The organism is Actinomadura macra NBRC 14102 (genome assembly GCF_001552215.1).
GTDB lineage: Bacteria > Actinomycetota > Actinomycetes > Streptosporangiales > Streptosporangiaceae > Spirillospora > Spirillospora macra.
Genome location: NZ_BCQT01000024.1, coordinates 1 through 56,801, shown reverse-complemented (window position 1 = coordinate 56,801; position 56,801 = coordinate 1). Strand labels below are relative to the sequence as shown.

The window sequence follows — 56,801 nt, the reverse complement described above, 5'->3', positions numbered from 1 at the left end:
AGGCAGGTCGGCGACGGTCAGGCTCGCGCTCGTCAGGTTCGCACGGGTCAGGTCCGCGCGGGTCAGGTCCACGCCGGTCAGGTCCGCCCCGGTGAGGTTCGCGCGGGTCAGGTTCGCGCCGACCAAGTTCTTGCAGTGAAAGTCGAGGTGGGAGAGGTCCGCGCGAACGAGGTTGGCGTTGGCCAACCCGAGATTCTGAGGCTGGGTGGCGGTGTCGAATGCCGCCTGGCGGACGTCCTGCTCGCTGGCGGCGGATATCGCAGGTAAGCATGATCCGGAAGGCGACATCGGAGCGGGAGTACGCAGGAGGTCCAGCAGCAGGGGGTGCACGGCGGCGTGGTGGTCCTCCAACTCGGACAGAGCCAGTATGCCGTCAAGCCGCTTTACGGGTTCGGGAGAGCGTAGTTGGACGATGGCGACGCCGAGGCGTTCCATCGGCGACGATGACTCCGCCGCTTCTTGTCCGTTGCCTGCGGATAGCTGATCGAGGAGGCTCTCAAGTGCCCGGCACCGCGCGTCGACCTGTTCGTGGTGTCGGCGGGCATGGGCGAGTTGGGCGGTGAGTTCGGCGACTTCACGATGGAGTCCCTCGATGGCCGCTTGAGCCGCCGCCTGGGTGGCGACGCGGTCGGTGTCCCACGCGGTGCGCATCTGCGCGTTGGCCTGGAGGAGGTCGGCCAGCTGCCGGTTGCGGTGGTGGAGTTCCTCCTCCAAGTGCCGGACATGCCGCTGGCTCTCCCGCAGCGCGGTCAGGGTGACGTTGAGCTCGTCGGTGGCGATCCGGATCCGGTAGTCGTGCGGGTGAGCTACCTGGAGCGCCGCCAGTTGCAGGCCGATCAGGTGATCGCGGGCCTGGTCGGCGAGCGGAGTACCGGCCTCGGCGCGCAGAGCCAGCAGCCGGTCCAGCAGCCACCGGCTCTGCGGCACCCGTTTGCCGTTCAGATAGCGCGACAGCGTGCCCTTGTCGACCAGAGGATTTGCCTTGCAGAACCGGTTGATCGACACGTCGACCGAGTCGAACAGTCTCTTGAGCTCGCCGGACCAGGCCATCACCTCCGGACGCTTCTGAATCGGGACCCGGGGCTGCGATGGCTCGATCGCGGTCACCGGCCCATCATCACCGGCCGCGCGGGGATGCCGCCGGTCTTAGTCCATGATTGCTGTTGCCACGTGGTGCAACACCAAAGCGCTACGGGTGACCTGCCGAGCCCATCCCTTGATATGGCCGGTGGACGGGTGAACGTCACCCGCAGAGCGTCACCCCTTCGGTATGCCTCTTGTCCATAGCTCCGCGCTGCTCATGGGGGCGGCTTCGCGGATGGCCGTGATCGCCGAAGATAGCCGGGTGGTGTCCATGACGGCGTTGGCGTCGCGTGGGAGCTTGGGCCAGTGCCCCTTGGTGGTTAAGGAACTCTTGGGAGCGGCTGCATTCAGCGCGGTCCCGGGGACCGGAGGGGAGTTCCGCCGGGGCCCGACCGGAGCGGCCCTCAGCGCAGCCGGGTGGCCCGGAGAAGGCTCAAGCGGGCGAGAACCTCGCCGAACGGCTCGGCGGGGTTCTCGTCGCGATCATCGTTGCCCGATGGTCAGACTCCAGTGGTCAGCGCCCGCAGCTCTCGTGTGGCCGGAAGCGCTTGCGCCTGCTCGGGGATCACGGTGATGACGCGTCGTGCATTCGATCGGACTCGCGCGATGCGCCGCTCCTTTGGAAGCGCGTCGATGATTTCGAGTGCCTGGGTAAGGGCACCTTCCGGATCGGTTCGTGCACGGAGCATTGGCACGTGCAATTGGAGTTGGACCGCCTGGTGTTCACTTGACCGATAGTAGGGCTGTCCGGCCTTCTGGGCCTCGCTCGCGCGCCGCACATCGCCGGCCCATGCGTAGACCTGGCTCTGGACGTACCGGAGACGATCTTCACCCCATTGCGGTCCTGATGCCGGAAGCCTGGCGAAGAGTGCCTCGACTTCGCGGATGGCCGTGATCGCCGATGCAAGATCCCCATTTGCCGCGTGTGTCTCCGCCTCAACGGCTACCGCATAGATTCGGGCGACCGTGGGACGGGTGCCGGCAAGTCGGCGCGCTTCTTGAGCAAGCGAAAGAAGAGCACCGGGGTCTTCTCGATCATCAGATAGTCGGGTAGTGACTTCGAAACTGCGCGATAGCGACGCAAGGTTTGGATCTCGAGACTTGTCGGCGAGATATCTGGAGGTGCCCCACCAGCGCCGGGAGTGGCGGCGGTCCTCGATCTCTGAGAGTCCTCCCGCGATCAAGAACGCTAGCCGGGCGGCGGCGTGTGCGAGATCGCGGGCGGCGGCATCCGGCTGGCTGCGACGAAGGTGGGGCGCGATATCACTCCAGTCAGCTGCGAGAGCTGCCAGCACGACGGACGGATGGTCGTGTCGCCAGCTGGCCGCGTGGACGTCATAGCCGTTCTCCCAGTCGTCGATCATTTCCCGGGAAACGCTCGCGCCGGGAAGGGCATGTTGGCTGGCCTGCCATGCCCTGTCCAAGGACGCAAGAATCGGCGCAACGGCCGCGCCGGCGGCCCACGCTCCGGAGTCGTAGAGGAGTTCGCGACGGTTCACGTCGTCGTCCCAAGGGTCGGGAATGCTGGCAAGTGCCACGGTACCCCCGGAATCAGCGGGAGGCGCTTGCGAAGACTCGGGGAAGAGCTCCTCCTCGGTCATCTTCAGCGCGGCGGCGTACAGCAGCCGGTAGCGTGGGCCTACGCCGTGCTCGCCTGCCTCATGCCCGCGGATGGTCCGCTCGATATTCCTGCGCGTGGGCAGTGTCGCGGCGACGCGATCGGGTGCGACTTCGCGGAACAGCGAAGCGAGATCGGCCACGACTAAGCCGCGCTTCTTCCGTTCGGTGCGCAATCGCGCGCCGATATGGGAGCTTTCGGCGGACATGTTGCGATTCACCTCGACCAGATAAGGGCAGGAGCGCGGGCTCGCCTCTGCTCTACGGTGATTATCGCGCTGACCTGGGGCGTCCGTCTCGGATTCACTGTCATCGGCGGGGGCGGTCGAGACCGGCTTCCATCACAGCGCGGTATTGGGTGACACCTCTGATTCGGTGGTACCTGTCCGCACCGGCAGCGCAACCATCACGCTCGACCGCTACTAACACCTGCTACCGGACACCGAGGACCGGATGACATGGCTCATTGATGAGGCTCTGAAACCCCACCGTGAACGGGGTGCACTTGATGTGCCTTCTCAAGATCGTCGGGAGTCGCGCTGATCTCGACGCGGGTGTCGTGGAAGACGGGGCCGCCGCCGAGGTCGGTGGCGCGCTCGTCGACGACGGCGTTGGCGTTGGCGCCGCCTGACAGCTTGGCCCAGTGGCCCTTGGTCGTTGCCGCGACGCCTGGTCTGACCTGGTCGGTTATTCGGAGGACGGCCTCGAACCCGCCGCGGTCGTTGGCGACGTGGACGCGTTGTCCCTCGCTCAGTCCCCGGGCCTGCGCGTCGTCAGGGTGCAATCGGACGGTGAGGCCGCCGTTGCGGCGCCTCAGCTCGGGGTTGTTGCCGAACTGGCTGTTGAGGAACTCGTGCGAGGCCGCCGAGATCAGCGCCAGCGGATATCGGGCGGCACGTTCGGCATCGGCCACTTCGGCGGGCGGCGTGTATCCGGCGACCGGGTCCAGGCCCGCGTCCGCCGCTCGCGCGGAACGGAACTCCAGCCGTCCTGACGGCGTCGGGAACCCGTCCGCGTATGGGAGGAACGGGTCGGGGACGGACATCCGTACGAACCCCTCCTTGCGCAGCCGGTCGAGCGTGATCCCCGCCATCCACGGGTGGTCGGAGGCGAGCAGTTGTTCTGCGAGCTGCTCGTCGGAGTCGTAGAGGCTCGGCTCGTCCAGATCCATCCGCCGCGCCAGCCGCCGGAACGTCTCCGCGGTCGGCAGGCACTCGCCTGGCGGTGCGACCGCCGGCTCGTTCCACGTCAGGTACAGGTGTCCGTACCCTTCGTGCAGGTCGGGATGCTCGTGCTGTGCCGTCGCCGGCAGCACGATGTCGGCGTAGTCCACGGTGTCGGTGGGGAACTGCTCCATCACGACGGTGAACAGGTCCTCGCGGGCCAAGCCGCGCCGGACCTTGCTTTGGTGCGGGGTACTGGCCAGCGGGTTCGCGGCGATGACGAACAGCGCCGCGACCGGCGGCTCCCGCACGTCCAGCAGGCCCTCGCCGAGGCGGCTCATCGACAGTGTCCGGACGGGGCCCGGGCGCAGGTCGTCGCGGTACAGCGCCGCCTTGTTCAGCTTGACGTGCCCGGACGTGGAGAACGTCAGACCGCCGCCGAGCCGTGCCCAGTCGCCCGTGACCCCCGGGATGGACGCCAGGACGCGCAGCGTAGAGCCGCCGCCGGAATGCCGCTGGATCCCCTGCGTGGCGCGGATGGCCGTGGGCCGCGTGCGGGCGATCCGCTCACCGAGAGCGATGATGCGGTCCGCTGGAACACCAGTGATCTCCGCGGCCCGGTCCGGCGGGAACTCCGCGATCCGCTCGCGGAACTCCGACCAGCCTTGCGTGTGCCGGTTGAGGAACTCCTCGTCCTGCGCGCCGAGGTCCACGATCACGTGGAGCAGGGCCAGCGCCAGCGCCGCGTCCGTGCCGGGCATGGGGGCGAGGTGCTCGTCGGCCTGCTGTGCGGTCCTCGTCCGGACGGGATCGATCGCCACCAGCCAGGCCCCGGCCTTGCGTGCCTCCTGGACGAACTTCCACACGTGATGGCCGCTGGTCAGCGGATTGGTGCCCCAGAGGATCACCAGCCCGGCGTGCGCAAGGTCCTGCGGGTCCATGCCGCCCGCCGAGCCGATCGTCGCCTCCAGGCCTGCCGCGCCCGCCGCCGAGCAGATGTCGGCGTCGTGCCCCGAGGCGCCGAGGACGTTGAAGAGACGCCGCCCGGAGTACCCCTCCAACCCCTGTAGGTAGCCGAGCGTGCCCGTCCCCCAGTAGGGCCAGATCGCCTCGCCGCCGTGCTCGCGGACGGTGTCGCCCAGCCGCGTCGCGATCTCGTCGAGGGCCTCGTCCCAGCCGATCCGCTCGAACCGGCCCTCGCCCTTGCGGCCGACCCGCCGCAGCGGATGGAGGATCCGGTCCGGTTGTGCGGCACGTTCCAACCACCGGTTGACCTTCGTGCACAGCGCTCCGCGGGTGTACGGGTGCCGGGGGTTGCCGCGCAGGTTCACGGCCTTCCCGTCGCGGACGGTGACGACCCATGAGCACCCGTCCGGGCAGTCCAGCGGGCACGCGCCGAGGACCGTGAGCTCCGCCGCCATCACACCTGGCCCTCGAAGCGGTCGTCCAGGTATCCCTGGACGTCCGATCGCTTGAGGACGTGCTCGATCCAGGCGCGGCGCTCGTGGTCGACCGCGGCGCCCTCCCAGACGCAGAAGACCGCCGGCGTGGGGTGCGGCCGCAGTTCCTGCGGCGCGTCGAGCGGCGCCGAGTACAACCGCTGGTGGATCTCGTTCTCGGCCGCCCACCAGTCGTACAGGACGAAGCAGAAGTCGCCCGCCCGGTGGACCACCACGAACCCCAGTCCGTACCGGTCCGGGTCGGGCCCACCGCGCAGGACTGCGGGGGAGGGGAGCGCCTCGGGCGCCGCCTTCAGCGCCGCTCCGACCAGTTCGTCGGGTGGGCGCTCGCCCTCCGATGTGATTCCGTACACCTTGAGCCGCCACCCGCCGCCCTCATGGATGCCGAGCGGTCGCACCGGTCGCGGCCGATGTGTTCCCCCCACCGGCACGCTCTCCTCGTCCATCCGACCCCTTCCCACCCGACGAACCCCTCCAGTCTGCGCCATATCCCCACGACCGTCACCCCATGACGCACCTGACGCCGCGCCGGGAAGGCGAGGTCGCGGCCGCCGCACCGGGGTGGTTTCCTATGGTGCGAACGGACACGACCCGGTGGGGGGACGAGAGTGAAGAGCGTCGAGCCAGAGGTATTCCTCGTAGCGCGGCCTGAACTGGACTACGACGAGGTCGCCCGGTACCTGCGGGACGTGGGCGGGGAGGGCTGGCTGGAGCGGCTCGACCGTGGTGATCTCGACGCCGAGCTGAACGACCCGCAGAACCTCGCGGAGTTCGCCGGTCGGCTGTGCTACCGCTCCTGGGAGCCGGGCCTTAACCCGAACGTGGTCAAGGTCCGCACCGACCAGGGGCAGTATCTGGAGAACATCCTCCGCAGTCTGCACGGCTCCGTCCTGGAGCACGTCAGCTTCAGCTTCGTCCTGCACAATGTCAGCCGTGTCCTGACCCACGAACTGGTCCGGCATCGTCCGGGCGTCGCCATCTCCCAGGAGTCGCTGCGGTTCGTCCGGCTGCAGGACATCCCGTTCTGGTTCCCCGAATGGGCCCGCGACGATCCCGAGCTCATGAAGCGCGCCACCGCCATGCTGGAGCAGATGGAGGAGTTCCAGGGCTGGATGGCCGGGCACTTCGGTCTGGACGACGAGGGCGTGCCCTTCAAGGAGAAGAAGCACAAGACCTCGTTCATGCGCCGTTTCGCCCCCGAGGGCGTCGGTACCGGCCTGGTCTGGACGGCCAACGTTCGTACCCTGCGGCACACCCTGGAGAACCGCACCGCCCCGGGCGCCGAGGAGGAGATCCGCCTGCTCTTCGGCAAGATCGGCGAGGTGATGCGCAAGGAGGCCCCGGACCTGTTCGGCGACTACGTGGTCGAGGACGGCGCCTGGGTTCCGCAGTGGCGCAAGGTCTGACGGCCGGGTCGGTGATCTACAATGTAAAGGCGGGCGGCGGCATAGCACAAGATCAGAAGCGCGAGACGGCCTGTGTCTGGGTGACCCGACGGTCCCTCCCGCGGTGACATGGCTCCATTCTCGCGATCACCCCGCGCGTCCATTACCTCGGACGTCATCGGCGCGATGACCCGTGGCCGGTAGCGTCGGGGTGGTGACGACGATGACCTTGGGCGACGTGCGGCCGATCGGGGACCAGCTGCGGGCGTGGCGGCAGCGCCGCCGGCTGAGTCAGCTCGAGCTCGCCTCCGAGGCGGAGGTGTCGACGCGGCACCTGAGCTTCGTGGAGACCGGGCGGTCGGTGCCCAGCCGGGAGATGGTGCTGAGGCTCGCCGAGCACCTGGACGTGCCGCTGCGCGACCGGAACCTGCTGCTGGTGGCGGCGGGCTACGCGCCGGTGTTCGCGGAGACGCCGATCGAGGAGCCGAGGATGGACTCGGTCCGGGCGGCGCTCAGGCAGGTGCTGCGCGGGCACGAGCCGTATCCGGCGGTGGTGGTGGACCGCTTCTGGAACCTGGTCGACGCCAACGACGCGGCGGCGCTGTTCATGGAGGACGCGCCGGCGGAGCTGCTGGAGCCGCCGCTGAACGTCCTGCGCCTCAGCATGCATCCGGACGGGATGGCGCGGCACATCCTCAACCTGGCCGAGTGGCGGGCCCACATGATCGACCGGGTGCGGCGGCACGTGGCGCTGACGGCGGACGCGTCGCTGGAGCGGCTGTACCGGGAGCTGCGGAGCTTCCCGGGCGACGTGGGCGAGGCGATGGCGCCGCCGGCGGGTAACGAGGTCGTCATCCCGCTGCGGATGCGGGCGGACGGGCGGGAGCTGTCGTTCTTCAGCACGATCGCGACGTTCGGCACCCCGGTCGACATCACCGTGGCGGAGCTGGCGATCGAGTCGTTCTATCCGGCGGACGAGCCGACGGGCGCCTTCCTGCGCGAGCGCGCGGGCCGGTAGCGCGACATGCGGCCGTGCCAGTGGAAGGCCGCACCGGTGCCGGTGGACGCGGGCTGGGGGGCCGGCCGGGTCAGCCGGGCGGGGCCGAGCCGTCCTGGACGGGGATGTCCTCGGTGTGGAGCAGGTCGTGGTGGACGCGGGTGAGCGGCACCCCGAGCCGCTGCAGCGCGGTCACGGTTTGGCGGATCATGGGGGTGGGCCCGGCGACGTAGACGTCGTGGTCGTCCCAGCTGCCGAAGCGGTCCAAGACGTCGGGCAGGAGGCCGCGCTCGCCCTCGTGATCGGGAGCCTCCAGGAGGACAGGGTCGTCCGACAGCACGGTCACGACCTCCAACCATGGGTGGGCCTCCTCCAGGAGGCGCAGATCGGCCAGGTCGTAGAGGTCGCGTGCGGTGCGTGCGCCGACCAGCAGGTGGACGCCGCGTCCTCCGCCCGACAGCGCGAGCTGCTCGACGAGGGCCTTCGCCGGCGCAAGGCCGGTACCGCCTGCGACCAGCAGGAGGTCGCGCCCGGAATCCGGGGCCAGCGTCATCGCGCCCCTGGCGGGGCCGAGCAGAACGGTGTCGCCGGGACGGGTGTGCCGCACCAGTGCCCCGCTCACCCACCCGGCGGGCAGGGCGCGGACGTGCAGGCGCAGCAGCCCGTCCGGACGCGGGGCGTTGGCGATCGAGTAGGGCCGCCAGACGCGGGGCCAGCGTGACGTCTGCACCGTCACGTACTGGCCGGGGCTGTAGGGCAGCGGCCGGCCCGGCCGCAGGGTGAGCACCGCGAGGTCGGCGGCGCGGCGGTCATGGGCGACGACTTCGGCGACCCACCAGGGCGGGGTGTTCTCCGACTCCTGCTCGGCGGCCTCGATCATGGCGGTGGCCGCGGCGTCGTAGGCGGCGGTCCAGGCGGCCTCGGCCTCGGGGCTCCAGACATCGGCGGCGAACCGGCGCAACGTCGCGATCAGCGCCGCACCGACCGCGGGGTAGTGCTCGGGGAGGACCCCGAACCTGCGGTGCCCCTGGCCGAGGCGGGCGAGGTAGGCGGCCAGTTCGGCGGGGCTGTCCTGGCTCCACACGATCCTGGTGAGGGCGTGGAAGAGCCGATCGCGCTGGGAGTCCATCGCGGGTGGGAAGAGCGGGCGCAGCCGCGGATTCTCGGCGAAGAGGCGGCCGTAGAAATAGCCCGCGGACTTATCGGGTTCGCATTCCAGTCGGGTGAATGTCTCTTTGATGGTTCGGGGTTCCAGTGACATTTGTCAAGCTCGCCCCCTTGGGGTTCGAGGGAGGGGCCCGCCGATCGTGGCAGCGGCTGCCCGACTTCATGAGATTCTCGCACCGGTACCCGCAGGTCCTCAACCGATTCACCGCAATCCACGACCTTATTGACGAAGAGTAATCATTTCATAATTCCCTGTGATGGGAATAATTCCGGCAAAGTAGATGAATACTGATCAGTACTGAAAGAGTGGGATAGATCGCTTTAAGAAGGGTTGGAGTAGTCGGAAGCTCCTGCGCCTTCGGGGTTTTTCGCGCCGGCGCGGGGTGGTGGGCGCAGCCCCGGAACCGGCCGGAACCGGCCTGCGTGCCGGAGGAGGGATCTCCTCCCCGGTGGAATGATTCGGACTGCGCGGATCGGGGGGTTGGGGCAAGCTGCTGAGAGGGGGCCAGAGGGACGAGACGGTCCGAGGGGGGCTGCGGTGTGCGGGGTGACCTCGCAAAACGGGGTAATCACCACATAGTGTGACCGGACCGCGGCCAGGAGCACTGCAGAGGGGAACCACGCATGTCTGAGGCGATCCGAGGGGCCCCAGGCCCCGGCGCCGCGCACGGCGGCCCGCCGCTGATCGGCGTCACCGCGTACCAGGAGCCGGCCCGTTGGGAGGCCTGGGTGCGCGAGGCCGCGCTGCTGCCGGCGCCGTACCTGCGCTCGGTCGAGCGTGCCGGCGGCGTCCCGGTCATGCTGCCGCCCACCGCGAGCCTGCGCGGGCTGGAGGTCCTGGTCTCCCGGCTGGACGGGCTCGTCCTCGCGGGCGGCGGTGATCTCGACCCGGAGTTGTACGGCGCCGTCCGGCACGCCGAGACCGGGCCGCCGCAGCCGCAGCGCGACCGGTTCGAGCTGGCGCTGATCCGCGCGGCGGTGGACGCCGACCTGCCGTTCCTGGCGATCAGCCGGGGGATGCAGGTGCTGAACGTGGCGCGCGGCGGCGCCCTCATCCAGTACCTGCCGGAGGCGGTCGGGCACGAGGGGCACGCGCCGCAGACCGGGATCGTCGGCTCGCACCGCGTGCGGCTCAGCACGACCAGCACGGTCGGGAAGATCCTCGGCGATTCGTCCGACGTGCCCACCTCCCACCACCAGGCGGTGAGCCGGCTCGGCAAGGGACTGTCGGCGGTCGCGTGGGCGGAGGACCAGGTCGTGGAGGCCGTCGAGCTGCAGGGCCACCGGTTCGGGCTGGGCGTCCAGTGGCATCCCGAGGAGGGGGAGGACAAGCGCCTGTTCGAGGCGCTGGTGGCCGAGGCCGCCGGGCGCTGAGATGCCCCTGCACCCGCAGACCGAGGACTTCCTGGAACTGCTCGCGTCCTGGACGGCGGCGGGGGAGGACGCCGGCGGCGAGCCCACGATCGAGGAGATGCGGAGCAGGATCGGCGCGGCGTTCCCCGCCCGGCGCCGCGAATTGCCGCATGTGTCGGACGTGTCGGTTCCCGGACCCGGCGGGCCCGTGCCGGTGCGCGTGTACCGGCCGTGGCCCGTCGGCCGGGGCCCGCTTCCGGCGGTGGTCTACCTGCACGGCGGCGGGTGGGTGCTCGGCGGGGTCGACAACGTGGACGCCGCGTGCCGCGAGTTGGCGGCGGGAGCGGAATGCGCGGTGTTCAACGTCGGTTACCGGCTGGCGCCGGAGGACCCCTTCCCCGCGGCCGTGGACGACGCGTGGGCGGTCGTCGCCTCGGTGGCCCGCGAGCCGCACCGGCACCGCGTCCTCCCCGGCGCCGTCGCGGTGGCGGGCGACAGCGCCGGTGGCAACCTTGCCGCGGCCACCGCGCTGCTGGCCCGCGAGCGCGGCGTCCACCTGGCGCACCAGCTGCTCGTCTATCCGGTGACGGACACGGCGATGGACACCCCCAGCTGGGCCGAGTACGGCTCCGGGTACGGGCTGGACGCCGCGACCCTCGCCCGCTTCATGCGCCTTTACCGGGCCGGCGCCGACGACGCCGACCCGCGCCTGGCCCCGCTCCGGGCACCCGCCCTCGACGGCGCCGCGCCCGCCACCGTGATCACCGCCGAGTACGACATCCTGCGCGACGAAGGCGAGGCGTACGCCCGGCGGCTGGCGGCGGCGGGCGTCCCGGTGGAGCTGCGCCGCTACGACGGCGTGGTCCACTCGTTCTTCCTGCTCCCCGAGGTCTTCGACGCCGGTGCCGAGGCCATGGCGTTCGCTGTGCGACGATTGCGCGCGGCATTGCGCGGCCCGAGGCGGGAGGGAACGACACCATGAGCGGCGGATACGAGGCGTACGAACGGCTGAAGATCGACTGGGCGGCGGCCGGGGTACTGCGGGTCACGATCAGCACCCCGGGCAGGCTCAACGCCGTCGACGCCGTGGGCCACCGGGAGCTGGCGGAGATCTGGCGGGACGCCGACGCCGACGACCGCGTGCGCGCGGTGGTCGTGCGCGGCGAGGGCGGCGCGTTCTCCGCGGGCGGAGACCTGGCCATGATCGAGCAGATGATGGAGGACCACGCCGCGCGACGGCGGATCCTGCGCGAGGCGCGCGACATCGTCATGAACGTGCTGAACTGCTCCAAGCCGGTGGTCAGCGCCGTCCAGGGCCCGGCGGTGGGGGCGGGCCTGGCGGTGGCCTTGCTGGCCGACATCTCGGTGGCCGGTCGCACCGCGAAGATCATCGATGGGCACACGCGGCTCGGGGTGGCGGCGGGCGACCACGCGGCGATCGTGTGGCCGCTGCTGTGCGGGCTGGCCAAGGCCAAGTACTACCTGCTGCTCAACGACGTCCTGACCGGCGAGGAGGCGGAGCGGATCGGGCTGGTCTCGCTGTGCGTGGACGACGCCGAGGTGCACGACCGCGCGCTGGAGATCGCGGGACGGCTTGCCGCCGGGCCCGCGGAGGCCCTGTCGTTCACCAAGCACGCGCTGAACAACTGGCTGCGGCTCGCGGGGCCGACGTTTGATGCGTCCCTGGCGATGGAGTTCTTCGGATTCACCGGCCCGGACGTGCGCGAAGGCGTGGCGGCACTGCGCGAGAAGCGCCCGGCGCGGTTCGACTGACCCTCGGCGGACAGGGCATCAGACCGGGCGGCCGCGCGTCCGGCCGAGTGGATAGCGTGGGTTCGTGTGGCCCACCCGCAGGACGGTCCTGCTGCTTGCGGCCGGTCTCCCGGCCACGGTGGCGGGCTGCTCCGGCGCTCCCGGGGTCCGGGCGCGGCTGAGGCTCGCCACCGGCGAAGCGGGCGGCGCCTACGAGGTGCTGGGCGAGCGGTTCGCGGCCGAACTGCATCGCGGCGGCCTGGACGCGACGGTGCTGCGGACCGCCGCCAGTGTGGAGAACCTGGCGATGCTCGCGGGCGGGCGTGCCGAGCTGGGGTTCGCGCTGGCCGACAGCGCCGACCGGGCCGTCCGTGTCGAACGCCGGCCGGTGGCCGCGCTCGCCCGGATGTACATGAACTACGTCCATGCGGTGGTGCCCGCGGGCTCGCCGGTCCGGTCGGCCGCGGACCTGGCCGGGCGGCGGGTCTCGATCGGCGCAGCGCTGTCGGGCACGGCGGTGACCGCCGGGCGGGTGCTGGCGGCGGCCCGCCTCACCGAACCCGCCCGCACGTCCACCCTCGGGCTGGACGCGTCGATGCGGGCGCTGCGGGCGGGCGGCGTGGCGGCGTTCTTCTGGTCGGGAGGGGTGCCGACCCCGGCACTGGACGCGTTCGCGCGGACGACCCCGGTCCGGCTGCTCGCACTCGGCGGGCTCGTGGCGCCGCTCCGCCGCGCGCACGGCCCGGTGTACGAGATGGCCGAGGTCCCGGCAGGGGAGTACGGGGGTGGACGGCCCGTCCCGACCGTCGGGACGCCGAGCTATCTGGTGTGCCGCGTGTCCCTGCCCGGGGACGTCGCGTTCACCGTCACCAAGATCCTGTTCGCCGGCCGGGACCGGCTGGAGGCGCCCGACGCTCCCGGCGGCCGTCTCGACCGGCGCTACGCCATCGGGACCGGCGCCGTGCCCCTGCACCCGGGTGCCGCCCGCTACTACCGCTCCGTCTACGGCTGACCGGAGCCTGCGGCGCGGAGACGGAGCTCGACGATCAGGCCGGACGGGGTGTGGGGGAGCAGGTGCAGGGTGCCGCCGCAGGACCCGGCGAGCTCGGCGGCGATGGCCAGGCCGAGACCGCTGCCGGGGACGTTCGCATGGTCGGCCGACCGCCAGAAACGGGACGTGGCCTCGGCCCGGCCCGCCTCCGGGAGGCCGGGGCCGTCGTCGGCGACGCGCAGGACGGTCCCGTCCAGGCTCACCATGACCGTGCCGCCCGCGGGGACGAACTTGTGCGCGTTGTCCAGAGCGGTGTCGGCGATGCGGGCGACCGCGTCCGGCACGGCGTGGACGTGGCGCGACTCCGGTAGGTCCACGGACAGGGTCAGCCCCTTCGCGGCGAACACCTCCTGCCAGACCGCCAGCCGGGGCCGCAACTCGGCGACCGCGTCGACGTCGCGGGCGACGGTACCGGACTCGACGCGGGCCAGGGCGAGCATGTCGTCCACGAGGGCGCCGAGCCGGTCGATCTCGGCCATCGCCTCCTCGTGCTCGCGCGCGCCCGCCGCGTGCAGGTGCGGGTGGAGGTTCTCCAGCCGCAGCGACAGGACGGTCAACGGGGTGCGGAGCCCGTGCGAGGCGTCGGCGACGAAGGTCCGCTGACGCTCCATCGCCGCCGCCACCGCGTCCGCCATCGCGTTGAACCGGCCCTTGAGCCGGCGTAGCTCCGCGGGGCCCACGGCGGGGTCGACGCGGGCCTCCAGACGACCCTCGGTGATCTCCCCGGTGGTGTGGTCCAGCTCGGTGACCGGGCGCAGGATCCACCGGGCGAGCCCGCGGGCCGCGAGCGTCGAGCAGCCGAGGACCGCCAGCGCGCCCAGCCCCAGCGCCGCCCAGACCAGCCCGATGTCGCGGCGCGCCCGCTCGGTCGGCGCCAGCAACAGCACCGCGCCCGACAGTTGCGCGTCCCGCCCGGCGGGCTCGGCGATCAGCACCGCGCGGGGGCCGAACGGGCCGAGCGGTGGCAGGTCCTCGGTCGTCCGCCCCGAGAGCGCGGTGCGGGTCGCCGCGTCGTCGTTGACGTCCATCCGGCCCGCCTCGGCGACGAGCGCCCCGTCCCGGTCACGGATCCGCACCGCGGCCCCGTACAGCTCGGCGTACCGGGCGACCTCCGGGACGAGCACGCTCCGGTCGCCCTCCCGCGCGGCCCGGTCGGCCAGCTCCGCGAACCGCGTCGCGTCCGCGCGCCGGTCGAGCAGCAGCCGATTCGCACGGTGCGAGGCGTAGGCGAACCCCAGCGGCACCGCCAGCGCCGTGATCACCAGGACGATCAGCACGGTGAACGTCGCGACGAGCCGGTTCCTCATGGGCCGGTGCCGAGGCGGTAGCCGGTCCCGCGCAGCGTCACCACGAGGCCCGGACGGCCCGTCTTGGCACGCAGCCCTGCGATGTGCACGTCCAGCGACCGTGACGCCGACAGCAGCGGGTCGCCCCAGACCTCGTCCAGGATCTCCTCCCGGCCCCGCACGACGCCCGGTTCCCGGGCCAGCAGCGCCAGCACGTCGAACTCGCGGCGGGTCAGCGGCACCGGCCGGCCCGCGACGGTCACCGTCCGCGTCTCCAGATCGACGCGGACGTCGCCGACCGCCACGACCCGGTCGCGGACCGGCAGCGGCCGGGTGCCGCGCCGGACGACCGCCTCCATCCGCGCCATCAGCTCGGCCGTCCGGAACGGCTTGACCAGGTAGTCGTCGGCGCCCGAGCGCAACCCCCGCAGCACGTCCCGCTCCTGCGTCCGGGCCGTCACCACGATGATCGGGACGGCGGACACCCGACGGACCCGGCGCAGCGCGTCCAGGCCGTCCATGTCGGGCAGGCCGAGGTCGAGCAGCACGAGGTCGGCGTCCCCGGCGAGGCGGAGGGCGTCGACGGCGAGGCCCGCCCGCACGATCCGGTGGCCGTGCCGGGTGAGCGCGGTGGTCAGCGCGGACGCGAGCCGGTCGTCGTCCTCGACCAGGAGAACCCGCATACCGACCAGGTTAGGCGTGCACCACGACGTCCCCGGACGACGCACTCTCGCGCCGCGTCAGCGCCGCGTCCCGCGTCTCGCGCATGCACACGTACACGGCCAGCGACACCGCCGCGCAACCCGCCACGTACCAGTAGAAGCCCGATTCGACGCCGGCCTTCTTGAACCACAGCGCCACGTACTCGGCGGTGCCGCCGAACAGCGCGTTCGCGATGGCGTACGGCAGCGCCACGCCCAGCGCCCGGACGTGCGTGGGGAACAACTCCGCCTTGACCACCGCGTTGATCGAGGTGTAGCCGGTGACGACCACCAGGCCCGCCAGCGACAGCGACAGTGCGCCGCCGAATCCCGTCACGCCCGACAACGCGGTCATCAGCGGGACGGTGCCGAGCGTCCCGCCGATCCCGAACCCGATCAGCAGCGGCCGGCGTCCGATCTGGTCCGACAAAGCGCCGGCGAGCGGCTGGAGCAACATGAAGATGAACAGCGCGCAGAAGCTCACCAGTGACGCCGTGCTCCTGGACAGCCCGGCGGTGTTGGACAGGTACTTCGTCAGGTAAGTGGTGTAGGTGTAGTAGGCGAGGGTCCCGCCCATGGTCAGCGCGATGACCAGCAGCGCCTCCCGCCGGTGCGCGAGCAGCCCGCGGATCGTCCCGCGCCCGATTCCGGCCGCCCGGTTCTCCTGCTCGTCGTACGCCTCGGTCTCCAGGAGGCTGCGCCGCAGGTAGAAGACCACCGCCGCGCCGACCGCGCCGACGATGAACGGGATGCGCCACCCGTAGGACTTCAGCGCCTCCTCCGTCATCATCCGCTGCAGGACGATCTGGAGCCCCAGCCCGACCAACTGGCCCGCCGTCATCGACACGTACTGGAAGCTGGAGGCGAGGCCCCGCCGCCCCCGCGGCGTCGCCTCGGTCAGGTAGGTGGCGCTGGCCGCGTACTCGCCGCCCACCGACAAACCTTGAAGCAGCCGCGCCACCAGCAGGATGAGCGCACCGACGTACCCCACCGAGCCGTACGTCGGTGCCACCGCGATCAGCAGCGCGCTGCCGGACATCAGCGTGACGGTGAGCGTGAGCGCCGCCTTGCGGCCTCGCCGGTCGGCGTAGCGGCCGAGGAGCCAACCGCCGACCGGCCGCATGAAGAATCCGACGGCGAAGATGCCGGCGGTGTTGAGCAACTGGGCGGTGTCGTCGCCCTTCGGGAAGAAGGCGGACGCGAAGTAGGTCGCGAAACTGGCGTAGACGAACCAGTCGTACCACTCGACCATGTTGCCGATCGAGCCGCCGAGCACCGCCTTCCACGGGACGCGGGCGGTGCGCGCGGGGATGAGGGGAGCCGTCACGGGAACCTCCTGCGGCCGGATGGTTGCAGAGGGAGCCTCACCCGCGCGGAGGATCGCGTACAGGGACCGGCCGGATATCTAACGCACCCTTAACATCACCGGCCTCCGCGGGTCAACGCGCATCACTCCGCCTGAGTCGGGGAGTTCGCCACCACGGCGCCGCCACCCCGCCCCACCGTGAAGCCGCCCGGCGCGGCAGGGCCGTCGCGACGTCGAGTACGGCGGATCCCGCGAAGTCGACCTCGCTACGGCCGTCCTCGAGGTAGTCGCGGGCCTTGGTGGCCGGAGGAGGAGCAGGCAGAGCGGCAGAACTCACACGACCTCCCGCGAGGAAGATCCATGTTACGAGCGATGGCACCGCTGGCAATGTCGAGGAGGTAAGCCCTGTTGAGTGGCGCCGTGTGGGGACCTGCCTCAGAAGAGGTGTGGGTCGGGCTACACACGGCGGGTTGGTGTATGCCTTACCGGAGTAGACCTTCTCCAATGGCAATGGGTTCTTGGTAAACCCTTCGAGGTCGGGGACCATCATTGCCAACGTCGGATTCCTTGGTCACCGTGGCCCACCTCCTTAGGACCAGTGTGCCCTGTATGGCCTACGGAGTGGCGTTCTGGCGTTTCCTCAGGGATAGGCGCACTGGGGTGGGACAATGTGGGTACCGGTGGTGTTGCGCAAGGTGGCAACACCTGAACGCCCGGAGTGGGCTGCCTAGGTGAGCGTGGACATCGATGATGGACGCCATGACCGACCTCGTCCCCAGGCCCGAAGATCTGGAGCCATCCGTGGAGGTGATGCGTGGTCCAGAGGTGGCGGCCTGGGTGCGGGAGTTGCGCGTCGTCTGGGCGGCTGTCGGCTTGTCGATCAACCGCTTCTCTCACCTGTACCCGGTCGACAAGGGGACGCTTTCACGCTATCTCAACGGGAAGCGTATACCTCGGGACCACTGGTTCTTGGACAGGCTGCTGGCTCTCCAAGCGGAGCAGGGAAAGGCGGTTTGCCCCGAGGTGCGTGAACACCTTGTTCAGCTTCAGTTGCAAGCGTTACGAGTTGCGCATCCGCACGAGTACAGGGTACGGGTTGTAAGTGATCAACTGGAGTTAGCGGTCATCACCCAGCGGGAGGCTGAACGTTATGCTCGTTCACTGGAAAGCGATCTGGCTGATCGTGCTCGGCAGATCGATGATCTCACCACGTCCTGTCGTCGGTTACGGGCGGCATTGGAGGACGACCGTGCTGCTATTCAGCAAGAGTTGATCAGTCTCCACAATAGAATTCTTGAACTAACTGGCAACTTGAGTCATGCGCGTCGACGTGCCGCCGCATCCGAGGAGCGCTGTCAGCGGCTTGAGGAACGCCTTGATCAGATGAAGATCCAGGGCAAGGAAGGGGTGTGCGAGGGGCATTCCGAGTGGTCTCCGAGCGCTACGGGCAGGGAGGAGTCGGCTGCCTTGATTCGGACCTATGAGCTGCAATTTGTTCACAGGCTCTTGCAATGTGAGGACTATGCTCGGAGCGTTATTTACTCAGGCAATCATCAAACGTCTCCATATCGTGTGTCCAGGTCAGTATTTGAAGAACGTGTCGAAAGGCGTATGGCGGAACAGAAGCGGCTCACTGGTCCGGACGCTCCAAAGTTGTGGGCGGTGTTGGACGAGGCTGCGTTGCGTCGTCCTGTGGGAGAGCCCGAGGTGATGTCCAAACAGTTTGAACACCTCCTTGCGATGGCGGAATTGCCCAACGTCACCATCCAGGTCAGGCCGGTCGCCATCACCGGGGGAATTGAAGGGTCCTCCTTCACCTTTCTCAGGTTTTCTGAAGTGGAACTGCCGGATATGGTTTTCATGGAGAACCTCCATGCCAGGTACTATGTGAGTGGGCGCCGCAGTGTCGAAGCTTTCAAGGCTGCGATGGACCGCTTGTGCTTCGAGAGCACGACCCCGGAGGAGTCTGTTGACTTCCTAGAAGCACTCATTCGCGAACTCTAGGCGCTGACTGGTGACGTCTGGGCCTCATGAGCACTTGCCTGTGGGTCACGATTCAGCACGGGGACCGGGACAACTCGTGGGTCGAGTGGGACGACCAGCGGTGCCCGGCTGATGGCGAGCGCGATGAGGCGCCGGGACGGTACGCCCGGGTTAAGCCTTGAGGCCGGCGGACGGCCGGGCTGGGAGTTGCCTGGGGATCGGTGGCAGCGTGGCTTTGACGCGGTGACTAGACGGATTCGTTGCTCGGTTCCTCGCGCCCGTTCGTGGTTGCCGACTTGCCTCAAACCCGTACGCGAGACGGTCCGAGACAGGACGCCATGTCCTCCTCTCGCGTCGCACCAGGATTCCCGCGCGGGGAGGCCCAGGATGGGTTACGACTTCACCCTCCAGATCATAACTACCCCGCCGCTTAACCTCAGCGAGATCGCCTCCCCAACCGCTTCGCCAGCACCCCGGGTGAGCCGCGACTACGGCCCCAACTTCACCAGCCGCGGTTTCGCCGGAAAGGGATACGACGCGGACCTCGTCGCCCTGAACGCGCGTGGTTCATCCGGCGGAGGTCAAGCATTTCACATTCGACCATGTTCTTCACGGAGTGATCGAGGCGCGGGGTGAGGCACTGGGCGACTACTGGCATGGATCGACGAGGACAACGTGGTGCGTTTGGCTGTGTGGCCAGCAGGCTGGGAGGCCAGGCTGCTGCGACGGTCGGAGCCGGGCGCGCCAGGTGTGTACCTGGTGCTGAGCGAGGGCGATCCGGTTGAGGCGGACGCACCGGCCGCCTAAGGAGGTTGTCGGTCGAAGAGGAGATCGCTGCGCGATGGCGATGACCGCGCTCCTGAGCGTGGGGGGCGTCCAGGACCTTCGGGAGTGGGGACGCCGGCCGTTTCGATGACGAGGCTGACGGCGTGCTGGTATTCGTCCGCGGGTGCCGGTGCGGGTGGCGATGGCCTGGTGTCGGGGCAGGACGTGGCAGTCAGCTGACTGCCACGAGCGCGCCCGGCGAAACGGGTCCATGGTTGGCACGGTCCCGTCCGAGCAGTACGTCCACTCCGGCGGGGCCCGTTCCGGGGCGTCGGCCCGGCTGCGATTTAATGACGTAATCATGCCTTGTCTGCCATTCAGGGCGAGGCTTGAGGCATGACTTACCTGATCGCGAGTTTTCCTATCAAATAAAGGTGGCAATACGCTGTCCGCACCCACTACGATCCTGGTCAGGGTGCAAACATCCGGGCTGGTCGCCAGTTTGTCATGGCGCGGCGGGGTATAGCTTACTTTTATGACCTAATGACATTTCCCGGCACACTCTCCGAGCTCAATGATAGGTCCTGCATTCGGGGCCTGGTTCCAATAGATCGGGCCCGCGTATCGCGACGCCGGCGACACGGTACGTGAATCCCCAAGCTCCCGAGGATGTGCGTCATGAAGATTCGCAAGCAGACCCTGGCCGTGATCGGCATCGGCGCGGCCGCGCTGGCCGTGTACAGCGCCGGTACCGCCTCGGCAGGTACCGGCGACGACAAGCCGAAGCCGCCGGTCACCTGCAGCCTGAAGGCCGACGCCGGCCCGTTCGTCGCGGCGTCCTGCATGGGCGAGGGCGCGGTGCAGCTCACCGTTCTCTGCCCGGCGGAGAAGCGGCAGGACTCCAGCATCAACATGTTCATGGGCCGTTCGACGCTGCTCGACGACGGCTGCCACAAGGGCCCCACCCTTGCCGCGCTCACGATGTTCGACATGGACACCCACAAGCCGGGCGAGGTCCTGGTGCCCATGCAGCAGATCGCCTGACACATTTCTCATCCGGCCCGTCGCGCAGGAACTTCCCTGCGCGGCCCGGCCGAAGATGAAAAGGCGCTCACCCGGAGTCGCCTGGACGAAGAGCGCTACTCGGCCGACCGGTCGGCCGAGTAGCGCTTTCGGCTGAGAAGCTCATAAGCGTCCGCTGTCGGCCTCGACTTCGCACAATGGACCCCGGCCCTACTGCTGGGCCGCCTCGGTCAGGCGCCGTCGGCCATGGCCGGTCGGTCGGCGACGTAGCGGGTGACCATCCTGGCGATGAAGCGGGCCACCTGCTCCGGCGGGGCCGACGGCAGCATGATGTGGCTGGTGGTGAGGCGTACCGCCGCGTCGGCGATCTCGGTGAGCGCCTCGCGGTCCAGCTCGGGCCAGAGCCGCAGCGCGTGCTCGGCGATCCGGGCGCTGGCGGTGAACAGAACGGGCTCGGCCTGGGTGGTCAGCAGCGGCAGCAACTCGTCGCCGCCCGCGCCGGTCAGCACCGCCTTCTTCAGCTGGTCGTCCGCCGACATCTCCAGCGTGAACAGCACCGCCGCTGTGACGGCCGAGTACAGGTCGGCGTGCTCGGACAGCACCCGGTCGATGCCGTCGAGGTAACGGTCGTTGTCGCGGATGACCACGGCCTGCGCGAGGCCCCACTTGTCACCGAACTCGTTGTAGACGGTCTGCCGGCTCACCCCGGCCACGGCGGCGACGTCCTGCATGCGGACGCCCCGGTAGCCGCGCTCGACCAGGAGCTCGGCGGCGGCGTCGAGCAGGGAGTCGCGGACGGAGCGGCCTGCGGTGCCCATGAGTCGTTCCTCCGGGTGCTGATCAGGAGGTGGGGCCTCCTCACGCCATTATCACTCGTGACGGCCCCGGTCAGGCGGGACATACGTCGCGGACGCGCCGGTCCGCGCGGACCTCCGCCGGGGGGCCGGCCGCGATGACCTTCCCGGCGTCCAGGACGTGCAGGATGTCGCAGACGCCCATCACCGGCTCCAGCGTGCCGCAGACGACCAGGACCGCGAGGCCCTCGGCGGCCAGGTCCCGTAGCAGCACCTCCAGAGCGCGCGACCGCCGCACCGGCAGGCAGGTCCACGCCTCGTCCAGCAGCAGGACGGCGGGTTCGGCGGCGAGCGCGCGAGCGAGCTGCGTCAGGGCGGTGACGGCGGGCGGCAGGTCCCGTGTGCACCGGTCGCCGTACTCGGCGATGCCGACACGGGCGAGGATCTCCTCGGCGCGGCGCCCGGCGTCCGTGTCGCGGCGGCGCGGCCACCGGCCGCATGCAGCATCGTGCCTCCTCGCCGCGGCCTGAACCCGGTCGCGTACCGTCGGGCCGCCGAACGGCACCGGTACCGTGCCGAACGGTGCGGCCATCCGTGCGGCCGGCCGCTGGAACGCGCCAACGATGCCGTGCCGGGCCCGGGTGCGCGCGGCGCTGCCCGTCAGATCCTCGCCGTCGAGGTGGACGGTGCCCTCCGCTGGACGGCGCCGGCCGGCGATGACGTCGCACAGGGTGCTCTTGCCCGCTCCCTCGGGTCCGACGAGGCCGGTGACGGTGCCAGGCGGCGCGGTGAGCCCGGCGCCGTCCACGGCCGTCACGCCGCCGAACCGCACCGTCACGCCCGCCACCCGCAGGCCCTCGGGAGAAGGCATCCGCACCTCCGGCCGGTCCCGGCGTGCCGCCACCAGAGATGTGACGTGGGTCACTGCCGGATCATCACCCTATCGGCGCCCCCCGGGGCGGGCAATCCGCCCCCCGGGCTCGGCCCCCTGGGCATCGCGCCGGTCCCGCAGCCGCTCGCGGGTCCAGTCCTTGACGCCCGCGACGAACGCCTCGACGTCGGCGGCCTTGCCCGCGGCCATGTCGGCGAACCAGCCGGGGACGTAGCGCTCGAACCGTCCCGACCCGATCACCTCCAGGACCGCCGCGGCCGCCTCCCGCGGCGGCAGCACGTCCGCGAGGTCGCTGAGCGGCGGCTCGTTGCCGGGTACCGAGAAGAGGCCGGTGTCGATCAGCGCGGGTTGCACCACGTGGACCTGAACGCCCGTCCCGTCCAGGTCGACGGCCATGCTCTCCCAGAACGCGGTCACCGCCGCCTTGGACGCGGCGTAGGCGGCCTCATGCGGCGGGCCGAGCCGCGCCGCCACCGAGCCCATCGCGACCAGGTGCCCGGACCCGCGCGCGAGCATCCCCGGCAGCAGTGCAAGGGTGAGGCGGATGGGGGACAGGTAGTTGAGCCGCATGACCTCCTCGGTCTCGGCCGGGGACAGGTCCTGGACGCGGCGCCGCTTCGGCATGCCGGCGTTGTTGACCAGCACGTCCACGCCGCCGAAGGCCTCGTCGGCGGCCGCGGCGAGTGCCTCGACGCCGTCCAGGTCGGCCAGGTCCGCCGTCCATGCCGCCGAGGCGGGGGACTGCGCGCGGCACCGTTCCAGCACCCGGTCGAGTTCGTCCGCCCGCCGCGCGACCAGGCCCACGCGTGCGCCTGCGCCGGCCAACGCCTCGGCCACCGCCGCGCCGATCCCGGACGAGGCGCCCGTCACCAGCGCGGACTGTCCGGTGAGAGTCACCATGGCGCCCAACCTCTCGCAGGCGTCGGCGCGCGGCAAGCCACGACGCGCCGGTCACGGTTCGGTTGCGGACCTTCTGCGATCTTGTCGGAAATGCCTGGCTTTCATAGTTTCGCGGCAATCAGGCGCCCCCTGTCGACACCCACGAGGAGACGCCATGCCCCAGTCCTCCCGCCAGCTTCCTCGCCGCGATCTACTGGCCGGAGCCGCCGCCTTCGCCGGCTTCGCCACCATCGGCCTGCTACCCGGAACCGCCGCCGCCGCGACCCGGCAGCGCCCTGGCGCCCTGCGCGGCCCCAGCCTCAGCACCGGCGACAAGGCCGTCGTCGCCCGCGTCGACGCCCGGCGCGCGCTCCGCCATCTGCGGGTGCTCAGCGACGACATCGGCTGGCGCGTCGCCGGTACCCGCCGCGAGCACCGTGCCGCCCACTACATCGCTGAAACGCTGCTCGACCTCGACTACGACGTCGAGCTGCAGCCGTTCACCGTCCCCGACAAGAAGCTGGCCGAGTTGCGCGCCGGGGACGAGCACTGGCAGAGCGCCGCCGCCGCCAACGGCGCCACCGGCCGCGCGCGGGGACGGATCACCGACCTCGGCACCGCTACCGAGGTCACCGCCGACCTGACCGGGCGGATCGCGCTGTTCACGCGCGTCCTCGACAAGGAGCAGGAGCAGGCGCAGGCAGCCGCCGCGAAGGGCGCGCTGGCCGTCCTGATCGTCAACGTGCGCAGCACGACCTACCCCGAGCGCAAGGCCGCGTCGTTCTTCCCGACCCTGCGCGAGGCCGTGCCCGTCCCCGTGCTCGGCCTTGCCGAGCACCACGGCGAGCTGATCCGCGCGGGCGTCCGCTCGCTGTCCCTGGAGGTCACCGCCCACACCGGGCTGACCTCCTACAACGTGCTCGCCGAACGCCGGGCCACGCTGCCCAACCCCGGCGGCAAGGCGGTCATCGTCAGCGCCCACTACGACAGCGTCCCCGGCTCACCCGGCGGAAACGACGACGGCAGCGGCACCGTGCTCTGCCTGGAGCTCGCCCGCGCCATGCGCCGCCTGCCCACCCAGCAGGACCTGCGGTTCTGCCTGTGGGGAGCGGAGGAGCTCGGGCTCGTCGGGGCCAGGCACTACGTCAAGCAGTTGGACGACGCGGCGGCGGCCCGCATCACCGGCTGCTTCCAGAACGACATGGTCGCCACCAGCCACCCTCCGGCGGGCACCTACTGGCTGCTGTCCGTCGACGGTAAGGACAACACCACCACGACCGCCATCGGCGGCGCCGCCGCCCGGCTCGGCTACAGCGGCCAGACCAAGGGCCCGACGGCCCGCGGCTCCAGCGACCATGAGGCCTTCTTCGAGCGCGGTATCGCCGCCGGGAACTTCAGCTGGCGCGGCGGCGAGGCCCCGAGCCAGCTCGAACCCGTCTACCACACCCCCGAGGACACCGTCAGCGGCAACGTCAGCAGGCAGCGCCTCCAGGTGTCCCTGGAGCTGATCGGCTGCGCCGCCTACGACGTTGCACGTCGCCGCTGAACCCACACCTGGTGACGGGGTCGGCGCGCTCCGTCACCGGGTAGTTCACGGCTGTCGAGTACAGTGTCCGGTTTGGCGGGTGGAAGAGGACCGCCGATCGCCTGGACACCGGGGGAAATTTGCGTCCACTCCTGACCGACGCCGACCGTGCCGTCTTCCATTCGACGGGCGGCGCGCCGCCCGAGCGCACGCTGCTGGACGTCCTCGACGCGACCGCGCTGCGGCATCCGTACGCGCCCGCGCTCGACGACGGCGCGTCCCGTCTCGACTACGAGGACCTGCGCTCCGAGGCGACCTTGCTGGCCAAGGAGCTGGAGCAGGCCGGGATCGGGCGCGGCGACCGGGTCGGCGTGCGCGTCCCGTCCGGCACCGCCGACCTGTACGTCGCGATCCTCGCGGTGCTGACCGCGGGCGCCGCGTACGTGCCCGTGGACGCCGACGACCCCGCCGAACGCGCGACGCTGGTCTTCGGCGAGGCGGAGGTCTGTGCGGTCATCGGCGAGGACCGCGCGATCATCCTCCAGGGGGTCCCCGGCGGCCGTACCGGGCGGCCGGAACCGGACGATGACGCCTGGATCATCTTCACCTCCGGCTCCACCGGCAAGCCCAAGGGCGTCGCCGTCACCCACCGCAGCGCCGCCGCGTTCGTCGACGCCGAGGCGCGGCTGTTCCCCGCCCGTGAGTCCGACCGCGTCCTCGCGGGCCTGTCGGTGGCGTTCGACGCCTCCTGTGAGGAGATGTGGCTGGCGTGGCGGCACGGCGCCTGCCTGGTGCCCGCGCCGCGCTCACTCGTCCGGACGGGCATGGATCTCGGCCCCTGGCTCGCCGAGCAGCGCATCACCGTCGTGTCCACCGTCCCGACCCTCGCCGCGCTGTGGCCCGCCGAGACCCTCGCCGGCATCCGGCTGCTGATCTTCGGTGGTGAGGCGTGCCCGCCTGAGCTCGCGGCACGGCTCGCCGTTCCCGGCCGCCAGGTCTGGAACACCTACGGGCCCACCGAAGCGACCGTCGTGGCCTGCGCCGCGCCCCTCGGCGGCGACGGCCCGGTCCGGATCGGGCTGCCGCTGGACGGCTGGGACCTCGCCGTCGTCGACGGCTCCGGTGAGCCCGTCGCCCCCGGTGGGACGGGTGAGCTGGTGATCGGCGGCGTCGGTCTGGCCCGCTACCTCGATCCCGCCAAGGACGCCGAGAAGTACGCCCCGCTGCCGTCCCTCGGCTGGGAGCGCGCCTACCGCAGCGGCGACCTGGTGAAGGCCGAGCCCGCCGGCCTGGTGTTCGTCGGGCGCGCCGACGACCAGGTCAAGATCGGCGGCCGCCGGATCGAGCTGGGCGAGGTGGACGCCGCGCTCCAGGCACTGCCCGGCGTCACCGGGGCCGCCGCGGCCGTCCGCACCACCCCCGCCGGGCACCGGCTCCTGGTCGGCTACCTGGTCACGGACGCGGGATTCGACGCGGACGCCGCACGCGAACGGCTCCGCGACGCGCTGCCCGCCTCGCTCGTCCCGCGCCTGGCCGAGCTGGACACGCTTCCCACACGAACGTCCGGCAAGGTCGATCGGGACGCGCTGCCCTGGCCGCTGCCCGGCACGGACACGGCGGGCGACAAGGGTGCCGAGCCGCTCACCGGCGCCGAGGAATGGCTCGCCGAGCAGTGGGCCGAGGTGCTGGGGGAGGCCCCGGACGGCCCCGGCGCGGACTTCTTCGCGCTCGGCGGCAGCAGCCTCGGCGCCGCGCGCCTGGTCTCCGCGCTCCGCTCGCGCCACCCGTCCGTGGCCGTCGGCGACGTCTACGAGCACCCGACCCTGCGCGACCTCGCCGCGCACCTCGGTGACGGCGAACGGCAGGACGCGCCGCCCGCCCCCGGCCGCGTCGTGCGGCCGGTGCCGAGACTCGCCTCCGCCGTCCAGACGCTGCTGATGATCCCGCTGCTCACCCTCGGCGCGATGCGCTGGGTGACCGGGCTGGCGGCGTTCAACAATCTCGCTGGGTTCCCCTGGGCGCCCAGGGTGTCGTGGTGGGCGGTGCTGGCGGGCGCGCTGCTGTTCGTCGCGCCGGTGGGCCGGATGGCTCTGGCCGCCGCCGGGGCACGGCTCCTGCTGCGCGGGCTGCGGCCCGGCGCCTACCCGCGCGGCGGTGCCGTCCACCTGCGGTTGTGGACGGCCGAGCAACTCGCCGTCCGGCTGGGCGCGGCCGAGCTGTCGGGGGCGCCGTGGTTCGCCTTCTACGCCCGCGCGCTCGGCGCGCGAATCGGCCCCGACGTCGACCTGCACTCCCCGCCCCCGGTCACCGGGATGCTCCGGCTCGGGCGCGGCGCCGCCATCGAGCCCGAGACCGACCTGAGCGGGCACTGGCTCGACGGCGACGTGCTGCGCGTCGGCGAGATCCGGGTCGGCGCCGGCGCCGCCGTCGGTGCCCGGGCCGTGCTGTTCCCCGGCGCCCGTGTCGGGAAGAACGCACAGGTCGCGGCCGGTTCCGCCGTGACGGGGCGCGTCCCGGCGGGACAGCGGTGGGCGGGTGCCCCCGCCGTGCGCCGGGGCAAGGCCCGGTGGCCCGCCGACGCCGCCCGTCCCCCGCGGCGGCGCCGCTGGACGCTCGCCTACGGAGCGTCCGCCGTCCTGCTGAGCCTCCTGCCGCTGCTCGCCGCGCTGCCAGGCCTTGCCGTCCTCACCCTCTTCATGCGCGGCACCACCACTCTCGGAGAGGCGCTCGGCGCCGCGCTGCTGGCCGTACCCGCCGCGACGCTCGCGGGCATGGCCGCGTTCGCCGCCGCGACCCTGGCCGCCGTCCGCCTGCTCGGCCTCGGCCTCGGCGAGGGTGAACATCCGGTGCACTCCGCGCAGGCGTGGCGGGCGTGGGCGTCGAGCCGGCTGATGGGGATGGCCCGCGTCTGGCTGTTCCCGCTGTACGCGAGCGTCCTCACCCCCGCCTGGCTGCGCGCCCTCGGTATGAAGGTCGGCCGGGACGTGGAGGTCTCGACCGTCCTGGCGCTGCCCGCCATGACCTCGGTCGCCGACGGGGCGTTCCTCGCCGACGACACGATGGTCGCGCCCTACGAACTGGGCGGCGGACGGATGCGCGTCGCGCGGGCCCGCATCGGCAAGCGCGCCTTCCTCGGCAACTCCGGGATGACCGCGCCCGGCCGCAAGGTCCCCAAGGGCGGGCTGATCGGGGTGCTGTCGGCGGCGCCGAAGAAGGCCAAGGCCGGGGCGTCCTATCTGGGGATGCCGCCGGTGCGGCTGCGCCGGACCGTCGACACCGCCGACCAGTCCCGCACCTACCGGCCGCCTCGCCGTCTCAAGGCGGCGCGCGCGGCCGTGGAGGCGTGCCGGATCGTGCCGGCTGCGGCGACCGTGGCCGTCGGGGTGCTGGCCGCCGCCGTCGTCGAAGCTCTCGCCGCCGCCTACGGGCCCGGGACCGCGGCGCTGCTGGCGGGCCTCGTCCTCGCCGCGGCCGGGGTGCTGGCCGCCGCGGTCACGACCGCCGCCAAGTGGACGCTCACCGGACGGATCGCCACCGGCGACCGGGAACTGTGGAGCTCGTTCGTGTGGCGCAACGAGCTGGCCGACAACTTCGTCGAGGTCCTCGCCGCGCCCTGGTTCGCCGAACCGTGGCTCGGCACCGCCCCGCTCAACCTCTGGCTGCGCTCCCTCGGCGCCCGCGTCGGACGCGGCGTCTGGTGCGCGACGTACTGGCTCCCCGAGGCCGATCTCGTGCGGCTCGGCGACGGCGCGTGCATCAATCCCGGCTGCGTTCTGCAGACCCACCTGTTCCACGACCGGATCATGAGGGTCGGCCCGGTCGTGCTGGAGGCCGGCGCGACGCTAGGCTCGAACGGGGTGGTCCTCCCCGCGGCCTCGGTCGGGGCGGGCACCACGGTCGGACCCGCGTCCCTGGTCACGCGCGGCGAGCAGTTGCCCGCCGGCACCCGGTGGCTCGGCAACCCGATCGCGGCCTGGGCCCCCGGCGACCATGACTGACCCCGGAGGACCCGACCGTTCGTGAACACCGCATGAAGGCGCTCGCCGGCCGCGCAGACGCCCCGTACTTCCCCGACCATGGCGACGACCGCTACCGCGTCAGGCACTACGACCTCGAACTCGAGTACCGGGTCGGCCCCAACCGGCTCGGCGGCACCGCGCGGCTGTCGGCGGTCGCCGTCGACCGGCTCGACCGGCTCGCCCTGGACTTCGGGGCGTTCCGCATCGGCAAGGTGCTGGTGGACGGGACCCCCGCGCGGTTCCGGCATCGGCACGGGAAGCTGCACGTCACCCCGTCCCGCCCGATCGGGCGGGAAGCCGCGTTCACCGTCGAGGTCCGCTACACCGGCAATCCGTCCCCGGTGTCCAGCCACTGGGGCGGCCTCGGCTGGGAGCAGCTCACCGACGGCTCCATCGTGGCGGGACAGCCGATCGGCGCGCCCTCGTGGTTCCCCTGCAACGACCGTCCCGACGACAAGGCCCGCTACCGGATCGCGGTGACGACCGCGTCGGCCTACGAGGTCGTCGCGAACGGGCGGCTGATGGCGAGGCGGCGAGTCGGGGCGACCACCACCTGGGTGTACGAGCAGGGCGAGCCGATGGCGACCTATCTGGCCAGCGTGCAGATCGGCCGATACCAGTTCCTGGAGCTGGACGGCCCCGTCCCGCAGCACGTCTACTACCCCTCGGCCGCCGAACCGCGCGTCCGGCACGACTTCGGCCGCCAGGGCGCCATGGTCGCCGCGTTCACCCAGCTGTTCGGCCCGTACCCGTTCGGGGCCTACACGGTCGTGGTCGCCGACGACGAGCTGGAGATCCCCGTCGAGGCACAGGGCATGTCGATCTTCGGGACCAACCACGTGGACGGTGAGCGCGGTCAGGAGCGGCTCATCGCGCACGAACTCGCCCACCAATGGTTCGGCAACAGCCTCACGCTGGCGTCCTGGCGTGACATCTGGCTGCACGAGGGCTTCGCCACCCACGCCGAGTGGCTGTGGTCGGAGGCCTCCGGCGGCGAGTCCGCCGCCGTGCACGCCGGCCGCTGGCACGCCCGCCTGTCGCAGGAACCGCGGGATCTCGTCCTCGCCGATCCCGGCCCCCGGCGCATCTTCGACGACCGGGTCTACAAACGCGGTGCGCTCACCCTGCACGCGCTCCGCCGAATCGTCGGCGACGACGCGTTCTTCCAGACCATGCGCGAATGGACCGCCGGGCACCGGCACGGGACGGTGACGACCGCCGAGTTCACCGCGCTGGCCGGACGAATCGCGGGCCGTCCGCTCGACGCGTTCTTCACGACCTGGCTCCGCGAGAAGGCGCTACCGCCGCTGCCCTGAGCCGGTTGCTCGGCGGCGGTGGGCCGGTAAGGTAGTGGGTTTCGCCCTCAGCACACCCACCCCTCGCCCCAGGAGGTCCACGCGCATGCCCGCCGAACCGTCGACACTCGCCGCCGAGCGCGCCCACCTCGCCGCGTCCCGTGCCGCGCTGCGCCGGATGCGTGAGGACGCCGCGGGCCTGTCAGCGGACGTGGCGGCCGACTGGGTGTCCAAACAGTTCCTGGAATCGCTGCTCGACCAGCGGGTCGCCGCGCTCGCCGACCACCCCGACACGCCCTTGTTCTTCGGGCGGATGGACCGCGACGGCGCGGTCCCCTCCGACCTGCCCGCCGTGATGTACGTCGGGCGCAGGCACGTGCACGACGGCCCCGAAGGGCGGCCGCTCGTCCTGGACTGGCGCGCCCCCGTGTCACGGGCGTTCTACCAGGCGGGCCCGGCCGACCCGATGGGGTGGCGGCTGCGGCGGCGGTTCGGTTTCCAGGGCGGCGAGCTGACCGCGTTCGAGGACGAGCCGCTCGACGAGCAGTACGACGGGCCACCCGGCGGCGCGACCGGCCCGGACTCTCGTGGGGGGAGGGCCACCCACATCCCTCGGAACCGTCCGTCAAGGATTCTCACCGAGGAGATCGAGCGGCCCCGCAGCGGGCCGATGCGCGACATCGTCGCCACGATCCAGCCCGAGCAGGACGTGATCGTCCGCGCCGGTCTGCCGCAGACGGTGTGCGTGCAGGGCGCGCCCGGCACCGGCAAGACCGCCGTGGGCCTGCACCGTGCCGCCTACCTGCTGTTCACGCACCGCGAGCGGCTCTCAAAGTCGGGGGTGCTCATCGTCGGGCCCAACCGCGCTTTCCTCGCCTACATCTCCGCGGTGCTGCCCGCACTCGGCGAGGTCCGCGTCGAACAGGCCTCCGTCGACGATCTGCTCGGAGCGCCCGCGGGGCAGGAGCCGGCCGCGGTGTCCGCGCTCAAGGGTGACGCGCGGATGGCGCAGGTCGTCTCCAGGGCACTGTGGGCGCACGTCCGCAAGCCCGAGGACGGCCTCGTCGTCACCCGCGGCGCGTCCCGCTACCGGCTCGCCGACCACGAGGTCCGCGAGATCGCCGCCGCCCTGCGCGGCGCCACCCGCTACGGCAGCGGGCGGGCCGCGTTCGCCCAGCGGCTCGCCCACCAGATCCTGGTGCGGATGGAGCGGCGCGGTGAGGCCACCGACGACCGAGTCCAGGACCAGGTCGCCCGGAGCCGGCCCGTCAAGCAGCTCCTCGACCAGGTGTGGCCCAAGGTCACCCCTGAGCAGGTTCTCTATCGGCTCCTGTCGGACGCGGACCTGCTGCGCGTCGCCGCCAAGGGCGTCCTCGACGAGGATGAGCAGGCGGTGCTGCTGTGGCCGAGACCCGCCCGGTCACATCGGTCGGCCCGGTGGACCGCCGCAGACCGTGCTCTCCTGGACGAGCTGCACGGCCTGATCGAGCGCACCGCGTCCCTCGGACACCTCGTCGTGGACGAGGCGCAGGACCTGTCGGCGATGCAGCTGCGCGCGCTCGGCCGCCGGTGCGGGACGGGTTCGGCGACCGTCCTCGGCGACCTTGCGCAGGGCACCACCGCCTGGTCGGCGCGGTCCTGGAAGGACGTTCTCGCCCACCTCGGGCAGGAAGGGGAGGTCACCGAGCTGACTCTGGGGTTCCGCGTCCCCGGCACCGTCCTGGACTACGCCGCCCGCCTGCTCCCGCACGTCGCGCCGGAGCTGGAGCGGCCGGTCTCGCTGCGCGCCGGCGCCGGGGCCCTGGACATCCGCCGCGTCCCCGACCTGCTCCCGGCGACCGTCCGCGCCGTTCGTGACGCGCTGGAACGGCCGGGGTCCGTCGGCCTGATCGTCGCGGACGCCGAGGTCGCGGCGCACGCGTCCGCCCTGGAGGCGGCCGGCGTCGCGCACACGGTGCTCGGACCCGAGTCCGACGGCACCGGGAGGCCGCTCGTGATCCCGGCGGCCCTCGCCAAAGGCCTGGAGTACGACCACGTGATCGTCGCCGAGCCCGCCGCGATCGCCGCCGCCGAGGCGCGCGGCCTGGCCCGCCTGTACGTGGTGCTGACCCGCGCCGTCACGTCCCTGACCGTCCTGCACCAGGCCGATCTTCCGGCCGAGCTGGCCGGCTGACCGGTGCCACAGGTGTCACCACCGGGGCTCCACCGGGCGGCCGGAGGCCGTCGAAGGCGATCTTGAGGACATCGTCGCCGGCCCCCGCGTGCCCGGCCGCGTACGACAGGCCCGCCAGCAGCGCCAGCACCTGCGCCGGGCCCACGTCGGCGCGGACGGCGCCCGCCCCCTGCGCCCGTTCGAGCAGGACACCGAGCGCGGACCTCAGCTCCGGGCGCGCCGGCCCGGCGGCCTCGCGGGCGTCGACACCCGCCCGGGCCAGCGCCTCGGAGACGGCCTGCTTGGTCGCCGCCTGCCCAACGACCCGCGCGAGAAGGCCGAAGAACGCCGCGCCGGGGTCGGGCGAGTCCAGCAGGGCGCGCGCCTCCTCGGCGAGCCGCTCCAGCAGGCCGGCCAGGACGGCCTCCAGGAGGGACTCCTTGGTCGGAAAGTGCCGGAACACCGTGCCGATTCCGACACCGGCCTCCCGTGCGACCTCCTCGGTGGAGGCCGTGGTGCCCCGGGCCGCGAAGACGGCCTCGGCGGCCGCGAGCACCCTGGCTCGGTTGCGCAGGGCGTCGGCGCGCAGCGGTCTTCCCGAAGAGGTCATCGTGGCCTTTCCGTTTGACCAGTGGAGTCGCGACTCCCTACCTTCTATGCGGAGCAGCAACTCCGATTATACGGGAGAGGAAACCATGTCCGAGTTCGCCAGCCCCCGGGCCGTGTTCATGCGGATCATCGACGGGGTGACCGCCCGGCGCCCCGACGCCCTGCCTCGCCTGTACGCCGAGGACGCGGTGGTAGTGCACCCCTTCGCAGACCCGGCCTCACGCCTGGAGGGACGCGAGGCGTTGCGCGAGCACTTCGCGCAACTGGAGCACCTGCCCATCGAGATGGTGGCGCGCAACATCGTCGTCCATCAGACCACCGACCCCGAGGTGATCGTCGCCGAGTTCGATTACGCGTGCCACAACACCGAGACCGGCCGCGACTTCGTCATCCCGAACATCTTCGTCCTGCGCGTCCGGAACGGCCGCGTCATCGAATCGCGCGACTACGCCGACCACCGCGCCTTCGAGGAGGCGATGGCGTGACGCCCCCGGCGCCGCCCGGCGCCGCGAAACCACGGCGGCGGGCCGAGGCGTCCCTCACCGCGCGCCGCGCCGGCGGAACTCATCGACCTGCCTGCGGCCTGAGGCGCGACAGTTCAAGTGCGGGCGGCCTCCACCAGGGCCTTGAGCCCGGTGAGGGACTCGGTCATGTTCCGCCGCAGGTCGCGCAGACGGTAGGCGACGATGGCGGTCTCCTGCTCCGGCCTCGCCTCGATGACCAGGCTCAGACCCGAGCGGCCGGGGCCCAGCCGCATCGACTGCCGCAGCCTCGTGCCGGCGCCCTCGGCCGTCAGCGTGTAGCGCCAGGCGGACGAGGGCGCGATCCCGTCGATGTCCGCGACGGTGAAGGCGAACACCCGGTCCGGCTCGCACTCGACCACTGTGCACTGGCTCGTCCAAGCGCCGATCGCGGGGTTCTCGTTGCTGCCCTCGAAGCGGCAGCCCACCGCGGGCTCGGTCACCTCGCCCACCCATCGGGCCCCTTTGAACTCCGGGCTGAAACGGGCCGGGAAACCGGGATCGGAGACCAGCGCCCACACCGCCGGAGGCGGCGCGTCGATGAGGACGTCGATCTCGATGACGGGACAGTCGGCATAGCGGGGCGCGTCGTTGCTCATGCCCTCACCGTAGAGAGAGTCAGTTCCTTCACACAACTCACGGAACGCCGGCTCAGCCGGTGACGACGGCGACGATCCGGGTGCCCGCCGGGAAGACACCGCGTCCGGCCAGGGTGAAGATCCCGGACATCATCTTCGCCACGTACACCCGGTCCAGGACGATGCCGTGCCGGTCGGCGAAGGCGTCGGCGAAGGCGTCCAGTTCGCCCGTCCGCCGGGCGTAGCCACCGAAGTGGAACCCGTGCTCGACGCGCCAGCTCCCGCGGCGACCACCATAGGTCTCCCGCTGGAGGCGCTCGACCTCGGCGTCCAGGAACCCACCCTTGAGCACCGAGAACCCGAGCGCCCGCCGGCCCGGTGCCAGGCCGGCGGCCAGCCCGGCCAACGTGCCGCCCGTCCCGCAGGGGCAGCACGCGATGTCGAAGACGCCGAGCTCGGCGCCGAGCTCGGCGCAGCCCCGGACCGCCGCGGCGTTGCTGCCGCCCTCGGGCAGCAGGTGGAAGTCGCCCCACCGTTCGCGGAGCGCGGCCAGCACGTCCGGCTCTCGCTTCCGGCGGTAGGAGGCGCGGTCCAGATAGCCCAGCCGCATCCCCATCCGTTCAGCGTAGGCCAGGGTCTCGTTCAGGGGCCGGTGCTCCTCGCCGCGGATGATCCCTATGGTGGCGAAGCCGAACATCCGTCCCGCGGCCGCCGTCGCGCGCAGGTGGTTGGAGTAGGCCCCGCCAAAGGTGAGCACTGTCCCGTGCTCGCGCGCCGGGGCGAGGTTGTGCTTGAGCTTGCGCCACTTGTTGCCCGGCAGGTCCGGGTGCACGAGATCGTCTCGCTTCAGGAACAGCCGCAGCCCGCGCGCACCGATCCGCTCGTCCCGCAGCTCCACCACCGGGGAGGTCATCGCGGCGCCGGGAGTCCGAGCTTCTCGCGGATGGTCCGCTGGACGGTGTCGATGCCGGGCGTGGCGTCGACCGTCACCACATACTCCTTGCGGCCGAACAGGTCCAGGATCGGGTCCGTCTTCTCCCGGTAGGTCCGCAGCCGCTCGGCGACCGCCTCCTCGGTGTCGTCCTCGCGGGCCACCAGCTCACCGCCGCACACGTCGCAGCGGCCGTCCTGCGTCGGGCGGTCGGCGATCAGGTTGTAGTCCATCCCGCATCCGGAGCAGTACCGGCGGGCCAGCACGCGCCGCCGCACCTCCCTGTCCGGCAGGTCCAGATGGATCACGCCGTCGATGTCGTAGCTCTCCAGGAAGAACTCCGTCTGCCGCCGGCTGCGCGGGAACCCGTCGATGATGAAGCCGTAGGTCCAGTCGTGCTGGTCCAGCCGGTCCCGGACGACGCCCTCCACCAGGTCGTCCCCGACAAGATCACCGGCCGCCATGGTGCGCCGCACCTGGGCTCCGAGCTTGGTGTGGTTCTTGACGTGCCACCGGAAGATGTCGCCGACGCTGATGTGGACCAGGTCCAGGTCACGCGCGAGCAGCTGGGACTGCGTGCCCTTGCCGCTGCCCTGGGCGCCGATGATGACGTACTTGCGCATGCCAGAGACCCTATGCCGCCCGGCGCCGGACGGATCAACGCGGGAGACGCAGCCGGCGGCCCAGCCGCCGGAAGCGCGACCGGTCGGGGACGTGCCCGGGGGAGACGTCCCGCGCGCTCAGGGACTCCAGCAGCGAGTCGAACGTCGGCGGGCGGACGCAGACCAGGGTGGCGCGGGCGCGGCGGGCGCAGTGCAGCCGGACCGAGGGCCGCAGCAACCGCGAGAACGGCCCGCGCCCCCCGTGCCCGACGACCAGGATGTCGTCGTCGCCCGCCAGCCGCACCAGGGTCGCTCCCGGCTCCCCGACCAGCGCCAACGCGGTCATGTCCACGCCGTCGGGCGGGCCGTCGCACACCTCCGCCAGCAGCCGGGCGATCAGCTCGGCGCCGGAGCCGCGCAGCGCGTCGGTGATGCCGCAGCCGAGCTGGCCCGCGGCCGAGACGTGCGGGGGCAGCGGCGCCGCGTGCACGACCAGTAGCGGCAGCCTCCGAAGCCGGGCCTCACCGATCGCCCAGGACAACGCGCAGCGGGCTCCGGTGGAGTCGTCGACCCCCACGACGACACGGGGGCCGCCCTCCGGTCTCGCGATCACGGTCCCTCCAGACACCTGCGGGGTGATGTGCCCTCTAGGGTGCAGGCATACCCGTTCTGGTGGAAGTGTTTCGCGCGCGGCAAAGCCGGGTTTCAGCAAAAAGGCGTGGGCGCGAAGGGACAGCCGGGCAGAATTCCGGTATGGCCACACCGCACGATCATGACTCCTGTGCCGTCGCGCACGGCGACGCCCCGGCGCGGACGGGGGAGCGCACGCTGGTCGCGATCTTCGCGACGCCGGTCGCCGCGCACCTCCTGCGCTATGGAGCCGACCTCGGTTACCGCACCTTCCTGATCGACCCCGACAAGGACCGCGACGGCCTGTCCGATCTGCCGCCCCTGGACGATGCCACGGACGTCGTCGTCACCGACCACCACCGTCGCGAGCTGGGGCCGGTGCTGCGCGACGTACTCACCCAGCCCGTCCGCTGGGTCGGCGTCATGGGCAACCCTCGCCATCCCGCCCCGCACATCCCGGCGTTGACCGAACTGGGCGTCCCCGCGGGCGACATCTCCCGCGTTCATCGCCCCATCGGCCTCAACATCGGCTCCCGCACCCCGGCGGAGATCGCCGTCGCGACCCTCGCGGGCCTCATCGCCGACCGGAACGGACGGCCGGGCGGGTTCGAGTTCTAGCGGCCGGGCCGGGAGGGGCGGGCCGGGAGGGCCGGGAGGGCTGGGAGGGCTGGGAGCCGAACCCGGAGAGGATCGACTCCAGGACCGGCAGCGCACGTCCGGCCTTCCTGGCGCGGATGACCATGTCCCACGCGGGCTCGAACTTCTTCCAGCCCCCCGCATAAGCGGCGTGGCGGGCCTTCCCCCGCAGGGTGGGCTTCGACGACGCGCCGCGCATGATCGAGCTCCAGCGGTAGAAGTCCTTGTAGGCGCGCCAGTAACCGTCTTCCAGTTGCCGGGCGGTCATCTTCGCGGGCTTGAAGACGACGGTGCGGGTGTCGTAGCGGTCCCAGTCGCTGTGCAGAAGCCGATCGGCCTTGGCCATACGGTCGTACAGCCGCGTTCCGGGATAGGGGGTGAGAATATGGAACGTGGCGGTCTCGACGCCCTGGCCGACCGCCCAGTCGACGGTACGGTCGAACACGTCCGGGTCGTCCTCGTCCATGCCGAACACGAAGCTGCCGTTGACCATGACGCCGTTGTCGTGGAGTCTCTTGATCACCTGGGCGTAGTCGCGGTCGATGTTCTGCCATTTGCGCTGCTCGGTGAGGTTCCCGGCGTTGACGGTCTCGAACCCGACGAAGAGGCTCCGCAGCCCGGACGCGACGGCCTTCTCCAGCAACCCCGGGCGCAGCACCGCCTGGACCGTCCCCGCGGCCTGCCACAGCCGCCCCATGCCGCGCATTCCGTCGAAGAGGGCGCCCGCGAACCGGGCGTTCCCGAACAGGTGGTCGTCGAGAAAGTACAGATGGCGGCCGGGCAGCCGTTCGATCTCGGCGAGCGCCGCGTCCACGGTCTGGGTGTAGAACGACTTCCCGCCCTCGAAGAACGCCTCCTTGTAGCAGAAATCGCACACGTGCGGGCAGCCCCGGGACACCACGATCGAGTTCGGCACGAGGTAGCGGTGCCGGTCGATCAGGTCGCGGCGGACGGGCGGCAGCCCCGCCAGGGTCCGCTCGGACGAGGCGTAGCGCGGCTCGGGCCGCCCGGCGCGCAGGTCCGCCAGGAAACGCGGCCAGATGTCTTCGCCGGGCCCGCAGAAGATGGTGTCCGCGTGCCCGGCGGCCTCGTCCGGCAGCGAGGTGACGTGCAGCCCACCCAGACAGACGTAGGCACCCCGCGCGCGGTAGTGATCGGCGATCTCGTACGCGCGGCGCGCGGAGGTGATGTAGACCTGGATCACCACCAGGTCGGGTTCGTCGGACAGGTCCAGCTTCTGCACGTGCTCGTCGGTGAGGGTCACCTCGTCGTCGGGGTCGAGGTAGCCGGCCAGGGTGGCGAGCCCGAGCGGGGGGAACAGCGAGTACTTGATCGGCCGGAAGAACGGGGACGTCGCCTCGGTCAAGGCGGGCAGGATCATCTTGACGCGCATGACCCCACGATGTGGCCCGGCCGCGCGTGGATCGTGGCGGTCGTGTGAAGATTCTGTGCAGGTCGGCGCGTAGAATGTGGGTTCGCGCAAGCGTTCTGTCGGTGGCGTCGCCTACCGTCCGGGGATGACGGACGAGCCGCGCCGCCCGGACGACGCCGCCGAGCAAAGGTGATCACCATCATGGCGAACGACACCCTCGACACCGACCAGGACTTCCAGCATCTCGCCGACCCCTACCGGCGGGAGCTGCTGGCGCACTGCTACCGGATGCTCGGCTCCATCCACGACGCCGAAGACCTCGTACAGGAGACCTACCTGCGGGCGTGGCGCTCGTACGGCAACTTCGAGGGCCGGTCCTCGCTGCGGACGTGGCTGTACCGGATCGCCACCAACGTCTGCCTGACGGCGATCGACCAGCGCGGCCACCGGCCCATGCCGTCCGGGCTCGGCGCGCCGAGCGACGAGCCGGAGAAGCCCGTCGTGGCCTCGCCGGAAGTGCCCTGGCTGGAGCCCGCCCCGGACGCGGTCCTCGGCGCCGACCCCTCCGATCCCGCCACGATCGTCGCCGCGCGGGAGAGCACGCGGCTGGCGTTCGTCGCCGCCCTCCAGCATCTGCCCGCCAAACAGCGGGTCGTGCTGATCCTGCGGGACGTGCTGAAATGGCGGGCCGCCGAGGTCGCCGAGTTGCTCGACACCTCCACCGCCGCGGTCAATAGCGCGCTGCAGCGGGCCCGGGCGCAGCTGGAGCAGGCCGCTCCCGCGCGGGACGAGCTGGTCGAGCCCACCGATCCCGCCCAGCGCGACCTCCTGGAGCGCTACGCCAAGGCGTTCGAGGAGGCCGACATCGCCGGCCTGGTCGAGATCTTCAAGAAGGACGCGGTGTGGGAGATGCCGCCGTTCCCCGAATGGTTCGTCGGCGTCGAGGCGATCGTCCGGCTCATCACCGCGCAGTGCGCGCCCACACCGGGTGACCTGCGGATGGTCCCGGCGGCCGCCAACGGTCAGCCCGCGTTCGGGCTCTACAAGCGCGACGAGGACGGCGTCCACCGCCCCTTCCAGATCCAGGTCCTGGCGATCACCGGCGAGGGCGTCGCGCAGGTCTCCGCGTTCTTCGACACCGAACTGTTCGCGACGTTCGGTTTGCCGCCCTCCCTCTGATCCCCCCGTTCTTTCCGCTCAATGGAAACCCGGGTGCGCCACCGGCCGAGTCTGCTGCCAGGGTGGTTGACAGCGGCGGTCGTCGCGGCGCGCCGGGGCGGCGGGCCGGAGCGGCTCGCCGGAGCGGGAATGGGAGGCACATGGACAAGGTCGTGGCCTCGGCGGCGGAGGCCGTCGCCGGTATCGGGGACGGCGCGTCGCTGGCCGTCGGCGGCTTCGGGCTCTGTGGGGTGCCGACGGTCCTGATCTCCGCCCTGTACGAGCAGGGCGCGCGGGATCTGCAGGTCGTCTCCAATAACTGCGGGCTCGACGGGAGGGGCCTCGGCCAACTGCTCGGCGCCGGCCGGATCGCCCGCGCGATGGGCTCCTACGTCGGGGAGAACAAGGAGTTCGCCCGCCAGTACCTCGCCGGGGAGATCGAGGTCGAGCTGATGCCGCAGGGCACGCTCGCCGAGCGGATGCGCGCGGGCGGCGCGGGCATCCCCGCCTTCTACACCCCCGCCGGGGTCGGCACGCAGGTGGCCGACGGCGGGCTGCCGTGGCGGTACGCCCCCGACGGCTCGGTCGCGGTCGCCTCGCCCGCCAAGGAGGTCCGCGAGTTCGGGGGCCGCGAGTACGTGCTGGAGGAGGGGATCCGCACCGACTTCGCGCTCGTCCGCGCGGCGGTCGGCGACCGGCACGGCAACCTGGTGTTCGACAAGGCCGCCCGCAACTTCAACCCGCTCGCCGCCATGGCGGGCCGGATCACCCTCGCCGAGGTCGAGCGGCTCGCCGAGCCCGGTGAGATCGATCCCGACGCGGTGCACCTGCCCGGCGTGTTCGTCCAGCATGTCGTGGAGCTGACGCCCGAGCAGGCCGCCGACAAGCCCATCGAGAAGCGGACGGTGCGTTGATGGCCTGGTCCAGGAACGAGATCGCGGCGCGTGCCGCCGCCGAGCTGCCCGACGGTGCCTATGTCAACCTCGGCATCGGGCTGCCCACGCTGATCCCCGGATACGTCCCGGAAGACCGGCACGTGGTGCTGCACGCCGAGAACGGCGTCCTCGGCGTCGGGCCGTACCCCACCGAGGACGAGGTCGACCCCGACCTGATCAACGCGGGCAAGGAGACGGTGACGATGCTGCCGGGCGCGGCCTGCTTCGACTCCTCGCTGTCCTTCGGCATGATCCGGGGAGGGCACATCGACATCGCGGTGCTGGGCGCCATGCAGGTCTCGGCTCGGGGCGACCTGGCCAACTGGTCGGTTCCCGGTAAGATGATCAAGGGAATGGGCGGGGCGATGGACCTCGTGCACGGCGCCCGCATGGTGATCGTCGTGATGGGCCACACCGCCCGCGACGGCAGTCCCAAGATCGTGGAAGAGTGCACGCTCCCGCTGACCGGGACCGGTTGCGTCGACCGGATCATCACCGACCTGGGCGTTCTGGACGTGACGGACGAGGGTCTCGTCCTGGTCGAGACCGCGCCCGGTGTCACGTCCGCGGACATCGCCGCCGCCACCGGTCCGGCGCTGGTCGAGCGCGCCCCGGCCCGGGCGGCCGCGGCAGGAGGGAGCAGGCCATGACACACCCGCCCTATCTGTACCCGGACTACCGGAGCACCGTGCTCCGCGCCCCGGCACGCGACCTGGTCATGCCGAAGCTCGGCCCGGACAGCGTCGAGCTGGCCTCGCCCGTCTTCGGGCACCATGAGCTGGGCCGGCTCGACGACGACCTCACCCGGCAGCACTCGGGCGAGCCGCTCGGTGAGCGGATCATCGTCACCGGCCGGGTGCTGGACGGGGCGGGCCGCCCCGTCCGCGACGCGCTGGTGGAGGTCTGGCAGGCCAACGCGGCCGGCCGGTACGCCCACCTGGGCGACCAGCATCCGGCGCCGCTCGATCCGAACTTCACCGGGGCCGGCCGCTGCCTGACCGACGCCGAAGGCCGCTACCGGTTCGTGACGATCAAGCCGGGCGCCTACCCGTGGCGCAACCACCCGAACGCCTGGCGGCCCGCCCACATCCACTTCTCGGTCTTCGGCACCGCGTTCACCCAGCGGCTGGTCACCCAGATGTACTTCCCGGGCGACCCGCTGTTCGCCTACGACCCGATCTTCCAGTCGATCCCCGACGAGCGGGCCCGCCGGCGGCTCGTCTCCCGGTTCGACATGGACACCACCGAACCGGAGTGGGCACTCGGCTACCAGTGGGACATCGTACTCGGCGACACCCCGATGGAGACCTGATGACCGCTCCCACCGACGCCGCTCTCTCGGACGCCGCTCTCCCCGAGACCGGACCGGCCGAGCCTTCGCCGTCGCAGACGGTCGGCCCGTTCTTCGGGTACGCGCTGCCCTACGCGTCCGGACCCGAGGTCGTTCCCGGCTGGCGGCCGGACGCCATCACCATCCGAGGCCGGGTGCTCGACGGTGCCGGACAGCCGGTGCCGGACGCGCTGGTGGAGATCTGGCAGCCCGACGAGACCGGCGAGATCCCGCGTCGCCCTGGGGGCCTCGCACGGGCCGGGCACGGCTTCGCCGGCTTCGGCAGGTGCGGCACCGACCCGGCCGGCGGCTTCTGGTTCACCACCGTCAAGCCGGGCGCGACCGGCGACGGCGCGCCCTACATCGCCATTCTGGTCTTCGCTCGGGGCCTGCTCAAGCCCGTCGCGACCCGCCTGTACTTCCCCGAGGACGAGGCCGCCCACGCGGGCGACCCGCTGCTCGTCGAGGTCCCGCCCGAGCGCCGCGCGACCTTGGTCGCCGAGCCGGACGGCGAGCGGGCGTACCGGTTCGACGTCCATCTGCAGGGGGAGCGGGAGACTGTCTTCCTTGGATTCTGAAAGCTCGGGAACCGCTGAGGGCTCAGGCCGACCGGCCGGCGGCCCGGCGCTCGACGCGGGCCTGCTGTCGCCCGTCCGCGCCGGGACGAAGGCCGAGGCCGCCACGGGCGATTCCGCCTACCTGACTGCGATGCTCGACGCCGAGGCGGCCCTGGCCCGCGCGCAGGCGCGCCTCGGCATCATTCCCGCCGGCGCGGCGCAGGCGATCGGCGCGGCTGCCGCGTCCGGGCGGGTGGACCTGGTGAGCGTGGCGCGGCGGGCACGCGGCTCCGGCAATCCGGTGGTGCCGTTGGTCGCCGACCTGCGGAAGCTGGCCGGACCGGCCGGTGGACACGTCCATAGGGGCGCCACCAGCCAGGACATCGTCGACACCGGCGCCATGATCGTCGCGGCCCGCGCCAGGCGCGTCGCCCTCGCCCATCTCGACCGGGCACTGGAGGCGCTGGCCGGGCTCGCGGCACGGCACCGCGACACCCCCATGGCGGGCCGCACGCTCGGCCGCCAGGCGTTGCCGACGACGTTCGGCGCCAAGGCCGCCGGCTGGCTGCTCGGCTGCCTGGAGGCCAGCGATCGGCTCGCCGCCGTCCCGCTGCCGGTGCAACTCGGCGGCGCGGCCGGGACCCTGGACGGCTACGGCGACCGGGCCTTCGACCTCGTCGCCGAGTTCGCCACCGAGACGGGCCTGGCGTGTCCCGTCCTGCCCTGGCACACCCGGCGGACGCCGGTCGCCGACCTCGCCGCGGCGCTGGCGCTGGTCGCCGGAGCCCTCGGCAAGATCGCCACCGATGTGTGGCTGCTCGCCCAGAGCGAGGTGAACGAGGTCGCGGAGGCCGCCGGGCCCGGCAGGGGCGGCTCGTCGGCCATGGCCCACAAGCGCAACCCGGCACTGGCGACGCTGATCCGATCCGCCGCGCTCCAGGTTCCGGCCCACGCCCAGATCCTGCTGGCCGCGCAGTCCGCGCCGCTGGAGCGGCCCGCTGGGGAGTGGCACGCCGAGTGGCAGCCGTTGCGCGAGTGCCTGCGCCTCACCGGCGGAGCCGCCGAGACCGCCGCCGAACTGCTCGGCGGCCTGGAGGTGCGCCCGGACCGGATGCGCGCCAACCTTGCCGGGCTCCTGGACGTGCTCGACGAGGACCCGCGCCCCGGCGCCGCACCCGCCCTCGTCGACCGTGCCCTCGACTCCTACCGGAGGAATCGCGCGTGACCCCGCCCGACCCGCCGCGGCACCGGCTCGACGGCCCGGGCGGCGCGCCCGTCGTCGTCCTCGGCCCGTCCCTCGGCACTTCGATGGACCTGTGGCTGCCGCAGTTGCCCGCGCTGACCCGCGATCACCGGGTGCTGCGCTTCGACCTGCCCGGGCACGGCGGCGCACCCCCGCCGGACGGACCCTTCACCGTCGAGGACCTGGCGGACGGGATCGCCGCCCTTCTCGACCGGCTCGGGATCGGCGAGGCCGCCTACGCCGGGGTGTCCCTCGGCGGCGCCGTCGGCGCCGCGCTCGCGCTGCGCGCGCCCGGCCGCGTGGGCAGCCTCGTCCTGTGCTGCACGTCCCCGCGCTTCGGTGATCCGGGGCCGTGGCGCGAGCGGGCCGCGCTCGTCCGGCGCGAGGGCGTCGGACCGGTCGCCGACACCGCCGCCGGACGCTGGTTCACACCCGGGTTCACCGGCGCGGACCCGTATGTGGCGATGCTCCGTGCCGCCGACCCCGAGGGCTACGCCGCATGCTGCGACGCGCTCGCGGGCTTCGACATCACCGACCGGCTGGCCGGTATCGGCGCCCCCACCCTGGTGATCGCCGGAGCGGAGGACCTTCCGACGCCGCCGCGGGGGCACGCCGACCGGCTCGCCGCGGGCATTCCGGGCGCCGCGCTGGTGGTCGTCGAGGGTGCCGGGCACCTCGCCAACGCCGAGCGGCCCGAGCCCGTCACCGCCGCGATCACAGCGCACCTCGACCGCACATGGAAGGGAACCCGCCGTTGAGCGAGGAGAAGGACATCACCGAGGCAGGACGCCACGCGCGCGGTATGCGGACCCGCCGCGAAGTGCTCGGCGACGCGCACGTGGACCGGGCCGTCGCCCGCACGGACGCCTTCACCGCCGACTTCCAGGACCTGATCACCCGGTACGCGTGGGGCGAGATCTGGTCGCGTCCGGGCCTGGACCGCAAGACCCGCAGCTGCATCACCCTCACCGCCATGGTCGCCGGGGGGCACCTGGACGAGCTGGCCATGCACGTACGCGCCGCCCGCCGCAACGGCCTGACCCACGAGGAGATCAAGGAGGTGCTCCTCCAGACGGCGATCTATTGCGGGGTACCGTCCGCCAACTCCGCTTTCGCCGTGGCCCAGCGGGTATTTGCCGAGGAGGAGTGAGGCCCGGGGCACGGTGGCCGGGCACGGCTGCCGGGAGGAGCATGGGGGAGCACGCGCGTCCGATCAGCGTGGCGGGCAAGGTGATGGCCATCCTCAACGCCTTCGCCCTCGGGGACGTGCGCCTCAACCTCAGCGAGATCTGTCGCCGGGCCGAACTGCCGCTCGCCACCGGCCACCGCCTGGTGCGGGAACTGGTCGCGGGCGGGTTCCTGGAGCGGGTGCCGGACGGGACGTACCGCATCGGCACGCGGCTGTGGCGCATCGGCAGCCAGGCACCCGCGGTCACCGGGCTCCGCGAGCTGGCGCTGCCGCACATGGAGGACCTGTACGAGGCCACGCACGACAACGTCCAGTTGGCCGTCCGGCGTGACCTGCGGGTCCTGGTCGTGGAGCGGCTGCGCGGCACGCGGTCGGTGCCCGTGCTGACGCAGGTCGGCCAGACGCTGCCGCTGCACACCACCGGCCTGGGCAAGGTGCTGCTCGCGCACGCGCCGGTCGAGGTGCGCGAGGCCGTGCTGGCGGGCGAGCTGACCCGCCACGCGGCTCGCTCCATCACCGATCCCGCGGAGCTGCGGCGCTGCATCGAGCAGGTCCGCCATTCGGGCTACTCGGTGACCCGTGACGAGATGACGCTGGGCGCCGCGTCCGTGGGCGTCCCGGTGCGCGATGCGGACGGCGAGGTGGTCGCGGCGCTGTCACTGGTCGCCCGGACGCGCAGTGCCGATCTGCGCCGCCTGCTGCCCCCCCTGACAACGGCGGCGCGGGCGCTGTCCCGAGACGTCGCCGTGCGCTGGCGGGGGCGTCCGGACATGTTCACCCCCGACCGGAACGCCAGGGCCTGACCCTGCGGCGATGCCCGCCGGCATCGCAACCGGGATGTCACCGGTCAGAAGACGAGGAGGCTCGATGCGTACCCAGGTCGCGATCATCGGCGGTGGCCCCGCCGGACTGCTGCTGTCCCATCTGCTGCACCGCCGGGGGATCGACTCGGTGGTGCTGGAGAGCCGCGACCGCGCGTACGTGGAGCACCGGCAGCGGGCCGGGATGCTGGAGCAGGGCACGACCGACGTGCTCCGCGAGAGCGGCGCGGGCGAGCGGCTCGACCGGGAGGGCCTCGTCCACCACGGGCTTGAGCTGCGCTTCGGCGGCACGGGGCACCGGATCCCGCTCACCGATCTGACCGGCCGGACCGTGACCGTCTACGCCCAGACCGAGATCGTCAAGGATCTCGTCGCCCTGCGGCTGGCGGACGGCGGCGACGTCCGGTTCGAGGCGGAGGTCCTCGGAATCGACGCGTCCGCGCCCAGCGTGACCTACCGGCACAACGGCCGGACACACACCCTGGACTGCGATTTCATCGCCGGCTGCGACGGGTTCCACGGGGTCGGCCGTTCCGCGGTCCCGGGGCTGCGGACGTTCTCCCGCGAGTACCCGTTCGCATGGCTCGGCATCCTGGCCGACGTCCCCCCGTCCACCGACGAGCTGATCTACGCCAACCATGGTCGCGGGTTCGCGTTGCACAGCCTGCGCTCGCCGAAGGTCAGCCGGCTCTACCTCCAGGTGTCCCCGAAGGAGGATCTCGCCTCCTGGCCCGACTCCCGCATCTGGGACGAGTTGGCCGCCCGGTTCGCGACCGACGACAGCTGGGAACTGCGCCAGGGCCCGATCACCGACAGATCGATCACCCCGATGCGCAGCTTCGTGGCCGAGCCGATGCGCCACGACCGGTTGTTCCTGGCCGGCGACGCGGCGCACATCGTCCCGCCGACCGGAGCCAAGGGCCTGAACCTGGCGGTATCGGACGTGATCATCCTGGCGCGGGCGCTCACCGAGCGGTACGCGTCCGGGTCGCAGACCCTGCTGGACGCCTATTCGGCCACCTGTCTGCGGCGCGCCTGGCGGGCGGAGCACTTCTCGTACTGGATGACCACGCTGCTGCACGTGGATCCGTCCGCCGACGAGTTCGGGCACCGGCTCCAGCGGTCGCAGCTCGACTACGTGGCCTCCTCCAAGGCCGCCGCGACGTCGCTCGCCGAGAACTACGTCGGACTGCCGCTCGACTAGCCGTACCGCCCCTGAGAGGTTGGTCACGGCGCGGGCGGCGGGAAAGAGATCCAGGTCACGTGTTCTGGCAGTCGCTGAAATTTTGCGTACTATGCACGTTCCTTTACGGTAGGAGCCCTGCCCGCCGCCTCGCCCGCCGCCGCGCGGGCGGATGCGCACCGCCCGGACCTGGAAGGACGGCACATGAGGCTCATTGAGCAGCCGCCCCGCCCGGCCCGGGCGCTCACGCGGCTGCGTAGACCGGGGACGCCACCGGGGGACCCGCACGGCGGGCCTGGCGGGCGGCCGCGGCCCGTCCGGGAGCTCGTGCTGATCGCCGTGCTGTTCGGCGTCTACAAGATCGGTCGGGTGCTGGCCGCCGGCCGGGTGTCGGAGGCTTTCGGCAACGCCCATCGGATCTGGGACCTCGAACGGTCCCTGGACCTGCCGAGCGAGACCGGTCTCCAGCAGGGACTGTTGCAGAGCGAACTGCTCGTCCACGCGGCCAACTGCTACTACGCCTACGTTCACTTCCCGGCGATGGCGGCGTTCCTGCTGTGGGTGTACCTGCGGCGCCCCGTCCACTATCGGTGGATCCGGCGGACCCTGGTCGCGCTGACCGCCGCCGGCCTGGTGCTGCACCTGCTCGTCCCGCTCGCCCCGCCGCGGATGCTGACCCGCACCGGGCTGATCGACACGGCCGCGAGGTTCGGACCCGCGGTGTACGGGGCACCGGAATCGGACACGATGGCCAACCAGTACGCGGCCATGCCCTCCCTGCACATCGGATGGGCCGCCGTCATCGCGCTCGGCCTCATCGTCAGCTCCCGGACCCGGTGGCGGTGGCTGTGGCTCCTGCACCCGGCCGCCACCGTCGCGGTCGTCGTCGCCACCGCGAACCACTACTGGCTGGACGGCGCCGTAGCGCTGGCGCTGCTGGCGGTCACGGTCCCGCTGCTCACACCCCCCGCCCGAACCTTCGCACGGAACGTTCCAGACTCCTAGGCCCTCGCTCACCGTGGCCTCGGGTATCACGCGAGCGCGCTACCTGAGCGGCGGGGCGAAGCCAGAGGCGAGCTCCGCCGCGAAGATCGCGAAGCGATGGAGCGCTCGCCCCAGCGGGGTCACGGGCGAGCCACCCGGCGAGCCCTTGGGCCGGGATCGCAGGCAACACAGCCTTAGGCGCCCGGCTCGGCTCCCAGGGTGTCGAGCAGCTCCGTGACCGGCTGTAGCTTCTCGTAGAGCAGCAGCACGGGCTCACCCGGCCCCGCGATGTCCAGCGCGGAGGTCAGCGCGCCCTTCAGATCGCCCGCGGGATGGTGGAGGACGTCCGGCCGCGCCTCGCGCAGCCCCTCGACGATCAGCCGGGTCATCTCGCCCGATCGCCGGCCGCGCAGGTCCTCGTCCTCGTAGACGACGACGCGCCCGAACGTCCCCGCCAGCGCCCGCGCCGTCTCGCCCACCAGCTCGTCGGACCGGTCGCCCGGCAGCGTGACGGCCGCGACGCCGGACCGTCCCCAGCGCCGCTCCACGAAGGCGCCCATCGCGCCGACCGCCGCGGGGTTGTGCGCGTAGTCGACCAGGACCGGGTTGGACCCGACCTGGTACACGCATCCCCGTCCCGGGTTGCGCGTGTGCGGCTCGAACGTGCGCAGCGCGGCCGCCAGCACCTCCACCGGGACGCCGAGGGCGCGGGCGGCGGCGACCGCGGCCAGCGCGTTGGCGACCACATGGCGGGCGTGCCCGCCGAACGCGCCCGCCACCTCCGCCACCGGCAGCACCCGGGTGCTGTGGTCACCGCACACCTCGGTCAGCCAGCCGTCCTCGACGAGGTGGGCGGTACCGCCGCCGCGCAGGTGCGCGGCCAGGGGCGGTGCGTCGGCCGACAGCGCGAAGTAGCGCACCACCGGCTCCCGCCCGCGGACCGCACGGCGCTCCGCCAGCCCCGCCGAGGCCGCGTCCTCGGCGTTCAGGACCAGATGCCCGCCCCGGCGGATCTCCTCGGCCACCAGCGCCTTGATGTCCACCAGGTCGTCGACCGACTCGGTGTCGTCCACTCCGAGGTGGTCGCGGGTGATGTTGGTGATGACCGCGACGTCCGCGCGGTCGTAGCCGAGGCCACGGCGGATGATCCCGCCGCGTGCCGTCTCCAGCACCGCCGCCTCCACCGACCGGTCGCCCAGCACCATCTCGGCCGACCGCGGCCCGGACGCGTCGGACCGGTGGACGAGACGCCCGCCCACGTACACGCCCTCGGTGCTGGTCATCCCGGTGCGCAGGCCGCTCAGCTCCAGCATGTGAGCGATCATCCGTACCGTCGTGGTCTTGCCGTTGGTGCCGGTGACCGACACCACCGGCACCCGCGACGGTGATCCCTCGGGGTACATCAGGTCGATGATGTCGCCGGCGACGTCTCGTCCGGGGCCCTCCCAGGGGGCCAGGTGCATCCGCAGCCCCGGCGCGGCGTTGACCTCCAGGATCCCCGCGTTGCCGGGCTCGGCGGGCGGCGGGGCGCCGATGTCGGGCAGCCGCAGGTCGATGCCGCACACGTCCATCCCGACCGTCGCGGCGGCGCGCCTGCACATCTCCGCCACGTCGGGGTGGACGTCCCCGGTCACGTCCCGGCTGGTGCCACCGGTGGACAGGTTGGCGTTGCGGCGCAGCCAGACCGTCTCCCCGCTCGCGGGGACGGTCAGCGGACCGTGCCCCTGCCGTGCCAGCAGCTCCAGCTCGGGCGGGCCCAGCGCGAGCCGCGTCAGCGGCCGGTCATGGCCCTCGCCGCGTGCCGGGTCGGCGTTGACCCGCTCAACCAGGGCGGCGACCGTCGCGTCGCCGTCGCCGGTCAGGCACGCGGCGGTCAGCTCGGCGGCGGCCGCCACCCGCCCGCCGACGACCAGGACCCGGTAGTCCTTGCCCGGGACGTAGGCCTCGACGATCACCTCACCCTCGTCGCCGGAGGCGGCCCCGAAGGCCGCCACGACCTCCGGCGGGCTCGTCAGCCCGATGTGCACCCCCTCGCCCTGGTGCCCCGACAGCGGCTTGACCACCACCGGGCCGCCGATCTCGCGCAGCGCCTCCAGCGCCTCGGCCGACGACGCCGCCGTCCGCCCCGCCGGGACGGGCAGCCCCGCGTCGGCGAGCAGCCGGTGCGCGAGCCGCTTGTCGGCCGCGACCTCCATCCCGATCGCCGACGTCCCGTCGGTCATCGCCGCCCAGACCGTCCGGCGATGCCGTCCGTACCCGAGCCGGAGCAGGTTCAGGTCGCCGACGCGGCGGACCGGCACCCCCCGGCGGCGCGCCGCCCGTGCCAGGGCCGAGGTGCTCACGCCGAGCCGCCCGGCCTCGTACTCCGCGGCGACCGACGCAAGGTCGGCGCCGGGGTCGGGCACCCGGCCCGCGAGCGCGCCGTTGACGATCCGGACCGCGAGCGTGATCAGCTGCTCCACGACCGTCGAGCCGGACGGCTCGTCGCGCGGGCACTCCAGGATCACCTCGTAGTCGCCGGGGCCGCCGGCGAGCACCGTCCGGCCGAAGTACACCTCCCGGCCGATGAGGCCGGACAGCTCCAGCGTGACGTGCTCGGTGACGTGGCCGAAGTAGGTGCCCCTGGCCATCGCCTCCAGCAGCCCGCCCGGTCGTCCGGCCGAGCAGTGGTGCGAGGTCAGCCCCGGCAGCGCCGCCACCAGCCGGTCGGCGAACCCGGGATGGTCGGTGGTCTCGTGGCCGGTGAGGCCCTGCAGGTCCAGCCGCGCTATCGCGACGGGACGGGAAAGGTAGATGTTCGGGCCGCTCAGGCGGCGCACATGGTCGAGCCGCACGGGCTATTCCTCCTCCGGGCCGCGCATGGTGCCGATGGCGGGCAGCTTGTCGTTCATCTGGAACGAGCAGCCCGCGGGTAGCAGGTGCAGCGACACGTCGAACATCGCCATCGGCTCGTCGTCGGAGGCGGCATAGGCGACCGTGGACTGGCCGGCGTCCACCACCGTGACGACCCCGGTGCCGACGACGTCGAACTGGCCGTCGCCCACCACGATCGCGGTGTCCTCGTCTATCCCGACGCCGAGCAGCCTCGTGTCCAGCGCTATCCCGCTCATCAGCCGCGGCAGGCGGCCGCGCTCGTTGAAGTGCATGTCGATCAGCACGTTGTCCAGGAGCGCGAGGCCGGGGCCGACCTTCACGCTGGAGGCGGCGACCTCGTGGCCGTGCCCGCCGAGGATCATCCAGTGGCCCATGGCGGTGGCCCCGGCGCTCGTCCCGGCGATGACCAGGCCCTCCTGGTCGAGCCGCCGCTTGAGCAGCTCGTTGGTCCGGGACCCGACCAGCGTGCGAATCCGCGACTGGTCGCCGCCGCTGAACAGCACGCCGGTGGCCGTGTCGAGGGCGCGCAGCGTCGCCGCGTCGTCGGCGGCGGCGCGGCCCAGCAGCCGAAGCTCCCGGACGGAGGACACGCCGAGCCGGCCGAACACGGCGGTGTACTCGTTAGCGACCTCCTCGGGCACCTCGGTCGCGGTGGTCACCACCACGACTCGCGCGTCCTCACCGCCCGCCAGCTCGACGAACGTCTCCAGCGCCCCGGACCCGCAGGTCCGGTTCTCCGCGCCACCGATGACCAGCAGCCGGCCCTTGCGTCCGGCACCCCCCTGTTTCTCTCTCACATCCCGTAGCTACCCTTTGATCACACTAGGTAGTCTTTCGATCGCGCGGAGCATTCATCACAAGTGCGAATGAACGTCCGTTCATGCACCGCTCAAGGCGTTCACCGAGCGCGAACCGCGGCTGTTCGTCCGCCTGGCGATGATGCCCGTGGTCGGCGCTGGACGTGGCAGGGGAATCCTCACGGTCGTCCCGACGCTGAAGTCTTGTGTGGAAGATGACCGCTTTATGGCTTTCGCCTGCCATGAGAGGCTGGAGATCATTGGACGCATCGTCGAACGAGGGGCGCCCGGCCGTGAGTGACATTCCCCGCCGCGCGGTGACGCGCACCGCCAAGCTCGCGACGCTGCCCCTCGGCTTCGCCGGGCGCACCGCCCTCGGCCTCGGCAAGCGCACCATCGGCCGGCCCGCCGAGGCCGTCGCGCTGGAGGTCCAGCGCCGCACCGCCGAGCAGCTGTTCGCGGTGCTCGGTGAGCTCAAGGGCGGCGCCATGAAGGTCGGACAACTGCTGTCGATCTTCGAGGCGGGGCTCCCCGAGGAGATCGCCGGACCGTTCCGCGCGAGCCTGACCCGGCTCCAGGAGGCCGCACCGCCGATGCCCGCCGCCACCACCCACCAGGTCCTCGCCGAGGGCCTCGGGCCGGACTGGCGCGAGGCGTTCGCCGAGCTCGACGACCGGCCGGCCGCCGCGGCGTCCATCGGCCAGGTGCACCGCGCGGTCTGGCACGACGGCCGCGCCGTCGCGGTGAAAGTGCAGTACCCCGGCGCGGCCCAGGCCGTGATGAGCGACTTCAACCAGATTTCCCGGCTGAGCCGCCTGTTCACCCCGCTGTTCCCCGGTGTCGAGGTCAAGCCCGTGGTCGCCGACCTGAAGCGGCGGCTGGAGAAGGAACTCGACTATGTCGACGAGGCCCGCGCGCAGACCGCCTTCCACGACGCCTACGCGGGCGATCCCGACTTCCTCGTGCCCGCCGTCGTCGCCCAGTCGGGCAATGTGCTGGTCACCGAGTGGCTGGAGGGCACTCCGCTCGCCCAGGTGATCGCCGGGGACGACCAGGAGCTCCGTGACCACGCCGGGCTGCTGCTGTTCCGCTTCCTGCTGTCCGGCCCGTCCCGCTGCGAGATGATCCACATCGACCCGCACCCGGGTAACTTCCGGGTGCTGGACGACGGGCGCCTCGGCGTCATGGACTTCGGCGGCGCGGCCCGCGTTCCGGCCGAGCTGCAGTGGTCGATCGGCCGCCTGCTGCGCATCGGGACCCTGGGCGACCCCGGGGCGATCGTCGAGGCCCTCCGCGAGGAGGGATTCCTCGCCCCGGACGGCGATGTCGACCCCGAACAGGTCGCCGCGCTCGTCGCCCCGCACGCCGCGCCGTTCGCAACCGAGCGGTTCCGCTACTCCCGCGCGTGGCTGCGCGAGCAGACCGCACGTGGGTTCGGCCTCGCCTCCGACATGCGGCCGGGCGCGCTCGCGCGCCAGTTCCGCCTGCCACCGCAGTACCTGGCCGTCAGCCGCGCGCTGTCGGGCTGCGGCGGCGTCCTCTGCCAGCTGGAGGCCGAGGGGCCGTTCCGGGCGGAGGCCGAGCGGTGGCTGCCCGGCTTCACCGGCGACGGGGACCCGGACGGGAACGAGGAGGCCATCGCCTGATCCGCCGCCCCCGCCCGCGCGGGGTGTCAGGCGAGCGCGTCCGCCTCTTCCGCCTCCACCTGGCGGTTCCACTCGCGCTTGGACGACTGCCATCCGTCCTCGTCGCGGCCCTTCCGCCAGTAGCCGGAGATCGACAGCCGCTCCATCGGCAGCCCCCGCTCGACGCGCAGGTGCCGCCGCAGCGTCTTGACGAAGTTGGCCTCGCCGTGCACGAACGCGTGCACGTCCTCACCGGGGAAGTCGAGCTTCTGGACGGCCTCGACCAGCAGGTCGCCGACCTGGCCGCCGCCGCGGTGCAGCCACACGACCGCGGCGCCGTCCGGCGCCGCGAGGGGCTGCTCCTCCTCCGGCCCGATGACCTCGATGAACACCCGCGCCGGCGCCCCCGCGGGGAGCCGCTCCAGCGCGGCCGCGATGGCCGGCAGCGCGCTCTCGTCGCCGACGAGCAGGTGCCAGCCGGCATCGGCGCTCGGCGCGTAGCCGCCGCCCGGCCCGTTGAAGTAGATCTCCTCGCCCGGCTGGACGCGCGCCGCCCACGGCCCCGCGAGCCCCTTGTCCCCATGGTGAACGAAGTCGATCGCCAACTCCGCGGCGTCGGCGTCCCACGAGCGGACGGTGTAGGTCCGCGTGCTCGGCCACTGCTCGCGCGGCATCTCCGCGCGGACCAACTCCATGTCGAACGGCTCCGGGTAGGTGACCCCCGGCTGCGGGAACAGCAGCTTCACGTAGTGGTCGGTGAACTCTCCCGCGCCGAACCCCGCCAGTTCCTCGCCCCCGAGGACGACCCGGATCATGTGCGGCGTGAGACGCTCCGTGCGCAGCACCTTGCCCCGGTGGAGTTTCGGCTTCCTGCGCGCCGGTTCATTCGCCATGCAGACCCTCCCGTAATCGAACGTTATTTAGGTAACCCTAACCTGTTCTGATTTCGGAGTGTTCCCCGGCGTATGCCGGGAACCGCCCTGCGGTCTGCGTGGACGCGGGTTGCGTAGGGGGCATAGCCACCCACTTGCCGAGGTTGCCGGACGTCTCCGGATGCTTGCCCGGGCAACCCTGCGGAAGGAGTCGTGTGCGGTACGTTCGTGGGCACCCGCGCGTACCCCTCAGCCGCCCGTGCCGCCGGAGGAACCATGTCCGTGCTCGCCCAGCTTCTCGCCGCTGTCGCCGGGGGATCGGTCGAGGTCGTCGACCTGACCGCCCCGCTGTCGGAGCGGACCCCCGTCCTGAGGCTCCCGGAGCCGTTCGCCAACACCGTTCCGTTCTCGCTGCGGGAGATCAGCCGGTACGACGACCGGGGTCCCGCCTGGTACTGGAACGACATTGTCACCGGCGAGCATGTCGGCACCCATTTCGACGCACCCGTGCACTGGGCCACCGGACGCGACGGGGAGGACGTCTCCCAGGTCCCGTCCCGGCGCCTGGTCGCCCCCGCCGTGGTGCTGGACGCGTCCGCACGCGCCGCCGCCGACCCCGACTTCCTCCTGGAGATCGATCACGTCCGGGACTGGGAGCGGGAGCACGGGGCGCTCCCCGACGGTGGCTGGCTCCTCTACCGGACGGGCTGGGACGCGCGATCGGGGGACCAGGACTCCTTCCTCAACGCCGACGACACCGGCCCCCACACCCCGGGGATCTCCGCCGAGTGCGCCCGCTGGCTCGCCGAGGAGACCCCGCTCATCGGCCTGGGCACCGAGACGGTCGGCACCGACGCGGGTGCCGCGCACGGGTTCGATCCGCCGTTCCCGTGCCACTCCTTCTTCCTCGGCGCCGGCAAGTACGGCCTCACCCAACTCCAGAACCTTGCGCGGCTCCCGGCGCGCGGCGCGGTGCTCCTCGCCTCGCCGCTGCCCATCGTGGGCGGTTCCGGCAGCCCCGCCCGCGTGCTCGCCCTGGTGGAGCGATGATCGTCGCGGAGGCGGTGGGGGAGGCCCTCGCGCGGCTCGGCGCCCGCACCGTCTTCGGGGTGGTCGGCAGCGGCAACTTCCATGTGACGAACGCGCTCGTCGCGAACGGCGCCCGGTACGTCGCGGCCCGGCACGAGGGCGGCGCCGCGACGATGGCCGACGCCTACGCGCGGGTCACCGGCGGCCTCGGCGTGGTGTCGGTGCACCAGGGACCGGGCCTCACCAACGCGCTCACCGGTATCGCCGAGGCCGCCAAGAGCCGCACGCCGCTGCTGGTACTGGCGGGCGAGGTCGCCGCCGCCGAGGTCCGCTCCAACTTCCGCGTCGACCAGGCCGCCCTGGCGGCGGCCGTCGGGGCCGTCCCCGAGCGGATCCACTCACCGGACACCGCGCTGGCCGATGTCACCCGCGCCTGCCGTACCGCCGTCGCCGAGCGGCGCACCGTGCTGCTCGGGCTGCCGTTGGACGTGCAGGGCGCCCAGCACCCCGACCCCGCTCCTCCCGAGCCCCCGCCCGGGGGCGCCGCCGGCGTCCCGGCCGGGTATCGGCCGCGTGTGTCGCGGGTGCCGCCGCTGCCCGTTCCGCCGGCGGGGGCGATCGCCCGGCTCGCCGATGCGCTCCAGGACGCCGGGCGGCCGGTGTTCATCGCCGGACGCGGCGCGCGGCTGTCAGGCGCGGGCGAGGCTCTCGCCGGGTTGGCCGGGCGCGTCGGCGCGCTACCGGCGACGTCGGCCGTCGCGCGCGGGCTGTTCGCCGGGGACCCGTTCGGCCTGGACGTCAGCGGCGGGTTCGCCACGCCCGCCGCGGCCGAGCTGATCCGCGGCGCCGACCTGATCGTCGGCTGGGGCTGCTCGCTGAACATGTGGACGACCCGGCACGGCGGCCTGGTCGGCCGGGACACCACGGTCGTGCAGGTGGACGTGGACGCCCAGGCCCTCGGCGCGCACCGGCCCGTCGACCTCGGTCTGATCGGCGACGTCGCCGAGACCGCGCTCGCCGTCACGGCCGAGCTGGAGGAGCGCGGGCACTCCGCCACCGGGTACCGGACGGAGGAGGTCGCGGCGCGGCTCGCCCATGAGGGACGCTGGCAGGACGTCCCCTACGAAGAGCACCCGGACGGCAAGGGCGGGGACGGCGCCCGTATCGACCCCCGGACGCTGACGATCGCGCTGAACGGGCTGCTGCCCCGCGAGCGGACGGTCGCCGTGGATTCCGGAAATTTCATGGGCTATCCGGTGATGTTTCTTGACGTTCCCGACGCCGACGGGCTCGTCTTCACCCAGGCGTTCCAGTCGGTCGGGCTCGGCCTCGCCACGGCGATCGGAGCGGCCGTCGCCCGGCCCGACCGGCTGACTGTCGCCGCGCTAGGCGACGGTGGCGCACTGATGGCCGCGGCGGAGTTGGAGACCGCCGTCCGGCTCGGGCTCGGGTTGCTCGTGGTCGTCTACGACGACGAGGCGTACGGGGCGGAGGTGCACCACTTCGGTCCGCAGGGCCATCCGCTCGACACGGTCACCTTCCCGCCCGCCGACCTGGCCGCGATCGGCCGCGGGTTCGGTTGCGCCGCCGCCACCGTCCGGCGTTCGGTCGACCTCACCACGGTTGCGGACTGGCTGGGGGGACCCCGCGACCGGCCGATGGTCGTGGACGCCAAGATCACCCGTGGTCGGCCGGCCTGGTGGCTGGAAGAGGCGTTTCGCGGTCACTGACCGTGTTTCATGTTTCACGGAGGGGAATGCTCTGCCCTACGTCCTATCCGGAGGGGGAGAGATGACGCGTGGGCTCCGACTGCCGGAACTCGTCTGTGAGATGGCCGCCGAGTTCGCCGGCACGATGATCCTCCTCCTCTTCGGGGCGGGCGTCGTCGCCCAGGCCGTCGCCGGTAGCGGCCTCGGCGACCCGCAGAGCCTCGGCGGGCACGACAGCATCGCCTGGGCCTGGGGCATCGGTGTGACGCTCGGTGTCTACGTCTCGGCACGGATCAGCGGCGGCCACATCAACCCCGCCGTCACCTTCGCCCTCGCCGTGTACAAGGGGTTCCCGTGGCGCAAGGTGGGACCGTTCTGGGCGGCGCAGATCGCGGGTGCGTTCGTCGCCGCGCTGATCGTCCGGTGGAATTACAGCGAGGTGCTCGCCAAGTTCGACCCGGGCCACACCCTGAAGTCCCAGGGCGTCTTCTCGACCCTGCCGGGCAACGGGGAACTTCCGATCGGGACGTGGGGCGCGTTCCGCGACCAGGTGATCGGCACCGCCATCCTGCTGTTCGTCGTGCTCGCCCTCACCGACCTGCGCAACTCGCCGCCGCTGGCCAACATGACCCCGTTCATCATCGGCCTGCTGGTGGTGGCGATCGGCATGGCCTGGGGGACGAACGCCGGCTATGCGATCAACCCCGCCCGTGACTTCGGGCCGCGCGTGGCCCAGTACCTCACCGGGTACGGGGACGCGTGGCGGGACCAGAACGGCGACTTCTACTTCTGGGTGCCCATCGGTGGTCCGCTGATCGGCGGCGTCGTCGGAGCCGGGCTGTACCTCCTGCTCATCGGACGCAACATCCCCGAAGAGGATCAGGGGCCCGGCGGCGCCGAGCCGCGGCCCGAGTACGACGTCCCGTGACGGGCCCGTCCCGTCCCGCGCCAGGAGAAAGGCAGGGCCC

At 72.0% G+C, this 56,801-nt stretch carries 49 protein-coding genes (1 of these 49 running past the window's edge); 29 read left to right on the top strand and 20 right to left on the bottom strand.

The features are described from left to right. From AMA02S_RS34535 to AMA02S_RS34515, 4 genes are all read right to left on the bottom strand, one after another. A protein-coding gene (locus AMA02S_RS34535; RefSeq protein ID WP_067467397.1) for a pentapeptide repeat-containing protein crosses the window boundary here: on the bottom strand, positions 1–1,107 show its 5' portion. 492 nt of this gene lie to the left of the window's left edge; 1,107 of the gene's 1,599 nt are visible here — the first part of the coding sequence; its start codon is at positions 1,105–1,107; its stop codon lies beyond the left edge, outside the window. Positions 1,108–1,583: 476 nt separating this feature from the next. Next, positions 1,584–2,909, bottom strand: a complete 1,326-nt coding sequence (locus AMA02S_RS42450; protein WP_157431027.1) for a hypothetical protein — start codon at positions 2,907–2,909, stop codon at positions 1,584–1,586. Between the two features lie 254 nt (positions 2,910–3,163). Beyond that, complete coding sequence (locus AMA02S_RS34520; RefSeq protein WP_067467388.1) at positions 3,164–5,284, bottom strand: molybdopterin-containing oxidoreductase family protein; 2,121 nt, start codon at positions 5,282–5,284, stop codon at positions 3,164–3,166. After that, the gene (locus AMA02S_RS34515; RefSeq protein WP_067467386.1) at positions 5,284–5,769 is read right to left on the bottom strand and encodes a hypothetical protein; all 486 of its coding nucleotides are present in this window, start codon (positions 5,767–5,769) and stop codon (positions 5,284–5,286) included. The genes AMA02S_RS34520 and AMA02S_RS34515 overlap by 1 nt, the downstream gene beginning before the upstream one ends. 162 nt (positions 5,770–5,931) lie before the next feature. Here AMA02S_RS34515 and thyX point away from each other — a divergent pair, with 162 nt between their 5' ends. Both thyX and AMA02S_RS34505 read left to right on the top strand, forming a co-directional pair. After that, the gene (thyX, locus tag AMA02S_RS34510) at positions 5,932–6,729 is read left to right on the top strand and encodes an FAD-dependent thymidylate synthase (RefSeq protein ID WP_067467383.1); all 798 of its coding nucleotides are present in this window, start codon (positions 5,932–5,934) and stop codon (positions 6,727–6,729) included. 202 nt (positions 6,730–6,931) lie between these two features. Then, positions 6,932–7,726 carry a helix-turn-helix domain-containing protein gene (locus AMA02S_RS34505; RefSeq protein WP_067467454.1) on the top strand — a complete coding sequence of 265 codons (795 nt, stop codon included), beginning with the start codon at positions 6,932–6,934 and terminating at the stop codon, positions 7,724–7,726. Positions 7,727–7,796: 70 nt separating this feature from the next. Here AMA02S_RS34505 and AMA02S_RS34500 read toward each other — a convergent pair whose 3' ends face one another. Next, positions 7,797–8,966: a globin domain-containing protein gene (locus AMA02S_RS34500; RefSeq protein WP_067467380.1), complete on the bottom strand. Its 1,170-nt coding sequence runs from the start codon at positions 8,964–8,966 to the stop codon at positions 7,797–7,799. A 530-nt stretch (positions 8,967–9,496) separates the two neighbouring features. On the opposite strand from AMA02S_RS34500, the gene AMA02S_RS34495 reads away from it, so the two are divergent. The 4 genes from AMA02S_RS34495 to AMA02S_RS34480 all read left to right on the top strand — a co-directional run bounded on the left by AMA02S_RS34495 (position 9,497) and on the right by AMA02S_RS34480 (position 12,989). After that, the gene (locus AMA02S_RS34495) at positions 9,497–10,246 is read left to right on the top strand and encodes a gamma-glutamyl-gamma-aminobutyrate hydrolase family protein (protein WP_067467377.1); all 750 of its coding nucleotides are present in this window, start codon (positions 9,497–9,499) and stop codon (positions 10,244–10,246) included. Position 10,247: 1 nt separating this feature from the next. Beyond that, positions 10,248–11,207 (top strand): alpha/beta hydrolase, encoded by a 960-nt coding sequence (locus AMA02S_RS34490; protein WP_067467374.1) that lies wholly within the window; start codon positions 10,248–10,250, stop codon positions 11,205–11,207. Continuing rightward, the gene (locus AMA02S_RS34485; RefSeq protein WP_067467371.1) at positions 11,204–11,998 is read left to right on the top strand and encodes an enoyl-CoA hydratase/isomerase family protein; all 795 of its coding nucleotides are present in this window, start codon (positions 11,204–11,206) and stop codon (positions 11,996–11,998) included. Before AMA02S_RS34490 ends, AMA02S_RS34485 begins: the two co-directional genes overlap by 4 nt. Before the next feature lie 64 nt (positions 11,999–12,062). Beyond that, on the top strand, positions 12,063–12,989 hold the full coding sequence (locus AMA02S_RS34480; RefSeq protein ID WP_067467368.1) for a TAXI family TRAP transporter solute-binding subunit: 927 nt from the start codon (positions 12,063–12,065) through the stop codon (positions 12,987–12,989). Here the strand turns inward: AMA02S_RS34480 and AMA02S_RS34475 are convergent. Genes AMA02S_RS34475 through AMA02S_RS34465 form a run of 3 tightly spaced genes read right to left on the bottom strand, consistent with a single transcriptional unit; the run spans position 12,980 to position 16,342 of the window. Then, a complete protein-coding gene (locus AMA02S_RS34475) occupies positions 12,980–14,335 on the bottom strand; it encodes a sensor histidine kinase (protein WP_067467365.1) in 1,356 nt (451 codons plus the stop codon). The two genes, AMA02S_RS34480 and AMA02S_RS34475, sit on opposite strands and share 10 nt — an antisense overlap. Continuing rightward, on the bottom strand, positions 14,332–14,997 hold the full coding sequence (locus AMA02S_RS34470; RefSeq protein ID WP_067467362.1) for a response regulator transcription factor: 666 nt from the start codon (positions 14,995–14,997) through the stop codon (positions 14,332–14,334). Before AMA02S_RS34470 ends, AMA02S_RS34475 begins: the two co-directional genes overlap by 4 nt. Positions 14,998–15,007: 10 nt before the next feature. Beyond that, entirely contained in the window at positions 15,008–16,342 is a 1,335-nt protein-coding gene (locus AMA02S_RS34465) for an MFS transporter (RefSeq protein WP_067467359.1), read from the bottom strand. Positions 16,343–17,080: 738 nt separating this feature from the next. On the opposite strand from AMA02S_RS34465, the gene AMA02S_RS42445 reads away from it, so the two are divergent. Continuing rightward, entirely contained in the window at positions 17,081–18,325 is a 1,245-nt protein-coding gene (locus AMA02S_RS42445) for a DUF5753 domain-containing protein (protein ID WP_157431025.1), read from the top strand. 1,422 nt (positions 18,326–19,747) lie between these two features. Then, positions 19,748–20,113: a hypothetical protein gene (locus AMA02S_RS34455; RefSeq protein WP_067467353.1), complete on the top strand. Its 366-nt coding sequence runs from the start codon at positions 19,748–19,750 to the stop codon at positions 20,111–20,113. 209 nt (positions 20,114–20,322) lie between these two features. Here AMA02S_RS34455 and AMA02S_RS34450 read toward each other — a convergent pair whose 3' ends face one another. The 3 genes from AMA02S_RS34450 to AMA02S_RS34440 all read right to left on the bottom strand — a co-directional run bounded on the left by AMA02S_RS34450 (position 20,323) and on the right by AMA02S_RS34440 (position 22,678). Further along, positions 20,323–20,910, bottom strand: a complete 588-nt coding sequence (locus tag AMA02S_RS34450; RefSeq protein WP_067467350.1) for a TetR/AcrR family transcriptional regulator — start codon at positions 20,908–20,910, stop codon at positions 20,323–20,325. Between the two features lie 70 nt (positions 20,911–20,980). Further along, entirely contained in the window at positions 20,981–21,811 is an 831-nt protein-coding gene (locus AMA02S_RS34445) for an ATP-binding cassette domain-containing protein (RefSeq protein WP_245667960.1), read from the bottom strand. Positions 21,812–21,826: 15 nt separating this feature from the next. Then, positions 21,827–22,678 carry an SDR family NAD(P)-dependent oxidoreductase gene (locus tag AMA02S_RS34440; RefSeq protein ID WP_067467346.1) on the bottom strand — a complete coding sequence of 284 codons (852 nt, stop codon included), beginning with the start codon at positions 22,676–22,678 and terminating at the stop codon, positions 21,827–21,829. 154 nt (positions 22,679–22,832) lie between these two features. On the opposite strand from AMA02S_RS34440, the gene AMA02S_RS34435 reads away from it, so the two are divergent. The 4 genes from AMA02S_RS34435 to AMA02S_RS34420 all read left to right on the top strand — a co-directional run bounded on the left by AMA02S_RS34435 (position 22,833) and on the right by AMA02S_RS34420 (position 31,669). Beyond that, a complete protein-coding gene (locus AMA02S_RS34435; RefSeq protein WP_067467343.1) occupies positions 22,833–24,203 on the top strand; it encodes a M28 family peptidase in 1,371 nt (456 codons plus the stop codon). 119 nt (positions 24,204–24,322) lie between these two features. Beyond that, a complete protein-coding gene (locus tag AMA02S_RS34430) occupies positions 24,323–28,180 on the top strand; it encodes a Pls/PosA family non-ribosomal peptide synthetase (RefSeq protein ID WP_218005221.1) in 3,858 nt (1,285 codons plus the stop codon). Positions 28,181–28,212: 32 nt separating this feature from the next. Beyond that, complete coding sequence (locus AMA02S_RS34425; protein WP_067467340.1) at positions 28,213–29,517, top strand: M1 family metallopeptidase; 1,305 nt, start codon at positions 28,213–28,215, stop codon at positions 29,515–29,517. A gap of 85 nt (positions 29,518–29,602) precedes the next feature. Beyond that, positions 29,603–31,669 (top strand): HelD family protein, encoded by a 2,067-nt coding sequence (locus AMA02S_RS34420; protein WP_067467337.1) that lies wholly within the window; start codon positions 29,603–29,605, stop codon positions 31,667–31,669. Here the strand turns inward: AMA02S_RS34420 and AMA02S_RS34415 are convergent. Beyond that, positions 31,614–32,258 carry a TetR/AcrR family transcriptional regulator gene (locus AMA02S_RS34415; protein WP_067467334.1) on the bottom strand — a complete coding sequence of 215 codons (645 nt, stop codon included), beginning with the start codon at positions 32,256–32,258 and terminating at the stop codon, positions 31,614–31,616. The genes AMA02S_RS34420 and AMA02S_RS34415 overlap by 56 nt on opposite strands. A gap of 85 nt (positions 32,259–32,343) precedes the next feature. On the opposite strand from AMA02S_RS34415, the gene AMA02S_RS34410 reads away from it, so the two are divergent. Continuing rightward, the gene (locus AMA02S_RS34410; protein ID WP_067467332.1) at positions 32,344–32,742 is read left to right on the top strand and encodes a nuclear transport factor 2 family protein; all 399 of its coding nucleotides are present in this window, start codon (positions 32,344–32,346) and stop codon (positions 32,740–32,742) included. Between the two features lie 113 nt (positions 32,743–32,855). Here the strand turns inward: AMA02S_RS34410 and AMA02S_RS34405 are convergent, their stop codons facing one another. The 4 genes from AMA02S_RS34405 to AMA02S_RS34390 are packed head-to-tail and all read right to left on the bottom strand — an operon-like array spanning position 32,856 to position 35,502. Continuing rightward, positions 32,856–33,377 carry an SRPBCC family protein gene (locus AMA02S_RS34405; protein ID WP_067467329.1) on the bottom strand — a complete coding sequence of 174 codons (522 nt, stop codon included), beginning with the start codon at positions 33,375–33,377 and terminating at the stop codon, positions 32,856–32,858. Between the two features lie 52 nt (positions 33,378–33,429). After that, positions 33,430–34,269 carry a 1-aminocyclopropane-1-carboxylate deaminase/D-cysteine desulfhydrase gene (locus AMA02S_RS34400; RefSeq protein WP_067467326.1) on the bottom strand — a complete coding sequence of 280 codons (840 nt, stop codon included), beginning with the start codon at positions 34,267–34,269 and terminating at the stop codon, positions 33,430–33,432. Further along, positions 34,266–34,910, bottom strand: coding sequence for an adenylate kinase family protein (locus tag AMA02S_RS34395; protein WP_067467325.1), 645 nt, complete (start codon positions 34,908–34,910; stop codon positions 34,266–34,268). The genes AMA02S_RS34400 and AMA02S_RS34395 overlap by 4 nt, the downstream gene beginning before the upstream one ends. A 34-nt stretch (positions 34,911–34,944) precedes the next feature. Then, the gene (locus AMA02S_RS34390; RefSeq protein WP_067467322.1) at positions 34,945–35,502 is read right to left on the bottom strand and encodes a universal stress protein; all 558 of its coding nucleotides are present in this window, start codon (positions 35,500–35,502) and stop codon (positions 34,945–34,947) included. Positions 35,503–35,642: 140 nt separating this feature from the next. Here AMA02S_RS34390 and AMA02S_RS34385 point away from each other — a divergent pair, with 140 nt between their 5' ends. Next, positions 35,643–36,137: an XdhC family protein gene (locus AMA02S_RS34385; RefSeq protein WP_067467319.1), complete on the top strand. Its 495-nt coding sequence runs from the start codon at positions 35,643–35,645 to the stop codon at positions 36,135–36,137. Here the strand turns inward: AMA02S_RS34385 and AMA02S_RS34380 are convergent. Next, positions 36,094–37,548, bottom strand: coding sequence for a B12-binding domain-containing radical SAM protein (locus AMA02S_RS34380; protein WP_067467316.1), 1,455 nt, complete (start codon positions 37,546–37,548; stop codon positions 36,094–36,096). The two genes, AMA02S_RS34385 and AMA02S_RS34380, sit on opposite strands and share 44 nt — an antisense overlap. Before the next feature lie 180 nt (positions 37,549–37,728). Here AMA02S_RS34380 and AMA02S_RS34375 point away from each other — a divergent pair, with 180 nt between their 5' ends. From AMA02S_RS34375 to AMA02S_RS34330, 11 genes are all read left to right on the top strand, one after another. Continuing rightward, entirely contained in the window at positions 37,729–38,706 is a 978-nt protein-coding gene (locus AMA02S_RS34375; protein ID WP_067467445.1) for a sigma-70 family RNA polymerase sigma factor, read from the top strand. A 140-nt stretch (positions 38,707–38,846) separates the two neighbouring features. Beyond that, on the top strand, positions 38,847–39,599 hold the full coding sequence (locus AMA02S_RS34370; protein WP_067467313.1) for a CoA transferase subunit A: 753 nt from the start codon (positions 38,847–38,849) through the stop codon (positions 39,597–39,599). Further along, entirely contained in the window at positions 39,599–40,270 is a 672-nt protein-coding gene (locus AMA02S_RS34365) for a CoA transferase subunit B (protein ID WP_067467310.1), read from the top strand. Before AMA02S_RS34370 ends, AMA02S_RS34365 begins: the two co-directional genes overlap by 1 nt. After that, positions 40,267–40,932 carry a protocatechuate 3,4-dioxygenase subunit beta gene (gene pcaH, locus AMA02S_RS34360; protein ID WP_067467307.1) on the top strand — a complete coding sequence of 222 codons (666 nt, stop codon included), beginning with the start codon at positions 40,267–40,269 and terminating at the stop codon, positions 40,930–40,932. Before AMA02S_RS34365 ends, pcaH begins: the two co-directional genes overlap by 4 nt. Further along, positions 40,932–41,528 (top strand): protocatechuate 3,4-dioxygenase subunit alpha, encoded by a 597-nt coding sequence (gene pcaG / locus AMA02S_RS34355; protein WP_067467304.1) that lies wholly within the window; start codon positions 40,932–40,934, stop codon positions 41,526–41,528. Before pcaH ends, pcaG begins: the two co-directional genes overlap by 1 nt. Beyond that, positions 41,518–42,732: a 3-carboxy-cis,cis-muconate cycloisomerase gene (gene pcaB / locus AMA02S_RS34350; RefSeq protein WP_084265914.1), complete on the top strand. Its 1,215-nt coding sequence runs from the start codon at positions 41,518–41,520 to the stop codon at positions 42,730–42,732. Before pcaG ends, pcaB begins: the two co-directional genes overlap by 11 nt. Then, a complete protein-coding gene (gene pcaD, locus AMA02S_RS34345; RefSeq protein WP_084265913.1) occupies positions 42,729–43,508 on the top strand; it encodes a 3-oxoadipate enol-lactonase in 780 nt (259 codons plus the stop codon). Before pcaB ends, pcaD begins: the two co-directional genes overlap by 4 nt. After that, positions 43,505–43,900: a 4-carboxymuconolactone decarboxylase gene (pcaC, locus tag AMA02S_RS45200; protein WP_369688426.1), complete on the top strand. Its 396-nt coding sequence runs from the start codon at positions 43,505–43,507 to the stop codon at positions 43,898–43,900. The genes pcaD and pcaC overlap by 4 nt, the downstream gene beginning before the upstream one ends. Before the next feature lie 41 nt (positions 43,901–43,941). Then, on the top strand, positions 43,942–44,742 hold the full coding sequence (locus AMA02S_RS34340) for an IclR family transcriptional regulator (RefSeq protein ID WP_067467300.1): 801 nt from the start codon (positions 43,942–43,944) through the stop codon (positions 44,740–44,742). Positions 44,743–44,806: 64 nt separating this feature from the next. Continuing rightward, complete coding sequence (locus AMA02S_RS34335) at positions 44,807–45,964, top strand: 4-hydroxybenzoate 3-monooxygenase (protein ID WP_067467297.1); 1,158 nt, start codon at positions 44,807–44,809, stop codon at positions 45,962–45,964. A gap of 183 nt (positions 45,965–46,147) precedes the next feature. Beyond that, the gene (locus tag AMA02S_RS34330; RefSeq protein WP_084265911.1) at positions 46,148–46,948 is read left to right on the top strand and encodes a phosphatase PAP2 family protein; all 801 of its coding nucleotides are present in this window, start codon (positions 46,148–46,150) and stop codon (positions 46,946–46,948) included. Positions 46,949–47,121: 173 nt separating this feature from the next. Here AMA02S_RS34330 and cphA read toward each other — a convergent pair whose 3' ends face one another. Further along, positions 47,122–49,761 (bottom strand): cyanophycin synthetase, encoded by a 2,640-nt coding sequence (gene cphA, locus AMA02S_RS34325; RefSeq protein ID WP_067467291.1) that lies wholly within the window; start codon positions 49,759–49,761, stop codon positions 47,122–47,124. A gap of 3 nt (positions 49,762–49,764) precedes the next feature. Further along, positions 49,765–50,598: a cyanophycinase gene (locus AMA02S_RS34320; protein WP_067467287.1), complete on the bottom strand. Its 834-nt coding sequence runs from the start codon at positions 50,596–50,598 to the stop codon at positions 49,765–49,767. A gap of 293 nt (positions 50,599–50,891) precedes the next feature. Between AMA02S_RS34320 and AMA02S_RS34315 the strand changes: the two genes are divergently transcribed. Continuing rightward, positions 50,892–52,244 carry an ABC1 kinase family protein gene (locus AMA02S_RS34315; RefSeq protein WP_067467438.1) on the top strand — a complete coding sequence of 451 codons (1,353 nt, stop codon included), beginning with the start codon at positions 50,892–50,894 and terminating at the stop codon, positions 52,242–52,244. Positions 52,245–52,270: 26 nt separating this feature from the next. Here the strand turns inward: AMA02S_RS34315 and AMA02S_RS34310 are convergent, their stop codons facing one another. After that, complete coding sequence (locus AMA02S_RS34310) at positions 52,271–53,116, bottom strand: siderophore-interacting protein (RefSeq protein ID WP_067467284.1); 846 nt, start codon at positions 53,114–53,116, stop codon at positions 52,271–52,273. Between the two features lie 255 nt (positions 53,117–53,371). Between AMA02S_RS34310 and AMA02S_RS34305 the strand changes: the two genes are divergently transcribed. The 3 genes from AMA02S_RS34305 to AMA02S_RS34295 all read left to right on the top strand — a co-directional run bounded on the left by AMA02S_RS34305 (position 53,372) and on the right by AMA02S_RS34295 (position 56,761). After that, complete coding sequence (locus AMA02S_RS34305; RefSeq protein ID WP_067467281.1) at positions 53,372–54,145, top strand: cyclase family protein; 774 nt, start codon at positions 53,372–53,374, stop codon at positions 54,143–54,145. Further along, positions 54,142–55,854 carry a thiamine pyrophosphate-binding protein gene (locus tag AMA02S_RS34300; protein WP_067467278.1) on the top strand — a complete coding sequence of 571 codons (1,713 nt, stop codon included), beginning with the start codon at positions 54,142–54,144 and terminating at the stop codon, positions 55,852–55,854. The genes AMA02S_RS34305 and AMA02S_RS34300 overlap by 4 nt, the downstream gene beginning before the upstream one ends. A gap of 61 nt (positions 55,855–55,915) precedes the next feature. Then, positions 55,916–56,761, top strand: coding sequence for an MIP/aquaporin family protein (locus AMA02S_RS34295; protein WP_067467275.1), 846 nt, complete (start codon positions 55,916–55,918; stop codon positions 56,759–56,761). Positions 56,762–56,801 lie beyond the last annotated feature (40 nt).

Bases quoted from the DNA above. Each gene is read 5' to 3' on its own strand.
- AMA02S_RS42445 (WP_157431025.1), top strand. From the start codon at position 17,081: ATGACCGACCTCGTCCCCAGGCCCGAAGATCTGGAGCCATCCGTGGAG.
- AMA02S_RS34520 (WP_067467388.1), bottom strand. From the start codon at position 5,284: ATGGCGGCGGAGCTCACGGTCCTCGGCGCGTGCCCGCTGGACTGCCCG.
- AMA02S_RS34425 (WP_067467340.1), top strand. From the start codon at position 28,213: ATGAAGGCGCTCGCCGGCCGCGCAGACGCCCCGTACTTCCCCGACCAT.
- pcaH (WP_067467307.1), top strand. From the start codon at position 40,267: ATGACACACCCGCCCTATCTGTACCCGGACTACCGGAGCACCGTGCTC.
- AMA02S_RS34380 (WP_067467316.1), bottom strand. From the start codon at position 37,548: ATGCGCGTCAAGATGATCCTGCCCGCCTTGACCGAGGCGACGTCCCCG.
- AMA02S_RS34410 (WP_067467332.1), top strand. From the start codon at position 32,344: ATGTCCGAGTTCGCCAGCCCCCGGGCCGTGTTCATGCGGATCATCGAC.
- AMA02S_RS34470 (WP_067467362.1), bottom strand. From the start codon at position 14,997: ATGCGGGTTCTCCTGGTCGAGGACGACGACCGGCTCGCGTCCGCGCTG.
- AMA02S_RS34335 (WP_067467297.1), top strand. From the start codon at position 44,807: ATGCGTACCCAGGTCGCGATCATCGGCGGTGGCCCCGCCGGACTGCTG.
- AMA02S_RS34295 (WP_067467275.1), top strand. From the start codon at position 55,916: ATGACGCGTGGGCTCCGACTGCCGGAACTCGTCTGTGAGATGGCCGCC.
- AMA02S_RS34370 (WP_067467313.1), top strand. From the start codon at position 38,847: ATGGACAAGGTCGTGGCCTCGGCGGCGGAGGCCGTCGCCGGTATCGGG.
- AMA02S_RS34330 (WP_084265911.1), top strand. From the start codon at position 46,148: ATGAGGCTCATTGAGCAGCCGCCCCGCCCGGCCCGGGCGCTCACGCGG.
- AMA02S_RS34505 (WP_067467454.1), top strand. From the start codon at position 6,932: ATGACCTTGGGCGACGTGCGGCCGATCGGGGACCAGCTGCGGGCGTGG.
- AMA02S_RS34300 (WP_067467278.1), top strand. From the start codon at position 54,142: ATGATCGTCGCGGAGGCGGTGGGGGAGGCCCTCGCGCGGCTCGGCGCC.
- AMA02S_RS34385 (WP_067467319.1), top strand. From the start codon at position 35,643: ATGGCCACACCGCACGATCATGACTCCTGTGCCGTCGCGCACGGCGAC.
- AMA02S_RS34490 (WP_067467374.1), top strand. From the start codon at position 10,248: ATGCCCCTGCACCCGCAGACCGAGGACTTCCTGGAACTGCTCGCGTCC.
- AMA02S_RS34420 (WP_067467337.1), top strand. From the start codon at position 29,603: ATGCCCGCCGAACCGTCGACACTCGCCGCCGAGCGCGCCCACCTCGCC.
- AMA02S_RS34515 (WP_067467386.1), bottom strand. From the start codon at position 5,769: ATGGACGAGGAGAGCGTGCCGGTGGGGGGAACACATCGGCCGCGACCG.
- AMA02S_RS34340 (WP_067467300.1), top strand. From the start codon at position 43,942: ATGGGGGAGCACGCGCGTCCGATCAGCGTGGCGGGCAAGGTGATGGCC.
- AMA02S_RS34395 (WP_067467325.1), bottom strand. From the start codon at position 34,910: ATGCGCAAGTACGTCATCATCGGCGCCCAGGGCAGCGGCAAGGGCACG.
- AMA02S_RS34485 (WP_067467371.1), top strand. From the start codon at position 11,204: ATGAGCGGCGGATACGAGGCGTACGAACGGCTGAAGATCGACTGGGCG.
- AMA02S_RS34440 (WP_067467346.1), bottom strand. From the start codon at position 22,678: ATGGTGACTCTCACCGGACAGTCCGCGCTGGTGACGGGCGCCTCGTCC.
- pcaG (WP_067467304.1), top strand. From the start codon at position 40,932: ATGACCGCTCCCACCGACGCCGCTCTCTCGGACGCCGCTCTCCCCGAG.
- AMA02S_RS34400 (WP_067467326.1), bottom strand. From the start codon at position 34,269: ATGACCTCCCCGGTGGTGGAGCTGCGGGACGAGCGGATCGGTGCGCGC.
- AMA02S_RS42450 (WP_157431027.1), bottom strand. From the start codon at position 2,909: ATGTCCGCCGAAAGCTCCCATATCGGCGCGCGATTGCGCACCGAACGG.
- AMA02S_RS34415 (WP_067467334.1), bottom strand. From the start codon at position 32,258: ATGACCTCTTCGGGAAGACCGCTGCGCGCCGACGCCCTGCGCAACCGA.
- AMA02S_RS34500 (WP_067467380.1), bottom strand. From the start codon at position 8,966: ATGTCACTGGAACCCCGAACCATCAAAGAGACATTCACCCGACTGGAA.
- AMA02S_RS34365 (WP_067467310.1), top strand. From the start codon at position 39,599: ATGGCCTGGTCCAGGAACGAGATCGCGGCGCGTGCCGCCGCCGAGCTG.
- AMA02S_RS34495 (WP_067467377.1), top strand. From the start codon at position 9,497: ATGTCTGAGGCGATCCGAGGGGCCCCAGGCCCCGGCGCCGCGCACGGC.
- AMA02S_RS34475 (WP_067467365.1), bottom strand. From the start codon at position 14,335: ATGAGGAACCGGCTCGTCGCGACGTTCACCGTGCTGATCGTCCTGGTG.
- AMA02S_RS34435 (WP_067467343.1), top strand. From the start codon at position 22,833: ATGCCCCAGTCCTCCCGCCAGCTTCCTCGCCGCGATCTACTGGCCGGA.
- AMA02S_RS34450 (WP_067467350.1), bottom strand. From the start codon at position 20,910: ATGGGCACCGCAGGCCGCTCCGTCCGCGACTCCCTGCTCGACGCCGCC.
- AMA02S_RS34310 (WP_067467284.1), bottom strand. From the start codon at position 53,116: ATGGCGAATGAACCGGCGCGCAGGAAGCCGAAACTCCACCGGGGCAAG.
- AMA02S_RS34305 (WP_067467281.1), top strand. From the start codon at position 53,372: ATGTCCGTGCTCGCCCAGCTTCTCGCCGCTGTCGCCGGGGGATCGGTC.
- AMA02S_RS34455 (WP_067467353.1), top strand. From the start codon at position 19,748: ATGAAGATTCGCAAGCAGACCCTGGCCGTGATCGGCATCGGCGCGGCC.
- AMA02S_RS34375 (WP_067467445.1), top strand. From the start codon at position 37,729: ATGGCGAACGACACCCTCGACACCGACCAGGACTTCCAGCATCTCGCC.
- AMA02S_RS34405 (WP_067467329.1), bottom strand. From the start codon at position 33,377: ATGAGCAACGACGCGCCCCGCTATGCCGACTGTCCCGTCATCGAGATC.